This window comes from Stenotrophomonas rhizophila (assembly GCF_020857975.1).
Lineage (GTDB): Bacteria > Pseudomonadota > Gammaproteobacteria > Xanthomonadales > Xanthomonadaceae > Stenotrophomonas > Stenotrophomonas rhizophila_C.
In genome coordinates, this window is sequence record NZ_JACWUO010000004.1 from 228,144 (window position 1) to 283,146 (window position 55,003).

General features: G+C 66.4%; 39 protein-coding genes and 3 pseudogenes (1 of these 42 running past the window's edge). 29 read left to right on the forward strand and 13 right to left on the reverse strand.

Features of this window, described 5'->3' with window-relative positions; all coding sequences use genetic code 11:
* Nucleotides 1-70, reverse strand: the 5' portion of a protein-coding gene (locus tag IC535_RS06105; RefSeq protein ID WP_228884977.1) for a VOC family protein. Its footprint begins 317 nt before the window's first position; only the first 70 of its 387 coding nucleotides appear in the window; its start codon is at nucleotides 68-70; the stop codon falls past the left edge of the window.
* A 10-nt stretch (nucleotides 71-80) separates the two neighbouring features.
* A complete protein-coding gene (locus IC535_RS06110) occupies nucleotides 81-869 on the reverse strand; it encodes an enoyl-CoA hydratase-related protein (RefSeq protein WP_228884975.1) in 789 nt (262 codons plus the stop codon).
* A 146-nt stretch (nucleotides 870-1,015) separates the two neighbouring features.
* Here IC535_RS06110 and IC535_RS06115 point away from each other — a divergent pair, with 146 nt between their 5' ends.
* From IC535_RS06115 to IC535_RS06165, 11 genes are all read left to right on the forward strand, one after another.
* The gene (locus tag IC535_RS06115; RefSeq protein ID WP_228885245.1) at nucleotides 1,016-1,270 is read left to right on the forward strand and encodes a FeoA family protein; all 255 of its coding nucleotides are present in this window, start codon (nucleotides 1,016-1,018) and stop codon (nucleotides 1,268-1,270) included.
* A complete protein-coding gene (gene feoB / locus IC535_RS06120; RefSeq protein WP_228884974.1) occupies nucleotides 1,267-3,126 on the forward strand; it encodes a ferrous iron transporter B in 1,860 nt (619 codons plus the stop codon). Before IC535_RS06115 ends, feoB begins: the two co-directional genes overlap by 4 nt.
* Nucleotides 3,126-3,380, forward strand: a complete 255-nt coding sequence (locus IC535_RS06125) for a DUF6587 family protein (RefSeq protein ID WP_228884972.1) — start codon at nucleotides 3,126-3,128, stop codon at nucleotides 3,378-3,380. The genes feoB and IC535_RS06125 overlap by 1 nt, the downstream gene beginning before the upstream one ends.
* 215 nt (nucleotides 3,381-3,595) lie before the next feature.
* Nucleotides 3,596-4,336, forward strand: coding sequence for a 4-hydroxy-tetrahydrodipicolinate reductase (dapB, locus tag IC535_RS06130; protein WP_228884970.1), 741 nt, complete (start codon nucleotides 3,596-3,598; stop codon nucleotides 4,334-4,336).
* Nucleotides 4,337-4,622: 286 nt separating this feature from the next.
* Nucleotides 4,623-5,753: a glutamine-hydrolyzing carbamoyl-phosphate synthase small subunit gene (carA, locus tag IC535_RS06135; protein WP_228884969.1), complete on the forward strand. Its 1,131-nt coding sequence runs from the start codon at nucleotides 4,623-4,625 to the stop codon at nucleotides 5,751-5,753.
* Nucleotides 5,750-6,301, forward strand: coding sequence for a hypothetical protein (locus tag IC535_RS06140; RefSeq protein WP_228884967.1), 552 nt, complete (start codon nucleotides 5,750-5,752; stop codon nucleotides 6,299-6,301). Before carA ends, IC535_RS06140 begins: the two co-directional genes overlap by 4 nt.
* A gap of 51 nt (nucleotides 6,302-6,352) precedes the next feature.
* Nucleotides 6,353-9,595: a carbamoyl-phosphate synthase large subunit gene (gene carB / locus IC535_RS06145; protein ID WP_228884965.1), complete on the forward strand. Its 3,243-nt coding sequence runs from the start codon at nucleotides 6,353-6,355 to the stop codon at nucleotides 9,593-9,595.
* Nucleotides 9,596-9,603: 8 nt separating this feature from the next.
* Nucleotides 9,604-10,068: a transcription elongation factor GreA gene (gene greA / locus IC535_RS06150; protein ID WP_228885244.1), complete on the forward strand. Its 465-nt coding sequence runs from the start codon at nucleotides 9,604-9,606 to the stop codon at nucleotides 10,066-10,068.
* 7 nt (nucleotides 10,069-10,075) lie between these two features.
* Nucleotides 10,076-10,996: a phosphoglycerate mutase gene (locus IC535_RS06155; RefSeq protein WP_228884964.1), complete on the forward strand. Its 921-nt coding sequence runs from the start codon at nucleotides 10,076-10,078 to the stop codon at nucleotides 10,994-10,996.
* Between the two features lie 215 nt (nucleotides 10,997-11,211).
* Nucleotides 11,212-12,969: a single-stranded-DNA-specific exonuclease RecJ gene (recJ, locus tag IC535_RS06160; protein WP_429000331.1), complete on the forward strand. Its 1,758-nt coding sequence runs from the start codon at nucleotides 11,212-11,214 to the stop codon at nucleotides 12,967-12,969.
* Between the two features lie 893 nt (nucleotides 12,970-13,862).
* The gene (locus IC535_RS06165) at nucleotides 13,863-14,243 is read left to right on the forward strand and encodes an SMI1/KNR4 family protein (protein ID WP_228884963.1); all 381 of its coding nucleotides are present in this window, start codon (nucleotides 13,863-13,865) and stop codon (nucleotides 14,241-14,243) included.
* Nucleotides 14,244-14,360: 117 nt separating this feature from the next.
* Here the strand turns inward: IC535_RS06165 and IC535_RS06170 are convergent, their stop codons facing one another.
* Nucleotides 14,361-15,410 carry a DUF1176 domain-containing protein gene (locus IC535_RS06170; RefSeq protein ID WP_228884962.1) on the reverse strand — a complete coding sequence of 350 codons (1,050 nt, stop codon included), beginning with the start codon at nucleotides 15,408-15,410 and terminating at the stop codon, nucleotides 14,361-14,363.
* A gap of 128 nt (nucleotides 15,411-15,538) precedes the next feature.
* Nucleotides 15,539-16,591, reverse strand: coding sequence for a DUF1176 domain-containing protein (locus tag IC535_RS06175; RefSeq protein ID WP_228884960.1), 1,053 nt, complete (start codon nucleotides 16,589-16,591; stop codon nucleotides 15,539-15,541).
* Nucleotides 16,592-16,754: 163 nt separating this feature from the next.
* On the opposite strand from IC535_RS06175, the gene IC535_RS06180 reads away from it, so the two are divergent.
* From IC535_RS06180 to IC535_RS06220, 9 genes and pseudogenes are all read left to right on the forward strand, one after another.
* A complete protein-coding gene (locus IC535_RS06180) occupies nucleotides 16,755-19,637 on the forward strand; it encodes a VIT domain-containing protein (protein WP_429000330.1) in 2,883 nt (960 codons plus the stop codon).
* Between the two features lie 51 nt (nucleotides 19,638-19,688).
* On the forward strand, nucleotides 19,689-20,594 hold the full coding sequence (locus IC535_RS06185; protein WP_429000329.1) for a LytTR family DNA-binding domain-containing protein: 906 nt from the start codon (nucleotides 19,689-19,691) through the stop codon (nucleotides 20,592-20,594).
* Between the two features lie 55 nt (nucleotides 20,595-20,649).
* Nucleotides 20,650-21,775, forward strand: a protein-coding gene (gene prfB / locus IC535_RS06190) for a peptide chain release factor 2 (protein WP_228884954.1) whose coding sequence is annotated in 2 segments (ribosomal slippage) — nucleotides 20,650-20,724 and nucleotides 20,726-21,775 — 1,125 coding nt in all. Because the reading frame shifts where the segments join, the coding sequence is not laid out codon by codon here.
* Nucleotides 21,776-21,874: 99 nt separating this feature from the next.
* Entirely contained in the window at nucleotides 21,875-22,657 is a 783-nt protein-coding gene (locus IC535_RS06195) for a helix-turn-helix transcriptional regulator (RefSeq protein WP_228884952.1), read from the forward strand.
* 221 nt (nucleotides 22,658-22,878) lie between these two features.
* Nucleotides 22,879-24,264, forward strand: coding sequence for an NAD-dependent succinate-semialdehyde dehydrogenase (locus IC535_RS06200; RefSeq protein WP_228884951.1), 1,386 nt, complete (start codon nucleotides 22,879-22,881; stop codon nucleotides 24,262-24,264).
* Between the two features lie 62 nt (nucleotides 24,265-24,326).
* Nucleotides 24,327-25,970, forward strand: a complete 1,644-nt coding sequence (locus tag IC535_RS06205) for an acetolactate synthase large subunit (RefSeq protein WP_228884949.1) — start codon at nucleotides 24,327-24,329, stop codon at nucleotides 25,968-25,970.
* A gap of 120 nt (nucleotides 25,971-26,090) precedes the next feature.
* Nucleotides 26,091-27,602 carry a lysine--tRNA ligase gene (gene lysS / locus IC535_RS06210; RefSeq protein ID WP_228884947.1) on the forward strand — a complete coding sequence of 504 codons (1,512 nt, stop codon included), beginning with the start codon at nucleotides 26,091-26,093 and terminating at the stop codon, nucleotides 27,600-27,602.
* A gap of 196 nt (nucleotides 27,603-27,798) precedes the next feature.
* Complete coding sequence (locus tag IC535_RS06215; RefSeq protein WP_267472910.1) at nucleotides 27,799-28,938, forward strand: response regulator; 1,140 nt, start codon at nucleotides 27,799-27,801, stop codon at nucleotides 28,936-28,938.
* A gap of 544 nt (nucleotides 28,939-29,482) precedes the next feature.
* Nucleotides 29,483-31,644 (forward strand): annotated as a pseudogene (locus IC535_RS06220) (response regulator).
* 55 nt (nucleotides 31,645-31,699) lie between these two features.
* Here the strand turns inward: IC535_RS06220 and IC535_RS06225 are convergent.
* From IC535_RS06225 to bamE, 4 genes are all read right to left on the reverse strand, one after another.
* Nucleotides 31,700-32,569, reverse strand: coding sequence for a crotonase/enoyl-CoA hydratase family protein (locus IC535_RS06225; protein WP_228884944.1), 870 nt, complete (start codon nucleotides 32,567-32,569; stop codon nucleotides 31,700-31,702).
* A gap of 208 nt (nucleotides 32,570-32,777) precedes the next feature.
* Nucleotides 32,778-34,454, reverse strand: coding sequence for a long-chain fatty acid--CoA ligase (locus tag IC535_RS06230; RefSeq protein ID WP_228884943.1), 1,677 nt, complete (start codon nucleotides 34,452-34,454; stop codon nucleotides 32,778-32,780).
* 327 nt (nucleotides 34,455-34,781) lie between these two features.
* Nucleotides 34,782-37,535, reverse strand: a complete 2,754-nt coding sequence (acnA, locus tag IC535_RS06235; protein WP_228884941.1) for an aconitate hydratase AcnA — start codon at nucleotides 37,533-37,535, stop codon at nucleotides 34,782-34,784.
* A 238-nt stretch (nucleotides 37,536-37,773) separates the two neighbouring features.
* Entirely contained in the window at nucleotides 37,774-38,154 is a 381-nt protein-coding gene (gene bamE, locus IC535_RS06240; protein ID WP_228884940.1) for an outer membrane protein assembly factor BamE domain-containing protein, read from the reverse strand.
* 196 nt (nucleotides 38,155-38,350) lie between these two features.
* On the opposite strand from bamE, the gene IC535_RS06245 reads away from it, so the two are divergent.
* The 9 genes and pseudogenes from IC535_RS06245 (at nucleotide 38,351) to IC535_RS06285 (ending at nucleotide 49,880) form a co-directional block, all read left to right on the forward strand.
* Nucleotides 38,351-38,575, forward strand: coding sequence for an AbrB/MazE/SpoVT family DNA-binding domain-containing protein (locus tag IC535_RS06245; RefSeq protein WP_228884937.1), 225 nt, complete (start codon nucleotides 38,351-38,353; stop codon nucleotides 38,573-38,575).
* 7 nt (nucleotides 38,576-38,582) lie between these two features.
* Complete coding sequence (locus tag IC535_RS06250; RefSeq protein ID WP_228884936.1) at nucleotides 38,583-38,981, forward strand: type II toxin-antitoxin system VapC family toxin; 399 nt, start codon at nucleotides 38,583-38,585, stop codon at nucleotides 38,979-38,981.
* Nucleotides 38,982-39,042: 61 nt separating this feature from the next.
* Complete coding sequence (gene acnB, locus IC535_RS06255; protein WP_228884934.1) at nucleotides 39,043-41,628, forward strand: bifunctional aconitate hydratase 2/2-methylisocitrate dehydratase; 2,586 nt, start codon at nucleotides 39,043-39,045, stop codon at nucleotides 41,626-41,628.
* A 211-nt stretch (nucleotides 41,629-41,839) separates the two neighbouring features.
* Nucleotides 41,840-47,095, forward strand: coding sequence for an RHS repeat protein (locus tag IC535_RS18775; protein ID WP_228884930.1), 5,256 nt, complete (start codon nucleotides 41,840-41,842; stop codon nucleotides 47,093-47,095).
* 11 nt (nucleotides 47,096-47,106) lie between these two features.
* Nucleotides 47,107-48,048 (forward strand): RHS repeat domain-containing protein, encoded by a 942-nt coding sequence (locus IC535_RS06265; protein WP_228884928.1) that lies wholly within the window; start codon nucleotides 47,107-47,109, stop codon nucleotides 48,046-48,048.
* Nucleotides 48,048-48,395, forward strand: a complete 348-nt coding sequence (locus IC535_RS06270) for a DUF6984 family protein (protein ID WP_228884926.1) — start codon at nucleotides 48,048-48,050, stop codon at nucleotides 48,393-48,395. Before IC535_RS06265 ends, IC535_RS06270 begins: the two co-directional genes overlap by 1 nt.
* Before the next feature lie 179 nt (nucleotides 48,396-48,574).
* Nucleotides 48,575-48,685, forward strand: a pseudogene (locus IC535_RS06275) (transposase); the annotation flags it as partial.
* Nucleotides 48,686-48,741: 56 nt separating this feature from the next.
* Nucleotides 48,742-49,056: a DUF1153 domain-containing protein gene (locus IC535_RS06280; RefSeq protein ID WP_324250473.1), complete on the forward strand. Its 315-nt coding sequence runs from the start codon at nucleotides 48,742-48,744 to the stop codon at nucleotides 49,054-49,056.
* Nucleotides 49,056-49,880 carry an IS3 family transposase gene (locus IC535_RS06285; RefSeq protein ID WP_228884922.1) on the forward strand — a complete coding sequence of 275 codons (825 nt, stop codon included), beginning with the start codon at nucleotides 49,056-49,058 and terminating at the stop codon, nucleotides 49,878-49,880. The genes IC535_RS06280 and IC535_RS06285 overlap by 1 nt, the downstream gene beginning before the upstream one ends.
* A gap of 334 nt (nucleotides 49,881-50,214) precedes the next feature.
* Here IC535_RS06285 and IC535_RS06290 read toward each other — a convergent pair whose 3' ends face one another.
* From IC535_RS06290 to IC535_RS06310, 5 genes and pseudogenes are all read right to left on the reverse strand, one after another.
* Nucleotides 50,215-51,960 (reverse strand): hypothetical protein, encoded by a 1,746-nt coding sequence (locus IC535_RS06290; protein WP_228884920.1) that lies wholly within the window; start codon nucleotides 51,958-51,960, stop codon nucleotides 50,215-50,217.
* 97 nt (nucleotides 51,961-52,057) lie between these two features.
* Entirely contained in the window at nucleotides 52,058-53,128 is a 1,071-nt protein-coding gene (locus IC535_RS06295) for a protein-glutamate methylesterase/protein-glutamine glutaminase (RefSeq protein WP_228884918.1), read from the reverse strand.
* Complete coding sequence (gene cheD, locus IC535_RS06300) at nucleotides 53,125-53,721, reverse strand: chemoreceptor glutamine deamidase CheD (protein WP_228884916.1); 597 nt, start codon at nucleotides 53,719-53,721, stop codon at nucleotides 53,125-53,127. Before cheD ends, IC535_RS06295 begins: the two co-directional genes overlap by 4 nt.
* Complete coding sequence (locus tag IC535_RS06305) at nucleotides 53,718-54,584, reverse strand: CheR family methyltransferase (RefSeq protein WP_228884915.1); 867 nt, start codon at nucleotides 54,582-54,584, stop codon at nucleotides 53,718-53,720. The genes cheD and IC535_RS06305 overlap by 4 nt, the downstream gene beginning before the upstream one ends.
* A 59-nt stretch (nucleotides 54,585-54,643) precedes the next feature.
* A pseudogene (locus IC535_RS06310) lies at nucleotides 54,644-55,003 on the reverse strand (methyl-accepting chemotaxis protein); the annotation flags it as partial.

The window sequence follows — 55,003 nt, forward strand, 5'->3', positions numbered from 1 at the left end:
CCAGGGCCTGCTGGAAAAACCCCAGGCTGCGCGCGAAATCCGCGCAGCGGATTCCAATATGGTCAAGCATGCCGTTCTCCTCAGTCCTGGGTGACCCAATGCGGGGCGCGCTTGTCCAGGAAGGCGCCCAGGCCCTCCTGGCCCTCGGCCGAGACCCGCAGCCGCGCGATCAGGGCTGCGTTGTCGCGGTCCAGCGCGTCGCGGTCGCGGCCGCTGCCGACCTGGCGGACCAGCTCCTTGGCCGAGGCCGAGGCGATCGGGCCGGCCTTGTCGAGCAGGCCGAGCTGGCGCTGCACCGCTTCGTCGATGCGTTCAGGTTCGACCAGTTGATGGACCAGGCCGATCCGCAATGCGGTCTCGGCATCGAAATGCTCGCCGGTGGCGAACCAGCGGCGCGCCTGGCGCGGCCCGATCGCGTCGATCACATACGGCGAGATCACCGCCGGCAGCAGGCCCAGCCGGCTTTCGGTCAGGCCGAAGCGGGCCGCGCTGCTGGCGATGGCGATATCGCAGCAGGCCACCAAGCCGACCCCGCCACCGAAGGCGGCGCCCTGGATGCGGGCGATGGTCGGCTTGGGCAGCTCGTCCAGGGTGCGCATCAGCCGGGCCAGGGCCAGCGCGTCCAGACGGTTGTCCTCCTCGCTGGCCGTGGCCATGCCGCGCATCCACTGCATGTCCGCGCCGGCCGAGAACGAGGCGCCGTGGCCGGCCAGCACCACCGCGCGCACATGGTGGTCGCGGCCGGCCGCTTCCAGTGCCGCGGTCAGCTGCGCGATCAGGGCCGCGTCGAAGGCGTTGTGCAGGGTCGGGCGGTTCAGCCACAGGGTCAGCACCGAGGCGCTGCGTTCTATCTGTAGTGCATCACTCATGGGGGTCTACACGTGTCCATACATGTACCGATCATAGCTGGCCCGGGCAGCCAGGCCATGACGCGACGCGGCGATGCTAGAATTGATAACCATTCCTATCAACCAGAAGGCGCCCTGTGTCGCTGTCTGATCTGCCCATGCACAGCGTGACGCTGTCTGATCTGCCCATGCATAGCTCGGCCCTGGTCGAATCGGTACAGGACCTGCATGCAAACGATGCCATCGCCCGCCGGCTGCGCGAACTGGGGTTCGTCAAGGGCGAGGACGTGCGCCTGGTCGCCCGCGGCCCGGTCGGCGGTGAACCGTTGCTGGTGCAGGTCGGGTTCACCCGGTTTGCCCTGCGCCGCAGCGAAGCGGCACGCATCCTGATCGCCCCCGGCCCCGCGCGGGGCACGGCATGAGCGCGGCCGCGCAGATGCTGCGGGTGGCGCTGGTGGGCAACCCCAACAGCGGCAAGACCGCGCTGTTCAACCAGCTCACCGGCAGTCGCCAGAAGGTGGCCAATTACACCGGGGTCACCGTCGAGCGCAAGGAAGGCCGCCTGCGCGCGCCATCGGGCCGCGAATTCGCCGTGCTCGACCTGCCCGGCGCCTACAGCCTGCAGCCGGCCAGCCTGGACGAGGCGATCACCCGCGACCTGTGCCGGGGCTTCTACCCCGGCGAGGCGGCGCCGGACGTGCTGCTGTGCGTGATCGATGCCACCAACCTGCGCCTGCACCTGCGCTTTGCACTGGAGCTGCGCGAGCTGGGCAAGCCGATGATCGTGGCCTTGAACATGGTCGATGCGGCGCAGCGCCGCGGCATCAAGATCGACGTGCCGGCGCTGGAACAGGCCCTGGGCGTGCCGGTGGTGGAAACCGTGGCGGTGCGCCGGCATGGCGCCCAGCAGCTGGTGGAACGGCTGGATGCGATGGTGCCGCACCTGCAGGCGCCGGTGGAGGTGCCTGCGCCGGACAGCGACTACCACGCCCGCGTGCGCGACATCCTGGCCGCCTCGGTGAGCATGCCGACCCGTACGGCGAAGGTGGATGACGCGCTGGACCGCTGGTTGCTGCACCCGGTGTTCGGGCTGCTGACCCTGGCGGTGGTGATGTTCCTGATCTTCCAGGCGGTGTTCGCCTGGGCCACGCCGCTGATGGACGGCATCGAGGCCGGTTTCGGCTGGCTGGGCCAGAACGTCGGCGCGGTACTGCCCGAAGGGCCACTGTCCAGCCTGCTTACCGACGGCATCATCGCCGGCGTCGGCGGGGTGGTGGTATTCCTGCCGCAGATCCTGATCCTGTTCGCCTTCATCCTGGCGCTGGAAGAATCCGGCTACCTGCCGCGTGCGGCGTTCCTGCTCGATCGCATGATGGCCTCGGCCGGCCTGTCCGGGCGTTCGTTCATCCCGCTGCTGTCCAGCTTCGCCTGCGCGGTGCCGGGCATCATGGCCACGCGCAGCATCCAGGACCCGCGCGATCGCCTGGCCACGATCCTGGTGGCGCCGTTGATGACCTGCTCGGCGCGGCTGCCGGTGTATGCGCTGCTGATCGGCGCGTTCATTCCGGCCCGGACGCTGTGGGGCTTTGTCAGCCAGCAGGGGCTGGTGCTGTTCGGCCTGTACCTGGCCGGCATCCTCAGTGCGTTGGCGATGTCGTGGGTGATGAAGAAGTGGCGCCGCGACAAGAGCGAGCACCCGCTGATGCTCGAACTGCCGTCCTACCGCATCCCACACCCGCGCGACCTGGCCGTGGGCCTGTACGAGCGCGGCATGATCTTCCTGCGGCGGGTGGGCGGCATCATCCTGTCGCTGACCATCCTGCTCTGGGTGCTGCTGAAATTCCCCGCCGCCCCGGCCAATGCGACCATGCCGGCGATCGACTACAGCTTTGCCGGCCAGATCGGCCATGCGATGTCGGTGATCTTCGCCCCGCTGGGCTTCAACTGGCAGATCTGCATCGCGCTGATCCCGGGCATGGGCGCGCGCGAGGTGGCGGTGTCCTCGCTGGCCACGATCTATGCGCTGTCGGCGGCCGACGATGACGCCGCGATCCAGGCGCTGACCCCGGTGGTGGCGCACGGCTGGTCGCTGGCCACCGGCCTGTCGCTGCTGGTGTGGTTCATCTACGCGCCGATGTGCATTTCCACGCTGGCCACCATCAAGCGCGAGACCAACTCGTGGAAGCAGGTGGGGTTTGCCACCGTGTACCTGTTCGCGGCGGCCTATATCGCCGCGCTGGTCACCTACCAGGTGACCGTGGCGCTGGGCGGCGGCTGATGAGCGCCGGGCTGCTGCTGCAATACGTGGTGGTGGCGCTGATCGTGCTGGCAAGCGCGTGGGTGGTGCTGAACAAGCAGTTCCCGGGCCTGGTGCGCCGCGTGCGCGGGGCGATCGCGCTGGGGCTGGTGAAGCCGCAGCGGGCCGCATGGCTGCAGGCCCTGGGGCGGAAGATCGCGCCGCCGGCCAGTGGCGGCGGTGGCGCCTGCGGTGGCTGCGACAGCTGCGGGCCGACGCCGCCGAAGCAACACTGACCTTGATGATCGGCGATAGCGGCGGGCTCTGCCCGCTGCCATCGCATCGGCGTCCGTCTTGCCGGAAGCGTTGACGGTTGGCTGGTTGCGGTTGCTTGCGCCCAAGCCGCAGGCGCAAGCGGATGGCCATCGGCAGCGTGCGCGGCGTCACGCCTGGCGCAGGCAGGCGATATCCGCTCTTGTGCCGCCTTGCCGGCACCGGCTAGCCTGCGCGCATGAATACAGTCCCGCTTCGTTTGCTCATCCACGGCGCTTCCGGGCGCATGGGCCAGGCCCTGCTGCGCCTGGCCGCCGCTCGCTCCGATCTGCAGGTGGTTGCCGCGGTGACCGGCCGTGCCCCGGCCCAGCGCGTGGTCGACGGCGTACCGCACTTCGCCAGCGCCGAGCTGGGCGGTGCGCCGCCGTTCGACGTGGCCATCGACTTCAGCCTGCCCGAGGGCTTCGACCCGGTCCTGGCGCTGTGCGTGGAGCGCGGCGCCGGACTGGTCTCGGGCACCACCGGGATCAGCCAGGGCCAACGCCAGGCGCTGATCCAGGCCGCCGACAGCATCGCGCTGGTGTGGGCGTCCAACTTCAGCCTGGGCGTGGCGGTGCTGGATGAACTGGTCGAGCGGGCGGCCGCGGCACTGGCCGGCTGGGACTGCGACATCGTCGAATCCCACCATGTGCACAAGCAGGACGCACCCTCGGGCACCGCGCTGACCCTGGGCGCGGCTGCCCAGCAGGGCGGGGCGCAACCGCGCTATGCCAGCCTGCGCGCCGGCGATATCGTCGGTGAGCACCTGGTCCAGTTCACCGGGCTGGGCGAGCGCCTGGAACTGACCCACCGGGCCACCAACCGCGACATCTTCGCGCGCGGGGCGTTGTTTGCCGCCGTCCAGCTGAACGGGCGCGCGCCCGGCAGCTACCGGGTCCGCGACCTGCTGGCCGCGCCGGCGCCGCCGGACGTCGGCTGAGTCCGGCCGGTCCGCGCCGGGGGCGGCCACCGGCCCCCTGTCGCGGCGGGCCGGGAGCGCCGAACCGGGCGCGCCAGCCTGAACCCGGGGCCGGCCCGGCGCCGCCGTACGTCAGCGCATGCATGTAAATGCTGGCATCGCAGGCCCGGTGCCTTTACAATTCCCGCTCGCCGAATCACGACAGCCGGACCGGTCCCGAACCGCCGTCCGCGCTTTTTTGCAGCCGCTTTTTCGTGGAGCGCAGGCGTGACTTCGGTGACCCCTCGGTAGCCAAAGTGAGAATTCCGTGACCCAAGCCGCAATCCTCGTCCTCGAAGACGGCACCGTATTCGAGGGCGAATCCGTAGGCGCGCCCGGCCTGTCCGTCGGCGAGGTGGTGTTCAACACCGCCATGACCGGTTACCAGGAAGTGCTGACTGACCCTTCCTACGCCCGGCAGATGGTCACGCTGACCTACCCGCATATCGGCAATACCGGCATGACCGACCAGGACGACGAGGCCCACAAAGTGTGGTCGGCCGGCCTGATCGTGCGCGATGTGCCGCGCCGCCCGAGCAACTGGCGCAGCCAGGTATCGCTGCAGGACTGGCTGCTGCAGCGTGGCGTGGTGGCCATCTCCGGCATCGATACCCGCAAGCTGACCCGCATCCTGCGCGAGCGCGGCGCGCAGAACGGGGCGCTGATGGCCGGCGAGGGGCTGGACGTGGAGCAGGCACTGGAAGCGGCACGCAAGTTCCCCGGCCTGAAGGGCATGGACCTGGCCAAGGTGGTCAGCACCGACAAGGCCTACCCGTGGACCGAAGGCCAGCTGGACTTGAACAGCAACGAATTCGTCAGCGCCGCCCCGCGTTTCAAGGTGGTGGCCTATGACTTCGGCGCCAAGCTGAACATCCTGCGCATGCTGGCCGAGCGCGGCTGCGAGCTCACCGTGGTGCCGGCGCAGACCCCGGCCGCCGAGGTGCTGGCGATGAACCCCGACGGCGTGTTCCTGTCCAACGGCCCGGGCGATCCGGAACCGTGCGTCTACGCGATCGAGGCGATCAAGGTGTTCCTGGACAAGAAGCTGCCGGTGTTCGGCATCTGCCTGGGCCACCAGCTGCTGGCGCTGGCCTCCGGTGCCAAGACGGTCAAGATGGGCCACGGCCACCACGGCGCCAACCACCCGGTGCAGGACCTGGACGACGGCCGGGTGATGATCACCTCGCAGAACCACGGGTTCGCGGTGGATGAAGCGACCCTGCCGGCCACCCTGCGGGTAACCCACCGCTCGCTGTTCGATGGCACCAACCAGGGCATCGCCCGCACCGACGTGCCGGCGTTCTCGTTCCAGGGCCATCCGGAAGCCTCGCCGGGCCCGCATGACGTGGGCCCGCTGTTCGACCGTTTCGTGACCCTGATGGCCGAGGCCAAGGCGTGATCCAGCGCGCTGCACTACTGGTGTTGCTGTGCGGCGCCGTCGGCGCGGTGCAGGCCGCACCGGCCGCCACCGCAGAGGTGGACGCGCTTCTGCAGACGTTGAACAAGGGCTCGCTCGGTGCTTCGCAGGCGGAAATGATGGTCGAGGAGGTGCCAGCGCTCAAGGCACTGCCCGAAGCTGATCGCCAATGCGCGCGCACCTCCATCCAGTCGTTTTTCTACGGTCATGTGCGCCAGTCGTTGATCAGCAGCCTGGGCGAGGACGGTGATGCAGTCGTCGCCGACTGGTCGCGCTTCCTGGCCACACCGTCCGGAAAGGGGTACCTGATCGTCACCGGTGCGCTCCCGGAGTCGGCGGCGGACGCGTCCATCAACACCCAGGACGAGGCGTACAGCGCCGGATTCGAGGCCTTTCTCGGTAGTGCGTCCTTCAAGCGCCTGAACGATGGTTTCGATGCAATGAGCGCGCCCGACGAATTGGCGGTGCGGCTGACTCGAGGACTGCAGGACCAGTGCCGGATCGCGCTGAAACCCGACGATATTTCCTGATCGACAGCGTGCGATCACCCCCAGACACGCTGTACTGACTTAGAGAAGACAATGCCCAAGCGCACTGACCTAAAAACCATCCTCATCATCGGTGCCGGCCCGATCGTCATCGGCCAGGCCTGCGAGTTCGACTACTCCGGGGCCCAGGCCTGCAAGGCCCTGCGCGACGAGGGGTACCGCGTGGTGCTGGTCAACAGCAATCCGGCCACGATCATGACCGACCCGGAGATGGCCGACGCGGTCTACATCGAGCCGATCAACTGGCAGACGGTCGAAAAGATCATCGCCAAGGAAAAGCCCGATGCGCTGCTGCCGACCATGGGCGGCCAGACCGCGCTGAACTGCGCGCTGGACCTGGCCGAGCACGGGGTGCTGGAGAAGTACAACGTCGAGCTGATCGGCGCCAAGCGCGATGCGATCCGCATGGCCGAAGACCGCGAGCTGTTCCGCGTGGCCATGGGCGAGATCGGCCTGGACTGCCCGAAGGCGGCCGTGGCCCATACGCTGGAAGAAGCTCTGGATATCCAGACCCGGGTCGGTTACCCCACCATCATCCGCCCCAGCTTCACCCTGGGCGGCAGCGGCGGCGGCATCGCCTACAACCGCGAAGAGCTGGTGGACATCGTCACCCGCGGCCTGGAACTGTCGCCGACCACCGAAGTGCTGGTGGAAGAATCGGTGCTGGGCTGGAAGGAATTCGAGATGGAGGTGGTGCGCGATACCGCCGACAACTGCATCATCGTCTGCTCGATCGAGAACCTGGACCCGATGGGCGTGCACACCGGTGACTCGATCACCGTGGCCCCGGCCCAGACCCTGACCGACAAGGAATACCAGCGCCTGCGCGATGCCTCCATCGCGGTGCTGCGCAAGATCGGCGTGGACACCGGCGGCTCCAACGTGCAGTTCGGTATCAGCCCGACCACCGGCCGGGTGGTGGTGATCGAAATGAACCCGCGCGTGTCGCGTTCCTCGGCGCTGGCCTCCAAGGCCACCGGCTTCCCGATCGCCAAGGTCGCCGCCAAGCTGGCGGTGGGCTACACCCTTGACGAACTGAAGAACGAAATCACCGGCGGCCTGACCCCGGCCTCGTTCGAGCCGTCGATCGACTACGTGGTCACCAAGATCCCGCGCTTTGCCTTCGAGAAGTTCCCGGCTGCCGATGCGCGCCTGACCACCCAGATGAAGTCGGTGGGTGAGGTGATGGCGATGGGCCGCACCTTCCAGGAATCGCTGCAGAAGGCCTTGCGTGGGCTGGAAACCGGCAAGATCGGGCTGGACCCGACCGGCCTGGACCTGGCCAACGAAGACGACATCACCACCATCAAGCGCGAGCTCAAGGCCCCCGGCCCGGAGCGCCTGTTCTACGTGGGCGATGCCTTCCGCGCCGGTTTCAGCGTGGAAGAGGTGTTCGCGCTGTCGCACATCGACCCGTGGTTCCTGGACCAGATCGAAGAGATCATCCAGGCCGAAACCCAGCTGGCCGCCGACGGCATCGACGCGCTGGACGCCGCGCGCCTGCGCAAGCTCAAGCGCGCCGGTTTCTCCGATGCCCGCCTGGCCGAGCTGACCGGCACCAACGAAGCGGCCGTGCGCGCGCTGCGCCGCGCGCACAAGGTGCGCCCGGTGTACAAGCGCGTGGATTCGTGCGCGGCCGAGTTCGCCACCAGCACCGCCTACCTGTATTCGACCTACGAGGACGAGTGCGAGGCGGCGCCGAGCAACCGCGACAAGATCATGATCCTGGGCGGCGGCCCGAACCGCATCGGGCAGGGCATCGAGTTCGACTACTGCTGCGTGCATGCCGCGCTGGCGCTGCGCGAGGATGGCTATGAAACCATCATGGTCAACTGCAACCCGGAAACCGTCTCCACCGATTACGACACCTCCGACCGCCTGTACTTCGAGCCGCTGACGCTGGAAGACGTGCTGGAGATCGTCGAGCTGGAACAGCCCAAGGGCGTGATCGTGCAGTACGGCGGCCAGACCCCGCTGAAGCTGGCGCGCGCGCTGGAAGCCAATGGCGTGCCGGTGATCGGCACCTCGCCGGACTCCATCGACCTGGCCGAAGACCGCGAGCGCTTCCAGCAGCTGGTCGACAAGCTGGGCCTGAAGCAGCCGCCGAACCGCATCGCCCGCAACGACCAGGAAGCGCTGCTGCTGGCCCGCGAGATCGGCTACCCGCTGGTGGTGCGCCCCAGCTACGTGCTGGGCGGCCGCGCGATGGAAATCGTCTACGGCGAATCCGACCTGGCCCGCTATGTGCGCGATGCGGTCAAGGTGTCCAACGATTCGCCGGTGCTGCTGGACCGCTTCCTGGACAACGCGGTGGAAGTGGACGTGGACATCATTGCCGACAAGGACGGCAACGTGCTGATCGGTGGCGTGATGGAACACATCGAGGAAGCCGGCGTGCATTCGGGCGATTCGTCCTGCTCGCTGCCGCCGTACTCGCTGTCGGCCGAAACCCAGGCCGAGCTGCGCCGCCAGGTGGTGGAGCTGGCCAAGGCCCTGAACGTGGTCGGCCTGATGAACACCCAGTTCGCGATCCAGGCCGGCGAGAACGGCGAAGACATCGTCTACCTGCTGGAAGTGAACCCGCGTGCGTCGCGCACCGTGCCGTTCGTGTCCAAGGCCACCGGCATGGCGCTGGCCAAGATCGCCGCGCGCTGCATGGCCGGGATGACCCTGGCTGAGCAGGGCGCGCTCAAGGAAATCGTGCCGGACTACTACTCGGTCAAGGAAGCGATCTTCCCGTTCGCCAAGTTCCAGGGCGTGGACCCGATCCTCGGGCCGGAGATGCGCTCCACCGGCGAGGTGATGGGCGTGGGCCGCAGCTTCAGCGCCGCCTTCGCGCGCGCGCAGGAGGCCGGCGGCATCAAGGCCCCGCCGCTGGGCAAGGCCTTCGTGTCGGTGCGTGACCCGGACAAGCAGCGCGTGCTGCCGGTGGCCAAGCTGCTGCTGGAGCGTGGCTACACCCTGGTGGCCACCCGTGGCACCGGTGCGTGGCTGCAGCAGCACGGCATGGACTGCGAGATCGTCAACAAGGTGGTCGAAGGCCGGCCGCACATCGTCGATTCGATCAAGAACGGCGAGATCGTGTATATCGTCAACACCACCGAAGGGCGTGCGGCGATCAACGACTCGTTCTCGATCCGTCGCGAGGCGCTGCAGCACCGCGTCACCTATTCGACCACCATTGCCGGCGCCAAGGCGCTGGTGCAATCACTGGAATTCCGCGGGACCGGCCCGGTCTGGTCGCTGCAGGAACTGCACAAGGAGTTGAACGCATGAGAGCACCGATCACCCTGAAGGGCGCGCAGCGTCTGCGCGAAGAGCTCGACCACCTCAAGTCGGTCAAGCGGCCCAAGGTCATCGCCGCCATTGCCGAGGCGCGCGAGCACGGCGATCTGAAGGAGAACGCCGAGTACCACGCCGCGCGCGAGGAGCAGGGCTTCATCGAAGGCCGCATCAAGCAGCTCGAGGGCGAGCTGTCGCATGCCGAGATCATCGACATCACCAAGCTCAACGCCGGCAGCAAGGTGGTGTTCGGCGCCACGGTCGAGTTGTCGGACGTGGAGAGCGACGAAGGCAAGCGCTACCAGATCGTCGGCGACCTGGAAGCGGACATCAAGCTGGGCCTGATCGCGATCTCCTCGCCGCTGGCGCGGGCGTTGATCGGCAAGCTGGAAGGCGATGCGGTCACCATCGACGCACCGGCCGGCCAGCGCGAGTACGAAATCGTCAGCGTCCAGTACCTGGACTGAGCCGACCATGGCCACGGCAACGCTGCTGCTGCCGGCACGCAGCCGTTTCCCGGCCGCGCCGTTGCCTGATGACGTCGCCAGGGCGCTGGGGCGGGCGGAACGCCGCAGCGCCGAGGCGGGCGAGCGCGCCCAGTTGCGTCGGCATTTCCAGACGCAGCCGGACGCGTGGTCCGCCGCAGCCCTGACCCGCCAGCTGGATGTCGGCGATGCCGACGGGGCGGTGTGGCTGCGGGCCGATCCGGCAAATGTGGTGCCGGACATGCATGGCGCACGCCTGATGGGGCACGGGGATATCCTGCGCCCCGATCTGGCCGATGTGATGCATCTGCTGCCGGCACTGCAGCCGTTGTTCGCCGGCTACGGCTTCGTGCTGGATGCGCCGGTGCCGTCGCGCTGGTACCTGCGCCTGCCGCCAGGCACCACGCTGCCTGTCTTTGCCGAGCCCGATGAAGTGCTGGGCGATGATCTGTTTGCCCACCTGCCCGAGGGCGATGCCGGCCGCCGCTGGCGCGCCCTGCTGACCGAAGCGCAGGTGGTGTTGCACCAGCACGGGTGGAACCAGCAGCGCGTGGCCGACGGCAAACGGGCGATCAACTCGTTGTGGTTCTGGGGCGGCGGCGAGCTGCCCGAACGCGTGACCACCGCGCATGCCCAGGTCCGCAGCCGTGATGCGCTGCTGCAGGCGCTGGCCAAGGCAGCGGGTTTGCAGGCCGATGGCGAGCACGCCGTGGATGCCCTGGTGGACCTGCGTCAGCTGCGCTCGCTGGAACAGTTGGGCCAGGATGCGATCCGGCCGTTGCTGGCGGCGATCGCGGGCGGGGAGTTGAAGCGGCTGGTGCTGGATTTCGAAGACGGGATGCGCTTTGAGATCGACAACGGCCAGCGCTGGCGGTTCTGGAAGAAGCCGGTGCAGCTGCACGACGCCTGAGGCGTCGATCCACATCGGGCAGGGGGCGGTTTGATGCAGGCACCGCGCCATCCACGCATGAATCATGCTACGTGCCCGGCGGCGGCCGCTCTGCGCATGGCGATGCGTTCATGGGATTGGCGCCCCTTGGTGATGGGGCGCGACGTGGATCTACGCCGGGCCGTCGCTGCTTCCAGCGGCGTATCATGGCCGCACCTTTGCAACCGGCGCTGCCGATGTCTCCCACCGCCGATACCGCGCCACTTTCCCCTGATGCCGTGACGATCCAGCGCCGTGCGCCGGTGCCGGTGGCGGAGTGGCCGGCCGACATGCTGCCGCTGCTGCAGCGCCTGTATGCCGCGCGCGGGGTGACCGACGCTGCGCAGGCGCAGCCGAAACTGGCCCAGCTGCACGCGCCGGAGCTGATGGGCAGCATGCAGGCCGCGGTGGACCTGCTGGCTGCGGCCATCGCCAGCAACGCCCGTATCCTGGTGGTCGGCGATTTCGATTGCGATGGCGCCACTGCCTGTGCGGTGGGCGTGCGCGGGCTGCGCATGCTCGGTGCGCGCGACGTGGTGCACGCGGTGCCGAACCGGGTCCTGCACGGGTATGGGTTGTCGCCAGCGCTGGTGGCCGACCTGGCGCACCTGCAGCCGGGCCTGCTGGTCACCGTCGACCACGGCATTGCCTGCCATGCCGGCGTGGCGGCGGCCAAGGCGCTGGGTTGGAAGGTGCTGGTCACCGACCATCACCTGCCCGGCGAACGGCTGCCGCCGGCCGATGCCATCGTCGACCCCAACATCAACGGCGACGCGTTCCCGAGCAAGGCGCTGGCCGGGGTCGGGGTGATCTTCTATGTCCTGATGGCGCTGCGCCGCCACCTGCGCACGCAGGGCGCCTTTGCCGATGGCGCCGAGCCGGACCTGCTGACCCTGCTGGACCTGGTCGCGGTCGGCACCGTCGCCGACCTGGTCGCGCTGGATGCCAACAACCGTGCGCTGGTCGCTGCCGGGCTGCGCCGCCTGCGCGCAGGGCAGGGCTGCGTGGGCCTGCAGGCACTGATCGAGGCCAGTGGCCGCGACCCGGCACGGCTGAGCGCCACCGACATCGGATTTGCGCTGGGCCCGCGTTTGAATGCCGCCGGGCGCCTGGAAGACATGGCGCTGGGCATCGAACTGCTGCTCACCGAAGACCGCGCCCAGGCCCGCGAGATCGCCCAGACCCTGGAGCAGATCAACGCCGAGCGCCGTGCGGTGCAGCAGCTGATGACCGACGACGCCGAACTGGCGGTGTCGCGCGCGGTGCTGACTGCCGAAGGCGAGCGCCCGATCGCGGCCTGCCTGTTCGATGCCGACTGGCATCCCGGCGTGGTCGGCCTGGTCGCCTCGAAGATGAAGGACCGCCTGCACCGCCCGGTGATCGCGTTTGCCCCGTCCGAACCGGGCAGCGATTCACTGCGCGGCTCGGCACGCTCGATTCCCGGCTTCCATATCCGTGACGCGCTGGCCATGGTCAACGCGGCGCACCCTGGGCTGATCGACAAGTTCGGTGGCCACGCCATGGCTGCAGGGCTGAGTCTGCCGCATGCGCAGCTGGCCGCGTTCGAGCAGGCCTTCGCCGACGTGGTGGAGCGCACGCTGGATCCGCTCTCGCTGCAGCAGCTGTTGCTTACCGACGGCGAGTTGCTGCCGCAGGAACTGGACTTTGCGCATGCCGAGGCGCTGCGTCTGGCCGGACCGTGGGGCCAGGGCTTCCCCGAGCCGCTGTTCGACGGCCACTTCCAGGTGGCGCGCTGGCAGGTGCTGAAGGAAAAGCATCTCAAACTCAGCCTGCGCGTACCCGGCCGGGCCGAACCGCTCAACGCGATCCACTTCAGCGGCTGGAAGGGCACCGCCCCGGCCAACACCGTACATATCGCCTACCGGCTGGTCAGCGATGACTACCGCGGCGGTGGGGCGATCCAGTTGATCATCGAGCATTGTGCGGATGCGTGAGGTGCACGCCCGTTCTTTAAATTTGGTTCTTCGCCCATGTCCGGGGCTACCGCCCAAAGGCCATGGCATTGCAGAAAAGCAGGTAGTGCCGGCCGCTGGCCGGATGCCGTTGCTGTGTTGCCGCTTCGCAGCTAGCTTCAAAAGCGTTTCGTGCCCCTTCGGGGCGCGAGTCACTTTCTTGCTCGTGCAAGAAAGTAACCAAAGAACACGCCCCCGTCCGCGATCCGGCAGGCTACGCCTGCCGGTGCCCTGCGCTTCTCGCGTCATCGGGGGACGGCGCGGAACTCGCTGCGCTCAGACACCCGCGCCTCTTCGCCCCCGATGCCGCTGCGATGCTCGGCTCGCTTCAAGGGGGGAGGTAGATCAAGATCACGGGCAACAGCAACAGCAACAGCAACAGCAACAGCAACAGCAACAGCAATCTACCAATGGTCGGATTCATGCTGCCAATTCGCCTGCCATCCGCAGGTAGTTCCGACCCGTGGTCGGATGCCGTTCCTTGGGCGTGGCGCTACCAGAACGTGGCTCGGACCTATGCTTTCCCATGCGCACCGGCCATGTGTGGAGGGTTGGCGTGGGTGGGTTGGCGGGACTGTCGAAAACATGGATGTTTTCGCCAAGCCCCCACGGATGGGTTCACGGCGTGTCCCGCCAACCCACCCGCGCCAGCCCAATCAGCGCATACGTCGGTCATTGCCTTTGACCTGAGGCTTTGGTGCGCAGCTGACGTCCCGTAAATCGGCGAAGAACCTTAAATTTTGGGGGAGCCGCCGAACGTCCGTGCCGATTGCGTTAACTTCTGGCGTAGCGGGGCAGTACTTGCTGTGCCGGACCAATTAGGATCTGAACCAACAAAAGCGGAATCGAGTGCGTTCAAAGTGAATCACCAACTAATGGATATGATCGCCTTGGATATCATGACGGGGGACGGGGACCTTTATGGCTTGCCTGCCAACGATTCTGAGATCGAGTCTGCGGAACAGACACTTGGTGTCAAGCTCAATGCTGACTACATCCAGTTCATCAAGGCGTTTGGGGGTGCATTTGGCGGTATCGAGACCCACGCTTTCAACAATGGCTCTCTTATCGGCAACGCAACAGCCACTGAGCTGACCGAGCGGTTTCGAGATGCTTATCTGGATAGTGCCGGAGAACAGCGGCGCGGCGCTTACGTCATATCGGATGACGGGGCCGGCAATCCGGTTTTGATGACGGCCGAAAGGGGCCCTTCATCTGTGTCTCCACAAGACTGGAAAAACCGAGTTGTTGTATGACTCGTTGGAGCAGCTGCTAAGCCAGGCCTTCCCTTTCAGGGCGCCGCGTCCGGCAAGGTGATTCTCTGGCGACGGCTGAGCAACGTCCGATGACAGGGTAGTTGGTAGCCGAGGGGCTTACTCCTGCACCCGGGTCACCACCATCGGCATCTGCCATGGCCCGCCAAGGGTGACAAGGCGGCATAGGCCGGTAGTAAATGCCGATATGGGGACAAAATCCTTGCCATCCCACCCCCAGCTCTTCGCCGATAAACAGTCGCCAAACACGCTCCTCTGTGATGCGAAAATGTGACTTGCCCCAGTACTTTCGTCGGCCGATATGGTGACCAGGTCAGCCTGATAGGATTCGCGGTGGTTGACCATCCAATAGCCGAACCCTGCGTTTTGCCCCCCTATCCAGCATTGGGTGGAAACCAGTAGTTTGCTGCCGCTTAATCTGCGTACGGTCAGGGGGTAGTCGCGTTCGTCGGAGAACAGGTCGGGGCATCGTTCCTGCAGTTCCGCACGCGTGCTGGCACGCAGAGCCGAGCGCAGGGAAGGGGATCGTTCCAATGCTCTATCCGCCGCGCGGGTCGGCGGTGGGGTCACCAGCTTGACGATTGGCACGGCAAGTGCGACCGGAACGCTGTTCTCGCTGCGGTTGCCTTTGCGCAGCAGCGCACCGGGGGTGCCAAGCCGACCTTGGAATTCATCCGTCTTCAACAGCACGGCGGCGGCGCCCTGGTCGGAGAGGCGCCACACACGATTACTGTCATCGCCATCAACGACAAGAATTTCGCTGTCAACGGTCAGTGCACGTAACAGGGCGGTAACCTGCCGGGAAGTCAGGCCTGGCCCGCGATCCACTACTGGCCCCAGGTCACTGCCATTGATGCGCAGGCGTAGCGATGATGGCGGCGGGGGCTGGTCAATATCGCCGATGGCCAGTTGCGCGGTAACCGGCTGGCGAGGCCCGCCCTTGCGGGTCAGCAGCACGGAAACCGGGGCATGTTCACCGGAATCCGGCTGGTAGCCCGCTGCGCGACAGGTGCGGGTGTTGTCGCAGGCCACCATCCAATCGCCATGATGGAACTCGATGCCCTTGGGTGAGGTCGCGGCGAGGCAGGGCAGAATGCCCAGCAACGACAGCACTGAAGCCAGATTCAGGCGTTTGTAGACGGGGCGCATCGGGTGCAGCTCATGGTGGGGTGCATAGAATCGCCGCCACCACCACCAGGTAGCCATGCAACTAGTACGAATTTCTTCGACGATGATGTGCACAGGCAACGCATCACCGCGCGTTCGGCCGAGCCGCGTTATTCCACCACCTTGCTCACCAGCGTCGGCATCTCCCACGCCCCACCGGCGGCGACCAGGCGGCACAGGCCGGAGCTGGATTCGGCGGTCTTGACGAACTGGCTGCCGGTCCAGCCCCAACTGGTGGAGTGCCAGCAATCGCCCAGGCCGCGGCCCTTGTGGCCTTGCTCGATGGTGCGCAGTTCGTCGCCCACCGCCGAGGCGGTGACCAGCTGCGGCTGGTAGGGCGCGCGGTCGTTGACCACCCAGTAGCCATCGCCGGTGTTGTAGGCCGCGCGCCAGCACGGTTGGGAGACCAGCAGCTTGTCGGCGCTGAGGCGTTGTACGGTGATTTCCTGCGGGCCTTCATTGGCGATCATGCTGTCGCCCGGATGCAGGGCTTCGCAGGTGTCGGCCGGAGTGGCCGCGGCCAGCGCCTTGCGCAGCGCGGCGGAGTTGGCCAGGGCTTGATCGGCCGGCCGTGCGGCGACCACCTTGCCCAATACGATCACCGGCGTCGGCAGGGCCGGCAGTACGGTGGTTTCGGCCTTGCTGCCCTTGCGGATCAACGCGCCGGGGGTGCCCAGGCGGCCCTGGAATTCGTCCATCTTCAACAGGGCCGCCGAGGCGCCGCGGTCGGACACGGTCCACTGCTTGCCATCGTTGCCGCGCAGCACGATGCGGCTGTTGCCGGCCAGCGATGCCAGCAGGGCGGCGACCTGCGCCGGCGACAGTTCGGCGGTGCCGTCGGCGGCGTTGTACTTCAAAGCGCCGGGCTTGGCGTCGTTGATCTGCAGGGACAGCTGCCCGGGCAGGGTGATCGGGTCGTACTGGCCCAGCATCACCTCGGCGCTGACCGGCTGGTTCGGGCCGGCCTTGCGGGTGAGCAGGATCGAGACCGGTTCGCCGCCGTTCTCGCCGGCCTGGTAACCGGCCGCGCGGCAGGTGCGGGTGTTGTCGCAGGCCACGGTCCAGTCGTGGTGGCTGAAGCTCACCCCGGCTATGGGCGCGGCAGCGTGGGCCGGAGCCAAAGGGGCCAACAGCAGCAGGGGCAGCAGGACAGGCAGGCGCATGGAACGTCCTTGTAGGCAGGCAATCGGGGGAGCCGCATCTTGGCTTACCCGGCGCCGCGCGCCAAGCGTTGCGGCGGCCAACCCCGTTTGCCCGCATGATCCGTTCAACCTGCTGTCATCGGATCGGGAGCGTCACATGCAACGCGCACTGGGTGGGATCGGCATGCTCGGCATGCTGTGGTTGGGAACGCAGGTGGGCATGGCGCAGACGCGTCCGGCGGTGGCCCCGCTGCTGCAGGTGTCCGGCGCGGAAGTGCCGGTGCAGCTGCGCCGGGTACGCCTGGACAGCCACGTGGTGGCGGGCATGGGCGAGACCCGCATCGAAATGGAGTTCCACAACCCCAATGCGCGGGTGCTGGAGGGCCAGTTGGAGTTCCCGCTGGCCGATGGCCAGCAGGTAACCGGCTTCGCGCTGGATATCGATGGCGCGCTGCGTGAGGCGGTGCCGGCACCCAAGGCGCAGGGGCGCCAGGTGTTCGAGGCGATCGAGCGGCGCCAGGTCGACCCGGGCCTGCTCGAACAGACCGCCGGCAACCAGTTCCGGCTGCGGGTGTATCCGATCCCCGCGCGCGGCAGCCGCCGCGTTGCGCTGACCCTTCGGCAGACGCTGCCGGCCGATGCGCAGGGCCTGCGCTGGAACCTGCCGTTGCAGTTCGCGCGCGGCGCCGCGGAGGTCAGCGTGCGCATGGATGCCAGCGGCACCGGGGCACCGGTGCCCAGCACGCCGCTGCCATGGCAGTTCCGGCTGCAGGACGGCGCATACCGCGCGCAGTGGCAGGGCCGCGGCGACGCGTTGCCGGCGCAGGCGCAGTGGCGGCTGCCGCAGGTGCGGCAACTGGATGCGGTGACCGGTGGGCATGACGGCGAACGCTACCTGCTGGCGCAGATTCCGCTGCCGGTGCAGGCCGTGGCGCGGCCGCTGCCGACCCGGGTTGGGCTGCTGTGGGATGCCTCCGGCTCGGCACGGCAGCGCGACCGCGCCGTCGAGCTGGCAGTGCTGGACCGCTACTTCGCCGCGATCGGCGAGGGCCAGGTGCAGCTGACCGTGCTGCGCGACCGGGCCGAACCGGTGCGCAGTTTCGATATCCACCGTGGCGACTGGAGTGCGCTGCGTGCGTATCTGGCCACGCTGCCGCTGGACGGTGCCAGCGCGCTGGGCGCGTGGACACCTCGCGCGCAGGTGCAGGAATACCTGCTGGTCAGCGATGGGCTGTCCAACTACGGCAGCGGGGCCTTGCCGGCGCTGCAGCGCGGCCAGCGGCTGTTTGCACTGAGCACTGCCGGCGCGCGCACCGATGCGGCGCGCCTGCGCGCCTGGACCGGGGCCCACCAGGGCCGGGCGCTGGTGCTGTCCAGCCTGGCCGAGGTGGAGGCGGCGCTGCCGCTGCTGTTGCAGCAGCGCGCCGAGGTGGTCGGGCTGGAAGGGCGTGGGGTGGACCGGCTGGTGGCCGACGCCAGCCGTGCCGGCCAGGGCTGGCTGCGGGTGATGGGGCGGGTGCAGCAGCCTGGCGGCGAGCTGAGCGTGCGCGTGCGGCTGGCCGATGGCCGGGTGCATGCGCAGCGCGTGGCGATATCTGCCGCGCGCGCACTGGACGGTGGCCTGGTGGCGCAGGCCTGGGCCAGCGCGACGCTGGCCGGGTATGCCGCCGACCCGGTGACCAATGCCGAGGCGATGCGTACGTTGTCGCGGCAGTTCGGGCTGGTCGGTGCGGACACCTCCTTGCTGGTGCTGGAAACCCTGGACGACTACCTGCGCTACGGCATCCGTCCGCCGGCGCCGCTGCAGGCCGACTACGACCGCCTGCATGCGCTGCGCATCGACGATGCGCAGCAGGCGCGCAGGCAGCGATTGGACCAGCTGGCGCTGCAGTTCGCCCAGCGCCAGCAGTGGTGGAACACGCCCTGGCCGAAGGGCGCGCCGATCGGGGTGGCCGGGCTGATCAAGCCGATGGCGGTGGCCGATGTGGCGGCCAGTGTCGAGGAAAGCATGGCGTACCAGCCGGCGCCGGCCAACGACGCGATGGCCCGGCCGGCCCCGCCCGCACCGGCTGCGCCGATGGCACGAGCACAGCGTGCGCGTGCCACCGGGCTGGATTCGGTCGAGGTCACCGGCAGCAAGGCCAGCGACACCGCCAACCGCGGTGCCATCGGCATCGCCCTGGCGCCGTGGGCGCCGGACTCGGCCTATGCGCGCCGCCTGCGCGATGCGCCGCCGGCGCAGCTGTATGCCACCTACCTGTCCGAACGCGACCAGCATGCCGGCAGCAGCGCCTTCTACCTGGACGTGGCCGACCTGCTGCTGGCCAAGGGCCAGCGCGAGCTGGCGCTGCGGGTGCTGTCCAACCTGGCCGAGATGCAGCTGGAGAACCGCCACGTGCTGCGCGTGCTCGGTTACCGGCTGTTGCAGGCCGGCGCGCCCGAGCTGGCGGTGCCGGTGTTCCAGGCGGTACTGGCGATGGGCGAGGAAGAGCCGCAGAGCTTCCGCGACCTGGGCCTGGCGCTGGAGGCCAGCGGCCAGTACCAGGCCGCGCTGGCCAGCCTGTACGAGGTGGTGGTGCGGCCCTGGGACAGCCGCTTCGATGGTATTTCGCTGATCGCGCTGGATGAGCTGAACACCCTGATCGCGCGCGAGCGGGTGGACGCCACGGCGGTCGACCCGCGCCTGCGCCGGGCCATGCCGCTGGACCTGCGCGTGGTGCTGAGCTGGGACAGCGACAACAGCGACATGGACCTGTGGGTGACCGACCCCAATGGCGAGCGCGCCTACTACGGCAACCGCCTGACCCACCAGGGCGGGCAGATGTCGCAGGACTTCACCGGCGGCTACGGCCCCGAGCAGTTCTCGCTGCGCCAGGCCAAGCCCGGCAAGTACAAGGTGGAGGCCAACTTCTTCGGCAGCCGCGAGCAGCTGGTCACCGGCGCCACCACGCTGAGCCTGCGCCTGAGTACGCACTGGGGCACCGCCAGGCAGCGCGACCAGCAGGTCACCATGCGCCTGAAGGACCGTGCCGAGACCGTGCTGGTGGGGGAATTCGAGGTGAAATGAGCCGCGGCGCCGTTACCATCTGCGGTTGATGCCTGCTTGCCGCCCCTGCGCATGGACCGCCCGATGACCTCCCGCACCTCCCCCCGTTGGCGCCCCTCGACCCGTTGGCTGGTCTGGGCGGCGATCCTGCTGGCCACCGCGCTGGCCAATGCCCTGGTCGAAGTGATGGATACCCAGCGTCGCGGCGGCAGCCTGGCGCTGTGGGAGCCGCTGGTCTGGGAACTGAGCAGCGTCGGCATCATCGTGCTGACCCTGCCGCTGCTGTGGTGGGGCTGCCAGCGCTGGCCGCTGCATGCCGATACCTGGAAGCGGCGGCTGCCGCTGTACCTGCTGGCCAGCGTGGCCTGGTCGCTGGTGCACGTGGCGGGCATGATGCTGCTGCGCCAACTGGCCTATGCCAGCGTGGGCGAGCACTACCAGGACGGTTCGGCGTGGCCCACCCGGCTGCTCTACGAATACCTCAAGGACGTGCGCGCGTTCTTCACCTTCGTGGCGATCGAACACTTCTTCAGCTGGTTCGGTCGCCGGCGCCAGGGCGAGGCGCACCTGTTGGCCGCGCCCGAGGATGCACCGCCGGTGGAAGCGGTGGACCGGCCCGAGCGGTTCCTGGTGCGCAAGCTGGGGCGCGACTTCCTGGTGGCCACCGCCGATGTCGAGTACGCCCAGGCCGCCGGCAACTACATGAACCTGCACGTGCGCGGCCACGACTACCCGCTGCGCAGCACCCTGGCCGCGCTGGAGGCCCGGCTGGACCCGGCCCGGTTCGTCAGGATCCACCGCAGCTACGTGCTCAACCTGGGTTTCCTGGTCTCCATCGAGCCGCTGGACAGCGGCGAGGCGCGGGTGCACCTGGCCGACGGCAGCGCATTGCCCTGCAGCCGCCGCCAGCTGCCGGTGCTGCGCGCGGCGCTGGGGCAGGGCGGCACGCTGCCGGGGCCTGCCGCCGCGCCAGCATGAACGGGCGGCCTGGGCTACAATTCCGGTCTTGTCCCAAGCCTTCAACACTGCCGCCATGCTAGAGCTCAATCCCGTGCGCCAGCGAATCACCGATCTGACCGATCGCGTGGTCTCGCTCAGGGGGTATCTTTGACTACGACGCCAAGCAAGAGCGTCTGGAAGAAGTAACCCGGGAACTGGAAAACCCGGATATCTGGAACAACGCCGAGTACGCCCAGAACCTTGGCCGCGAACGCGCCAACCTGGAAAAGACCGTGGGCGGCATCGCCACCATCCTTGACGGCTTGTCCGAATCGGGCGAACTGCTGGAACTGGCCGAGAGCGAACAGGACGAAGAGACCGCCTTGGCCGTGGTCGCCGACCTGGACAAGTACCAGAAGCACGTCGAACAGCTGGAGTTCCAGCGCATGTTCTCCGGGCAGATGGATACCGCCGCGGCGTTCGTCGACATCCAGGCCGGCGCCGGCGGCACCGAAGCCCAGGACTGGGCCGAAATCCTGCTGCGCATGTACCTGCGCTGGTGCGAATCGCGCGGCTGGAAGACCGAACTGATGGAAGTCTCCGGTGGCGATGTGGCTGGGATCAAGTCGGCCACCCTGCGCGTGGAAGGCGATTACGCCTATGGCTGGCTGAAGACCGAGACCGGCGTGCACCGCCTGGTGCGCAAGTCGCCGTTCGACTCGGACAACCGCCGCCATACCAGCTTCACCTCGGTGTTCGTGTCGCCGGAAGTGGACGACAACATCGAGATTGACATCAACCCGGCCGACCTGCGTACCGACGTGTACCGCTCCTCCGGCGCCGGCGGCCAGCACGTCAACAAGACCGAGTCGGCGGTGCGTATCACCCACATCCCGACCAACACGGTGGTGGCCTGCCAGACCGGCCGCAGCCAGCACCAGAACCGCGACAACGCGATGAAGATGCTGGCCGCCAAGCTGTACGAGCTGGAAATCCAGAAGCGCAACGCCGAGCGCGACGCGGTGGAAGCCACCAAGTCCGATATCGGCTGGGGCAGCCAGATCCGCAACTACGTGCTCGACCAGAGCCGGATCAAGGACCTGCGCACCGGCATCGAACGTTCGGACACGCAGAAGGTGCTCGATGGCGACCTGGACGAATTCGTCGAAGCCAGCCTGAAGTCGGGTCTGGCGGTCGGTTCCAAGCGCGTCGATGCCTGAGGCCGGCCCGACGGCAGCCGTGTTGCGCGCTGCCCGGGCGACCCGGCGCGGGATGTCGATGACGTCCCGCGCCGCCTCTGGTTCTTGCCAGGCAGGGCGATGATGCGCAGCGAGGGCGAGCGCAAGGAACTGGGCGGCTTCCTCAAGGCCTGCCGCGACCGGGTCGACCCGGCCACGCTAGGCCTGCCGGCCGGGCGCCGGCGCACCCCGGGGCTGAAGCGCGAGGAGGTCGCGCTGGCGATCGGGGTCAGCGTCAGCTGGTACACCTGGATCGAGCAGGGGCGTGAAGTGCGTGCCTCGCCGGAGGTGCTTGATCGGCTGGCGCGGGTATTGCGGATGAGCGATGACGAGCGCGTCTATGCCTTTGCGCTGTCCGGCTACGGGGTGCCGCTGGACTCCCCGGACGAATCGGTCACCGCAGGCCTGCGCCAGCTGGTGGAGGCCATGCAGCCGATCCCGGCCTATGTGCGCAATACCCGGTTCGACATCCTGGCGTGGAATCCGGCCATCGCCGACCTGTTCGTCGACTACAGCCAACTGGCGCGGCATGAGCGCAATACGTTGCGCTTGATGTTCCTGTACCCGCCTTACCGCAGCTTGATCCTGAACTGGGAAGAGATGGCCCGCGGACTGCTTGCCGGCTTCCGCGCGGCGATGGCGCAGGCGCAGGACAAGGCGCCGTTCCTGGCGCTGGTCGAGGACATGGCCGCGCACAGCGAGGATTTCCGCCGGTGGTGGCCTGAGCACGATGTGCGTCGTTTCGACGAAGGCGCCAAGCGCCTGAACCATCCCACCCGCGGCCTGCTGGACCTGCAGTACGTGGCGCTGGTACCGGAAAGCCGGCACGACCTGTCCCTGGTCACCTACCTGCCGCGGCGCTGACGGCGGACACCGGTGGCGCTTCATCCACGCATGGCGTGGATCCACAGATGGACGGCGCGGTCGTAGATCAACTCCACGCGTGGATGCCTCTCCGGCCCGCATTCAGGCAGGTAACTCCCAGTCACAGGATACGCAGACGCCTTGTTGTCCCGGTTCAACGGGTCCACATTTCGTTGAGGAAACGGGTCACCGGCCCGTTGTCGAGACGACAGGAGAACCGCATGTCCGCTTCCACCACTGCCGCCATTTCGCGCGATCCGGCCACCGGCCAGGAGATCGCCCGCCACCCGTTCATCACCGACGCTGCGCTGGGCGCGCTGCTGGACCAGGGCCGCGCCGGCTTCACGGCCTGGAGCGCGCAGTCGCTGGAGCAGCGCGCCGGCGTGCTGCGGTCGATGGCGGCGGTGCTGCGCCGCGACCGTGAGCCGCTGGCCGCGCTGGCCACCGCCGAGATGGGCAAGGTCCGCGCCGAAGCGCTGGCCGAAATCGAGAAATGCGCCGTGCTATGCGAGTGGTACGCCGACAACGGCGCGCAGTGGCTGCGCGACGAGGCCACCGCGGTGGCCGACAACAAGGCCTATGTGTCCTACCTGCCGTTGGGGGTGGTGCTGGGCATCATGCCGTGGAACTTCCCGTACTGGCAGGTGATGCGCGCGGCCGTGCCGATCCTGATGGGCGGCAACGGCTTCCTGCTCAAGCCGGCGGAGAACATCGTCGGCACCGCCCAGCTGCTGGATGCCGCCTGGCGCGATGCGGGTCTGCCGGCCGGTACGTTCATCGCCGCCAACATCAGCCGCGAGGGCACCAGCGCGGCGATTGCCGATGACCGCATCGCCGCGGTGACCCTCACCGGCAGCGTGGCCGCCGGCCGCAGCATCGCCGCCCAGGCCGGGCAGGCGTTGAAGAAGGTGGTGCTGGAACTGGGCGGCTCGGACCCGTTCATCGTGCTGGCCGATGCCGACCTGGAAGCCGCGGCCGATGCCGCGGTTGCATCGCGCTTCCAGAATGCCGGGCAGGTCTGCATCGCCGGCAAGCGCATCATCGTCGAAGAGGCGGTATACCCGCGTTTCGTGGCGTTGTTCTGCGACCGGGTCAAGGCGCTTACCGTCGGCGATGGCCGCGAGGCCGGCAGCCGCATCGGCCCGATCGCCCGCCAGGACCTGTTGGAACAGCTGGATGCGCAGGTACGTGCGTCGGTCGATGCCGGCGCGCAACTGCTGGCCGGCGGTTACCAACTGGACCGTCCCGGCAGCTTCTATGCGCCCACCGTGCTGGGCGATGTCGAACCGGGCATGCAGGCCTTCGATACCGAGACCTTTGGTCCGGTGGCCTCGATCAGCCGTGCGCGCGATGCCGACCATGCGGTGGCACTGGCCAACCAGAGCGAATTCGGCCTCAGTGGCAACCTGTGGAGCGCCGATCTCGAGCGTGCCAGGCAGCTGGCGCGCCGGCTGCAGACCGGTGGCGTGTTCGTCAACGGTTTCTCCGCCTCCGACCCGCGCGTGCCGATCGGTGGGGTGAAGAAGAGCGGTTTCGGTCGTGAACTGTCGCATTTCGGTATCCGCGAGTTCGTCAACGCGCAGACGGTGTGGTTCGACCGCCGTTGACGCCGGCCGCTGCCCCTGTCTGCAACGATCCACAACACTTCCAGCAAGAAGGACGTCATTCCATGTCCAAGGGTTCCGATCTGCTCGTCGCCGCACTCGAAAACGAGGGTGTCGAGCGTATTTTTGGCATTCCCGGCGAGGAGAACCTCGACGTCGTCGAGTCGCTCCGCCATTCGCGCATCGAACTGGTCATCACCCGCCATGAGCAGGCGGCGGTGTTCATGGCGGCAACCTACGGCCGTCTGACCGGCAAGCCGGGGGTGTGCCTGGCCACGCTCGGCCCGGGGGCGCTCAACTTCACCACCGGTGCGGCCTACGCGCTGCTGGGGGCGTGGCCGGTGATCATGATCACCGGGCAGAAGGGCATCGTGGCCAGCAAGCAGGCGCGCTTCCAGATCGTGGACATCGTCGCCACGATGAAGCCGCTGACCAAGTCCGCCCGCCAGATAGTCTCGGCGCGCACCATTCCCACCATCGTGCGCGAGGCGTTCCGTACCGCCCAGGAAGAGCGTCCCGGCCCGGTGCTGCTGGAGCTGCCCGAGGACATCGCGGCGATGCAGGTCGAGGACGTGGCGCTGATCCCGACCCACCCGGTCGACCGGCCGGTGGCCAGCCCCGAAGCGCTGGATCGCGCCGCGCAGATCATTGGCGATGCCCAGCGACCGCTGCTGGTGATCGCTTCGGCGGCGTCGCGGCCGCAGTCGAGCGAGGCCTTGTCGGCGTTCGTGCTGCGCGCCGGCATTCCGTTCGTCACCACCCAGATGGGCAAGGGCGCGGTGGCCGGTGGCTCTGGCCTGTACATGGGCACCGCGGCATTGAGTGAGCGCGACTACGTGCACATGGCCATCGACCAGGCCGACGTGATCATCACCATCGGCCACGAGGTCACCGAGAAGCCGCCGTTCGTGATGCGCCCGGGCGGCCCCACGGTCATCCACATCGGGTATTCGCAGGCCGCGGTGGAGCAGGTGTATTTCCCGCAGGTGGAGGTGATCGGCGATATCGGCCGTTCGTTGACCCTGCTGGCGGACCGTATCGAGGGCAAGGTTGCCAACGCCGCTGCGCTGCTGCCGCTGCGCGCCACGATCCTGGAGCACATCGCCGACCGCGCCGACGCACCGGGTTTCACCCCGCAGCGGCTGGTGCACGACGTACGCCAGGTGATGCCGGCGGACGGCATCGTGGCGCTGGACAACGGCATGTACAAGATCTGGTTCGCACGCAACTACCGCACCCAGGTAGCCAACACGCTGCTGCTGGACAACGCGCTGGCGACCATGGGCGCCGGCCTGCCCTCGGCGATCATGGCCGCGATCCTGTACCCGCAGCGACGGGTGCTGGCGGTATGCGGCGACGGCGGCTTCATGATGAACAGCCAGGAGCTGGAAACCGCGCGCCGGCTCGGCCTGAACCTGGTGGTGCTGATCCTCGACGACGGCGCCTACGGCATGATCCGCTGGAAGCAGGCGGTGGATGGCTTCGCCGACTACGGCATGACCTTCGGCAATCCGGATTTCGTCAAGTACGCACAGGCCTATGGATGCACCGGCCACGCGGTGAGCGCCATCGAGCAGTTCATCCCGACCCTGGAAGCGGCCTTCAACGCCGGCGGCGTGCACCTGGTGTCGGTGCCCATCGACTATTCGGAGAACCAGCGGGTGCTGGTCGACGAACTGCGCCAGGCCTTCCCGCCGACGGCGGGCTGAGCGGGCCGGAGGCGGCCGGGCCGGGGCGGGCCCGGCGGCGGGCAGGGCGGTTTTGCTATGCTGTACAACCGGCCTGTGCCGGCTGCAAGCCCCCCTCAACTACCCGATTCCCGCAGATCCATGAGCGAAGCTACCGATACCCTCCCCGTCGACGAAAACAAGTTGATCGCCGAGCGCCGCGAGAAACTCAACGCGCTGCGCGGGCAGGGGATCGCGTATCCGAACGATTTCCGTCGTGCGCAGTTCGCCGGCAGCCTGCAGGAAGAGTTTGCCGACGCCGAGCAGTGGACCGCCGAGGCGCTGGAAGCCACCGACCGCCAGGTGAAGATGGCCGGCCGGCTGATGGCCAAGCGGGTGATGGGCAAGGCCAGCTTCGCCCAGATCCAGGACGAGTCCGGCCGCATCCAGCTGTTCCTGCAGGGCAGCACCCTGGGCGATGCCTACACCGCCTTCAAGGGCTGGGACGTGGGCGACATCATCGCCGTCGAGGGCAGGCTGACCCGGACCAAGACCGGCGAGCTGTCGGTCAAGGCCACCAGCCTGCGCCTGCTGACCAAGTCGCTGCGCCCGCTGCCGGACAAGTGGCACGGCCTGGCCGACGTGGAGCAGCGCTATCGCCAGCGGTATGTCGACCTGATCGTGACCCCGGAGTCGCGCGAGGTGTTCATCAAGCGCTCGCGGATCATCCGCGCCATGCGCGCCTGGCTGGACAACCGCGACTTCCTGGAAGTCGAAACGCCGATGATGCATTACATCCCCGGCGGCGCCACGGCCAAGCCGTTCACCACCCACCACAACGCGCTGGACCTGGACCTGTACCTGCGCGTGGCCCCGGAGCTGTACCTCAAGCGCCTGGTCGTGGGTGGCCTGGAGCGCGTATACGAGATCAACCGCAACTTCCGCAATGAAGGCGTGAGCACCCGGCACAACCCGGAATTCACCATGATGGAGCTGTACGAGGCCTATGCCACGTACACCGAAGTGATGGACCTGACCGAAGGGGTGATCCGCGACGTGGCCAGCCAGGTGCTGGGCACCACCACGGTGGTGTGGGACGGCGCCACGATCGACCTGGCCCCGGCCTTCCGCCGCTGGCGCATGGACGAGGCGGTACGCCACCACAACCCGGAGATCAGCGCCGCCGACTGCACCGACCGCGATGCGCTGGCCGCCCATTGCGAGCGCCTGAAGATCCGCATCAAGCCGTCCTACGGCTGGGGCAAGCTGCTGCTGGAGATCTTCGAAGCCACCGTCGAGCACACCCTGGTCCAGCCGACCTTCATCACCGACCACCCGGTCGAGGTCTCCCCGCTGGCCCGCGCCAATGACGACCAGCCCGGCTACACCGACCGCTTCGAGCTGTTCATCAACGGCAAGGAGCTGGCCAACGGCTTCTCCGAGTTGAACGACCCGGAGGACCAGGCGGCGCGGTTCCAGGCCCAGGTGACGGCCAAGGAAGGCGGCGATGACGAGGCCATGCATTACGACGCCGACTACATCCGTGCGCTGGAGTACGGCATGGCCCCGACCGGCGGCCTGGGGATCGGCATCGACCGGCTGGTGATGCTGCTGACCGGCAGCAGCTCGATCCGTGACGTGCTGTTGTTCCCCTATATGCGCCCGGAAAACTGAGAACTGCGTCCCGGGTGGCCCGATGGGCGCCCGGGCGGGGTTCCGCTGCCGGGGCGGCCCGGGTATGGTGCCCACGTAGCCATCCACGACAGCAGTCGGGATGGTGCAGGCACATGGGCGGGTTCGGCGATGCGTGACATCGGCATCACACTGTGACCACGATCATGAACCGGGAGATCATGTCGGAGGCGGAGCCATGCAAGGTGCCAGTGTGCAGAGTGGCGGAGTATCCTCTCCGCAGCATGTCCCAGTGTGGTCCAGGAAGACGACGGAAGCAGCCTTGAATATTGTCATCGTTGACGACCAGACGTCCGCGCGAACCATGCTGCGCCATGTGATCGAGGACATCGCGCCGGAGCTGAGCGTGCATGACTTCGGCGACCCGCTGACCGCGCTGGCCTGGTGCGAGTCGCAGGCGGTGGACCTGTTGCTGCTCGATTACCGCATGCCGGAGATGGACGGGCTGGAGTTCGCCCGCCGCTTCCGCCGGCTGCCCAAGCACCGCGACATCCCGGTGATCCTGATCACCGTGGTCGGCGACGAGCCGGTCCGCCAGGCCGCGCTGGAGGCGGGCGTGATCGATTTCCTGGTCAAGCCGATCCGCCCGCGCGAACTGCGTGCCCGCTGCTACAACCTGCTGCAGTTGCGCCAGCAATCGGAAAACGTCAAGCAACGCGCGCTGTCGCTGGAGCAGCGGCTGCTGGCCAGCATGCACGAGGTGGAAGAGCGCGAACGCGAGACGCTGTCGCGGCTGGCGCGGGCGATCGAGTTCCGTGATGCCGGCACCAGCGCCTACCTGGAGCGGATGGCGCACGTGGCCGGACTGATCGCCGAGCAGCTGGGCCTGCCCGAAGAAGAATGCAAACTGATCGAAATGGCCGCCCCGCTGCACGACATGGGCAAGATCGCCATTCCCGACGCGGTGCTGCTCAAGCAGGGCAAGCTCAACGAGGAAGAGCTGGCGATCATGCGCCGCCATCCGCGGATCGGCTATGAACTGCTCAGCGGCAGCCAGAACCGCTTCATCCAGGTGGGCGCGTTGATCGCGCTGCGCCATCACGAACGCTACGACGGCAGCGGCTACCCCGACGGCCTGATCGGCGATGCGATCCCGCTGGAAGCGCGGATCGTGGCGGTGGCCGATGTGTTCGACGCGCTGATCTCGCCGCGTCCCTACAAGGAAGCATGGACGATGGAGGCGACCCTGGCCTACCTGTACGCCCAGCGCGGGCGCCTGTTCGACCCGCGCTGTGTGGATGCCCTGCTGCGCGGCCGCGAGCAGCTCGACGATATCTGCGCCCAGCACTCGACCGCGTCATTACGCCCGGGGATGTGAGATGCCGTCCCTGTACCCGCGGCTGAAGCGCCGGCTGGCGCATCGTCCGGATACCGAGCACGGGCAGGTGATCGTGCGGATGGCCCTGATCACGCTGATCCTGGTGTATGTGCTGCTGTCCGGCGCCCGCCAGCACCTGCTGGAGCAATACCAGGGAGTGCTGGCCACCACCCTGACCGGGCTGGCGATGTCGCTGCTGCTGTTTGCCTGGTTGCTGTGGCGGCCGCAGCGCTCGCATCCGCGCCGGGTGGTGGGCATGCTGTCCGACTACGGCCTGATTGCGTTGGGCATGATCCAGATGGGCGAGCCGCTGGCCTGGGTGTATGCGGTGGTGATGTGGGTGACGGTGGGCAACGGGCTGCGCTATGGCAACCGGTACCTGGCCGGCGCCATCGCCTTGGCCCTGCTCGGGTTTGGTACCACCGTACTGCTGACGCCTTACTGGATGGACAATGCCAGGCTGGCCTTCTTCCTGTGGCTGGGGCTGGCGGCGGTGCCGCTGTGCTGTTCGACCCTGCTGCGCCGACGCACCCAGGTGCCGACCATGCATGACACCGCAAAGGTGAAACCGGCCCATCTACTGGCCCGCTTCAGGCAGCGCCTGGCCGGCCGGCCCGACAGCGAGCACGCGCAGAACCTGATCCGCATCGCGATCACTTCGCTGTTCATCATTTACCTGGGCTGGCGCTACCTGGAAACCGACGGCGACACGCTGCTGGCGACCTGGCTGATCCTGGCCTTCGAGCTGATCATTTCGGCCGGGCTGCTGGTCGGCATCCTGGTCCGGCCGGGGGTGTCGCATGTGCGCCGGGTGATCGGCATGCTGACCGACTACTCCTGCATGGGCGTGATCATGACCATCCAGGGCGAGCCGGCCGCGCGGTCTGCCTGTGGGTCACCATCGGCAACGGCATGCGCTATGGCAGCACCTACCTGCGCGTGGCCACCGCGATGGGCTGCCTGGCCTTCCTGTGCACGGTGACCCTGTCGCCGTACTGGCAGCAGCACAGCTACCTGGGCTGGGGCCTGTTGCTGGGGCTGGGCGCCATCCCGCTGTACTTCGATTCGCTGCTGCACGCGCTGACCCGGGCGGTGGCCGAAGCGCGCCAGGCCAACGAGGCCAAGAGCCGTTTCCTGGCCAACATGAGCCATGAGTTCCGCACCCCCCTCAATGGCCTGGCCGGCATGACCGAGGTGCTGGCCACCACGCGCCTGGACGAGGAACAGCGCGAGTGCCTGAACACCATCCAGGCCTCGGCGCGCAGCCTGCTGGCGCTGGTGGAGGAAGTGTTGGACATCTCGGCGATCGAGGCCGGCAAGGTGCGGGTGGAGCGCCATGAATTCGCGCTGGCCGATGTGCTGCAGGCGATCAACCTGATCCTCACCCCGCAGGCGCGGAGCAAGGCGCTGGAATACCGGGTGATGGTCGATGAGCAGGTGCCGCCGCGGTTGAGCGGCGATGCCGGCCATCTGCAGCAGATCCTGTTGAACCTGATGGGCAATGCGGTCAAGTTCACCGATGCCGGCTTCGTGCACCTGCAGGTATCGGTGCTGGACGGGCCGGTCGGCGAGGGCGGACGGGCGACCCTGCGTTTCGAGGTGCGCGACAGCGGCATCGGCGTGCCGGCGGCGTTGCGCGAGCGGCTGTTCGAGGCCTTCGAGCAGGCCGATGTGGGCCTGGCCCGTCGCCACGAGGGCACCGGCCTTGGCACCTCGATCGCCAAGGGGCTGGTCGAGGCGATGGGCGGGCGCATCGGCTACCTGGCCAACGCGCCGCGCGGCAGTGTGTTCTGGGTGGAAATCGCGCTGGATGTGGCCTCGGCCCCGGCCCTGGGCGCCGAGTCGGCCGAAGGCGGCAACGTGATCGCCTTCTCCAACCCGTTCCTGCGCCACCGCGCGCGGGTGCGCAGCCTGCGGGTGCTGGTGGCCGACGACCATGAAGCCAACCGCATGGTGCTGCAGCGCCTGCTGGAGAAAGCCGGGCACAAGGTGTTCTGCGTCAACGGCGGCGAGCAGGTGCTGGACCTGATGGAGCAGGCCGACTTCGATACGGCCATCGTGGACCTGCACATGCCCGGCATGAGCGGCCTGGACCTGCTCAAGCAGCTGCGGGTGATGCAGGCCAGCGGCATGCCGTACATGCCGGTGATGGTGCTCAGTGCCGATGTCACCCCCGACTCGATCCTGCGCTGCGAGCAGGCCGGTGCGCGGGCCTTCCTGGCCAAGCCGGTGGTGGCCACGCGGTTGCTCGACGTGCTGGCCGATATCGCGGCCAACATCCGCCCGGAGGCCGGCATCCAGGCCGTATCCGCGGCACCGATGGCAGCCGGCGCGCTGGATCCTGCGGTGCTCGACGAGCTGGCCGCGCTGGGCATGGGCGAGGGCTTCGAACAGCAGTTCATTGCCCAGTGCCTGAGCGATGTGGACGGTTGCATGAGCCGCATCCAGCACAGTGGCGATCAGCAATCCTGGGACCAGTTGCGCGAGCATGCCCACGCGTTGCGCGGGGTGGCCAGCAACCTGGGGCTGGTACAGGTGGCCACGGCCGGCGGCGAGTTGATGCGCATGGCGGACTGGCAGCTGAAGGCCGAATGGAGCCTGCGGCTGTCCAACCTGGCCAATGCGCTGCGCCAGGCCAGAAAGGCACTCGACGCCCGTGCTGCCGCGCTGCGGCAACACGGCGGCGACGAGTGCACTCCGTCCTGACCCCTGCCGCCTGAACGCGCCTGTTGGAACCGGTCGTGCCGCACATGGCCACAGCTCAGCGGGCGTCGCCGCTGCGCCGGCCCTGCGCGCGCACCAGCCGGTCCATGGTCCGCAACGACTTTTCGCCCAGCTGCATGGCGGTATCGACCCAGATCTCGGTGATCCGCATCATCTCGTGCAGCGGCACCATGCTGGACACCTCGGACACCTCGCGCATCGCCGCCCAGGCATGCGGAATGCGCCTGCTGTCCTTGATTACCCGCTCGACCGCGGCCACGCCTTCGCCGGCCGGCACCACCACATCGACCAGGCCCATTTCCTTGAGCTGGTGGGCGGTGTACAGGTTGCCGTCGAGCATGATCTTCTCGGCCAGGCGCGGACTGACCCGCTGGCACATGAAGGAGTAGGCGCCCATGCCGGGGAACAGGTCGAACAGCACCTCCGGCAGACCCATCAGCACGCCTTCCTCGGCCACGATGGTGTGGCAGCTCAACGCCGCCTCGAAGCCACCGCCCAGTGCATTGCCCTGGACCAGGGCGATGCTGTGGGCGCGCACGCCCAGCCCGGCGTGGAAGGCATGCACGCCGCGCACGCAGCGCTGCGCATAGTCGAGCAGGCGCGCGCGGTCGCCCTCGCGGATCAGCCGGCAGAACAGCTCCAGGTCGCCGCCCAGGTTGAACACGTCGCTGTCCGAGGCCAGCACCACGTGCGGGGACAGCGCGTGGGAAATGCGCAGCCGTTCGCCCAGTTCGCGCTGGTAGCCCACGATGTCGTCCACCAGCTGCGAGGCGAAGCAGGGCCGGCCGGGCTGGCCGGCCAGGTTGGCGTGCATGTGAATCCAGTACACCTCGCGCTGCGGCTCTTCGGTGATGCGCAGGGTGGGGTGGGGTTGTGGGCGGGGGGCAAAGGGATGGACAGCAGACATGGGTGTTCTCCGTAAGACCGTCCGGCCGACCGCAATGCGGACGGAGAATGAAGGGGGCGAGCAGAACCTGCGGCGGCGAGTGATTCTATGCGCGTGCCGTGAACCCCCCGCAAGCGCCCCCCGGGCCGCCGGGGCCGGGGCGGCCCCAACGCAAAGGCCCCCGCCGTCGCCGGCAGGGGCCCAATGCCCATCCAGTACCCGCAAACCCTTACGGGGCGGGGCTGTCGCGCAGTTCGCGGCGCAGGATCTTGCCGACGTTGGTCTTCGGCAGCTCCTTCCGGAATTCCACGATCCTGGGGTGCTTGTAGCCGGTCAGGTTGGCCCGGGCATGCTCCTTGACCATCTCCACGGTCAGGTTGGGGTCCTTCTTGACGATGACCACCTTGACCACCTCGCCGGACTTTTCATCGGGCACCCCGACCGCGGCCACTTCCAGCACGCCGGGCATCATCGCGATCACGTCCTCGATCTCGTTGGGGTACACGTTGAAGCCGGACACCAGGATCATGTCCTTCTTGCGGTCGACGATGTAGAAGAAGCCGTGCTCGTCCATCCGCGCCATGTCGCCGGTGTGCAGCCAGCCCTCGGCGTCGATCGCCTGGGCGGTATCCTCCGGGCGTTGCCAGTAGCCCTTCATCACCTGCGGGCCCTTGATGCACAGTTCGCCGACCTCGCCACTGGCCAGGGTCACGCCGTTGTCGTCCTTCACGCAGGCATCGGTGGAGGGAATCGGCAGGCCGATCGCGCCGTTGTACTCGGCCAGGTCGAGTGGGTTGATGCAGGCCGCCGGCGAGGTTTCGGTCAGACCGTAGGCTTCCACCAGGGTCACCCCGGTCACCTTCTTCCAGCGTTCGGCCACAGCGCGCTGCACCGCCATGCCGCCGCCCAGGGTGACCTTCAGCGAGGAGAAGTCCACCTCGTCGAAGCCCGGCGTGTTGAGCAGGCCGTTGAACAGCGTGTTGACCCCGGTGATGGCGGTGAAGCGGGTCGCCTTGAGTTCCTTGACGAAGCCCTTCATGTCGCGCGGGTTGGTGATCAGGTGGTTGCAGCCACCGAACTTCATGAAGACCAGCCCGTTGGCCGTCAATGCGAAGATGTGGTACAGCGGCAGGGCGGTGATGATCCACTCCTTGCCCGGCTCGACCCCCGAGGCGGAGATCCACGCCGAGGCCTGCTGCATGTTGGCGATCAGGTTGCGGTTGGTCAGCATCGCGCCCTTGGCCACGCCGGTGGTGCCGCCGGTGTACTGCAGGAAGGCGACGTCGTCGTGGTCGATTTCGACCGTGGGCAGGGTATGGGCGCTGCCCAGCTTCAGGGCCTGCCTGAAGCGGACCGCGCCGCGCAGGCTGTAGTTGGGCACCATCTTCTTGATGTACTTCAGCACGAAGTTCACCACCACGCCCTTGGCGCCGAGCATGTCGCCCAGGCCGGTGGTGATCACCTGCTTGATCTGCGTGTCGGCGATGACCTGCTGCACGGTGTCGCCGAAGTTGTCGACCACCACCAGCACCGCCGCGCCCGAATCGACCAGCTGGTGGCGCAGTTCGCGTGCGGTGTACAGCGGGTTGACGTTGACCACGGTCAGCCCGGCGCGCAGCACGCCGAAGGTAGCCACCGGGTACTGCAGGCAGTTGGGCATCATCAGCGCGACGCGGTCGCCCTTCTTGAGCTGCAGCTCGCCCAGCAGGTAGGCGGCGAACTGTTCGACCAGGGCGTCGGTTTCCCCGTAGGTGAGCACCTTGCCGAAACTGGAGTAGGCGGGGCGGTCGCGGTATTTGGCCACCGAGGTATCGAACACGGCCGAGACCGAGTGGAACTCGTTGACGTCGATCTCGGCAGGCACGCCGGTGGGATAGCTCTGCAGCCAGGGACGTTCCAGACTCATATTCCCCCTCCAGGAATCATGGGTGGTGTGGTGCGATGACCGCCAGTATCGGCGGTTTCATTCCTCCGCAGCATACCGTTCCGAATGGGAAACGCGAAGGTCTGGTGAAAAAGGGCTGTACGTCGCGTCGACGCGGCCAGGGGAACCCGCCACCGGTTGACGTGTCTGGCCCTGCAGGCCGCGGATCGGGTGCATTGCGGGGGTGTGATAGGGGCCACGGCTTGCCCACCTCGGTCCCCCTCCCGGCAACACCCAGCCCCGGCCGCTGCGCGGTCACCCCCTTAGGGGTGACCGGCCAATGCAGCGGCGGCCGGGGACGGCGGGTGCCTACTTTGCCGCCAACTGGCGCAATACGTATTGCAGCAGGCCGCCGTGCTTGAAGTACTCCACTTCCTTGGGCGTGAGCAGCATGACGTGGGCCTGGAAGGAGGTGGCGGTGCCGTCGGCCCGGGTGGCGGTGAGGGTGGCGGTCTTGCTGGCGCCGTCGTCCAGGCCGGTGACATCGATCGTTTCCGAACCGTCCAGGCCCAGGCTCTGGGCATTCTCGCCGGCCTTGAACTGCAGCGGCAGCACGCCCATGCCGACCAGGTTGGAGCGGTGGATGCGCTCGAAGCTTTCGGCGATCACCGCCTTGACGCCCAGCAGGTTGGTGCCCTTGGCCGCCCAGTCGCGCGAGGAGCCGGTACCGTATTCCTTGCCGGCGAACACCACCAGCGGCACGCCCTCGGCCTTGTAGCGCATGGCCGCGTCGTAGATCGCCAGCTTCTCCGGCTGCCCGCCGGCCTTGGGGAAGTACAGCGTGTTGCCGCCTTCCTCGCCGCCGAACATCAGGTTCTTGATGCGGATGTTGGCGAAGGTGCCGCGGACCATGACGTCATCATTGCCGCGGCGGCTGCCGTAGCTGTTGAAGTCGGCCGGTTGCACGCCGCGTTCCTGCAGGAAGCGGCCGGCCGGGGAATCCTTCTTGATGTTGCCGGCCGGGGAGATGTGGTCGGTGGTGATCGAATCGCCGAACAGGCCCATCACCCGCGCGCCGTGCACGTCTTCGATATGGCCGACCTGCATGGTCATGCCGTCGAAGTAGGGCGGGTTCTTGATATAGGTCGAGTTGCCGTCCCAGTCGTACAGGTCGCCGTCGGGCGACTGGATGGTGTTCCAGCGGGTATCGCCCTTGAACACATCGGCGTAGTTCTGCTTGAACATCTCCGGGCCGATGGTGGCGGCGATCACATCGCCGATTTCCTTGTTGCTGGGCCAGATGTCGCGCAGGTACACCGGCTGGCCATCGCTGCCGGTGCCCAGCGGTTCGGTGGTCAGGTCGATGTCGGCGGTGCCGGCGATCGCATAGGCCACCACCAGCGGCGGGCTGGCCAGGTAGTTCATCTTCACTTCCGGGTGCACGCGGCCTTCGAAGTTGCGGTTGCCCGACAGCACCGAGGTCACCACCAGGTCGCCGCTGGCGATGCCGGCGCTGACTTCGGTGGGCAGCGGGCCGGAGTTGCCGATGCAGGTGGTGCAGCCGTAGCCGACCACGTAGAAGCCGATCTTCTCCAGTTCGGTGAGTACACCGGCCTTCTCGAGATAGTCGGTGACCACTCGCGAGCCCGGCCCGAGCGAGGTCTTGACCCACGGCTTGCGGTCCAGGCCGCGGGCGGCGGCGTTGCGCGCCAGCAGGCCGGCACCGATCATCACCGCCGGGTTGGAGGTGTTGGTGCACGAGGTGATCGCGGCGATCACCACCGCACCGTCCTTGAGCCGGAACTTCTTTCCATCCATCTCGACGTCGGCATAGCCCTTGGCCAGCTGTTCGTTGCCCACCGCCGCGCCACCGCCTTCGTTGACGAAGGTGGACACCGCTTCATTGCGCTTGTCGCGCTGGGTGGTCAGCCCGCCGAGGTTGTCGCGGTAGTTCTGCTTGACGTCTTCGAGCAGCACGCGGTCCTGCGGGCGCTTGGGGCCGGCCAGCGACGGCTTGACCGTGCCCATGTCCAGTTCCAGCGTGGCGCTGTAGCTGGCGTGCGCGGTCTGCGCGTCGTGCCACAGGCCCTGGGCCTTGGCATAGGCTTCCACCAGCGCGATCTGCGCTTCGCTGCGCCCGGACAGGCGCAGGTAGGTCAGCGATTCGTGATCGATCGGGAAGATGCCGCAGGTGGCGCCGTACTCGGGGGCCATGTTGCCAATCGTGGCGCGGTCGGCCAGCGGCAGGTGCTGCAGGCCTTCGCCGAAGAACTCGACGAACTTGCCGACCACGCCGTGGCTGCGCAGCATCTGGGTGACGGTCAGCACCAGGTCGGTGGCGGTGGCGCCTTCGGGCATGCGGCCGGTCAGCTTGAAGCCGACCACCTGCGGGATCAGCATCGAGGACGGCTGGCCGAGCATGGCCGCCTCCGCTTCGATGCCGCCCACGCCCCAGCCGAGCACGCCGATGCCGTTGATCATGGTGGTGTGGCTGTCGGTACCGAACACGGTGTCAGGGTAGGCCACCGGTGTGCCGTCCTTCTCGGCCGTCATCACCACCCGGGCCAGGTTCTCAAGGTTGACCTGGTGGACGATGCCGGTATTGGGCGGCACCACCTTGAAGTTGTCGAACGCTTTCTGGCCCCAGCGCAGGAAGCCATAGCGTTCCTGGTTGCGCTGGAACTCGATCTTGCCGTTGAGGTCCAGCGCGTCGGGCGTGCCGAACACATCCACCTGCACCGAGTGGTCGATCACCAGTTCGGAGGGGATCTGCGGGTTGATCTGCTCGGGACGGCCGCCCAGCTTGACCACCGCATCGCGCATGGCGGCCAGGTCGACCACGCAGGGCACGCCGGTGAAGTCCTGCAGCACCACCCGGGCGGGCATGAAGGCGATCTCGGTGTCCGGCTCGGCCTTCGGGTTCCAGCGGGCGACCGCTTCGATGTGATCGCGGCCGACGGTGACCCCGCCGTCCTCGTGCCGGAGCAGGTTCTCCAGCAGGATCTTCATCGAATAGGGCAGGTGGGAAATATCGAACTGCTGGCCCAGCTTGGGCAGACTGAAGTAGTCGTAGGTGGTACCGGCAACGTCCAGCTGGCTGCGGGTGGAGAATGAATCGCTCATGCGGGGTGACTCCTGTTGCGGATGGCTTGCGTTGGCCCGCCCGTGGCAGGCCTGCTTGCGTGTGTCGGCGGCCGTGCAGGCCCCGGTCCGCAACGAGTATGCGCGATCCGTGGCCCGGCCGTGGCCGGCCTGGGACAGAACGCAAGGTTACACAGATGCATGTAGCGCCGATGTCAGCACCGGCCGTAAACGCCGACGGGGCGCCCTGGGCGCCCCGTCGGGGAAGTGCGGACGGCGCTTACTTGCCGTTGGCAGCGTCGAGCAGCGGGTTACCGGTCTTGGCGCCGCCGGTACCGTTGCTCTTGGACTTGGCGGTCAGCACGCCGCTCTTGTTGAACTCGAATACGGTCGATTCGTTGATGTTCTTGCCGAAGCTCTTGATCTTGGTGAAGTCGTAATACCAGACCTGGGTGTCGCCGAGCTGCTCGCGACGGTTCGGCGCGCCGAAGGCTTCGCTCACCTGCTTCTGGGTGGTTTTGCCGATTTCAGCGGCGTCCATCTGGGCCGGAGTGATTTCGGTGCCGGTGACATAGGCGCCGAATGGATTGAAGGCATGGACGGCCGGCGCTGCCAGGGCAAGCGGGGCGGTGAGCAGCAGGGCGAGGGCAAGACGGCGCATCGGGAGAGTTCCTTTTCTGGACGATGGATGAAGACAGGCAGCACAGCGGTGCTTCCTGCTCCGGGCGACAAAGGTTGTCACCTGTTCAGTCTAGCCCGGCCACCTCCCCGCCAGGCGCGGCGACGGTCACAGAAGCGTGGATTGCCCTCCAGCGGCCAGGTATGTACAATTCATGCATACTTTTTGAGGCGTACCCATGGAAGCCACCGTTGCAGAACGCGGACAGATCACCCTGCCCAAGGCGGTCCGGGATGCGCTGGGCCTGACCAAGGGCACCTTGTTGAAAGTCGAGCTGGACGGCAGCCGGATCATCCTGCGCAAGAGCGTGGACGATGCCATCTCGCGCGCCCGCGGCAAGTTCGCGCTGGACGGCTTCGATTCGGCCCAGGCCGCGGTCGATGCGGTGCGCGACGCCGAATGAGCGCGCGATGATCGCCGTCGATTCCCCGGTCCTGATCGAACTGCTCAGCAACGGCCCGCAGGCCGACGCGGTGGAAGCCTGCCTGCGCCAGAGCCTGGTCGGCGGGCGCGTGGTGGTGTGCGCGGTGACCCTGGCCGAAATCTGCGCGTCGCTGCACGGCGGCGCCGAGGTGCTCGAAGCGCTGGAAGAAATGGGCATCCACTTCAGCCCGCTGGAAGCCAAGTCCGCCCTGCGCGCCGGCGAGATGCATCGTCGCCACCGCCAGCGCGGCGGCGGCCGGCGCGGCATCGACGAATTCATGGTCGGCTCGCACGCACTGCTGCAGTGCGATGGCCTGATCACCTGGAACGACACCTTTTACCGCGACTACTTCAAGGGCCTGAAGCTGATCGTGCCGCAAGCCTGAGCCCATTGTTCAACCGTAGTATTCAACCGAAGTTTCTTCAAAGAATTTCCCGGGAGTTGTCATGTTGGAAGCCTACCGCCACCACGTAGCCGAGCGCGCCGCGCTGGGCATCCCGCCGCTGCCGCTGAGCGCCCAGCAGACGGCCGAGGTCATCGAACTGCTGAAGAACCCGCCGGTCGGCGAGGCCGAGTTCCTGCTCGACCTGCTGACCCAGCGCGTTCCGGCCGGCGTCGATGACGCCGCCAAGGTCAAGGCCTCCTACCTGGCCGCGATCGCCTTCGGCAGCGAAACCAACCCGCTGATCAGCCGTGAGCGCGCCACCGAACTGCTGGGCACCATGCTCGGCGGTTACAACGTCGCCCCGCTGGTCCAGCTGCTGGACGACGCCACCGTCGGCGCGATCGCCGCCGAGGCGCTGAAGAAGACCCTGCTGGTGTTCGATGCCTTCCATGACGTGCAGGAAAAGGCCAAGGCCGGCAATGCCAACGCCCAGGGCGTGCTGCGCAGCTGGGCCGATGCGGAGTGGTTCACCAGCCGCCCGCAGGTGCCCGAGAGCCTGACCATCACCGTGCTCAAGGTGACCGGCGAAACCAACACCGACGACCTGTCGCCGGCCCCGGACGCCACCACCCGCCCGGACATCCCGCTGCACGCGCTGGCGATGCTGAAGAACAAGCGCGATGGCATCGAGCCGGAAGAAGACGGCAAGCGCGGCCCGGTCAAGTTCATCGAATCGCTGAAGGACAAGGGCCACCTGGTGGCCTATGTGGGCGACGTGGTCGGCACCGGTTCCAGCCGCAAGTCGGCCACCAACTCGGTGCTGTGGTTCACCGGCGAGGACATTCCGTTCATCCCGAACAAGCGCTTCGGCGGCGTGTGCCTGGGTTCGAAGATCGCCCCGATCTTCTACAACACGATGGAAGATGCCGGCGCGCTGCCGATCGAACTGGACGTCACCCAGATGAACATGGGCGATGTGATCGAGCTGCGCCCGTACGACGGCAAGGCCCTGAAGGACGGCGCGGTCATCGCCGAATTCAAGGTCAAGTCCGACGTGCTGTTCGACGAAGTGCGCGCCGGTGGCCGCATTCCGCTGATCATCGGCCGCGGCCTGACCGCCAAGGCGCGTGAAGCGCTGGGCCTGGCCCCGACCGACCTGTTCCGCCTGCCGATGGACCCGCCCGATACCGGCAAGGGCTTCTCGCTGGCGCAGAAGATGGTCGGCCGCGCCTGTGGCCTGCCCGAAGGCCAGGGCATGCGCCCGGGCACCTACTGCGAACCGAAGATGACCTCGGTGGGCTCGCAGGACACCACCGGCCCGATGACCCGCGACGAACTGAAGGACCTGGCCTGCCTGGGCTTCTCGGCCGACCTGGTGATGCAGTCGTTCTGCCACACCGCGGCGTACCCGAAGCCGGTGGACGTCAAGACCCACCACACCCTGCCGGAGTTCATCTCCACCCGTGGCGGCATCTCGCTGCGCCCGGGCGACGGCGTGATCCACAGCTGGCTCAACCGCATGCTGCTGCCCGACACCGTCGGCACCGGCGGCGACTCGCATACCCGTTTCCCGGTGGGCATTTCGTTCCCGGCCGGCTCGGGCCTGGTCGCCTTCGCCGCGGCCACCGGCGTGATGCCGCTGGACATGCCCGAATCGGTGCTGGTCCGCTTCAAGGGCAAGATGCAGCCCGGCGTGACCCTGCGTGACCTGGTCAACGCGATCCCGCTGTATGCGATCAAGTCCGGCTTGCTGACCGTGGCCAAGGCCGGCAAGAAGAACATCTTCTCCGGCCGCATCCTGGAAATCGAAGGTCTGCCGGAGCTGAAGGTCGAGCAGGCCTTCGAACTGTCCGATGCCTCGGCCGAACGTTCGGCTGCCGGTTGCTCGGTGCACCTGAACAAGGAGCCGATCATCGAGTACCTGACCAGCAACATCACGCTGCTGAAGTGGATGATTGCCGAGGGTTACCAGGACGCCCGTTCGCTGGCGCGCCGCATCGAGAAGATGGAAGCCTGGCTGGCCAACCCGGAACTGCTGGCACCGGATGCCGATGCCGAATACGCCGCCGTCATCGAGATCGACCTGGCCGACATCCATGAGCCGATCGTGGCCTGCCCGAACGACCCGGACGACGTCAAGACGCTGTCCGAGGTTGCCGGGGCGGCGATCGATGAAGTGTTCATCGGTTCGTGCATGACCAACATCGGTCACTTCCGCGCGGCGGCCAAGCTGCTGGAAGGCAAGCGCGACATCCCGACCAAGCTGTGGGTTGCCCCGCCGACCAAGATGGATGCCTCCGAGCTGACCAAGGAAGGCCACTACGGCACCTTCGGCACGGCCGGGGCGCGCATGGAAATGCCGGGCTGCTCGCTGTGCATGGGCAACCAGGCGCAGGTGCGCGAGGGCGCCACGGTGTTCTCCACCTCCACCCGCAACTTCCCCAACCGCCTGGGGCGCAACTCGAACGTGTACCTGGGTTCGGCCGAGCTGGCCGCGATCTGCTCGCGTCTGGGCCGCATCCCGACCAAGGAAGAGTACATGGCCGACATCGGGGTGCTCGATGCCAGCAGCAAGGACATCTACCGCTACATGAACTTCGACCAGATCGAGGACTACCAGGACGTGGCCGATACGGTTGCTGCCTGAGACCTGATCGGTTGATGGGTTGAACGAAAAACCCCCGGCGCAGGCCGGGGGTTTTTTGTTTCATCTATGGTGGGCGGTCTGATGTCGCTGAGCGCGCTACTTCTTTCTAGGGGGCGCGTTCATTGATAGACTGAGGCAATTCAAGAACGCATGGACGCGTCGTTTGCTGATGGCAGCACGAGCGCATGCGGTCAAAAGGAGAGGTCCGCGCGTGCAAGCACGAATTTGGCGACTGCGTATCGCGGTTGTGGCGGTGGTGGGTGCGGCCGTTCTGCCCGCAACAGCGGTTGAACCGTACCAGGAATACCGGAAACTCGTTGAGTCGGCTCAGAATCTCACGGCACTGCAGGACGATCTGTTTGGCGAGAAGGTCAATCTCTATACCGGGAAGACCCAGTTCTTAGCCACCGATATCGATTTGCCTGGCAACAACAGCCTACCTGTCAGGCTGACTCGTCGCTTCAGCGTTGAGGTTGACCTGGTAGGAACCCCGGCAAGCTTCAATGCCAACATTGATGGGGTGGGCGGCTGGGAAGTAGACGTGCCCCATATATCGGGTACGTTCGGAGGCGCCGGCTCATGGCCTGACACCCGATGCTCCGTGTCAATGGCTCCAACTTACAACATAGCATTCAAGCTCACCGACATATGGCAAGGCAATACTATCCACATACCGGATGGTGGTGACCGGGTCATGCTGCTTGCGGAGGCAAACACCCCTCGTCCTAACGACGGGGTGGCGCGAAAGTGGTCAACCTCCCAACGGGATGCCATTGACTGCATTCCGATGCGATCGGGCTTGACCGGCGAAGGATATCGTGTTGGTACGACGGAGGGCCTTTCTTACTACTTTGATACCTCGACAACCCGTTATGCAGGCACGTTGGAGAAGTCTCTAGGAGGAGCATCGCGAGCAAGATCCTCACGCGAGCGCATTTATCTGTTGGCGACCCGAGTGGAGGATCGGTTTGGGAACTGGGTTCAGTATGCTTACAACGGAGACGGACGACCCGTACGCGTTTGGTCAAGCGACGGTCGCGAGATCAACTTGGTGTACAACGGCAATCTCCTCGCAACTGCATCCGCTGCAGGGCGGACGTGGTCGTATTCTCACGGGCAAGTGGATGGGGCTGATCGGCTCGCCGCGGTTGTACGGCCCGATGGGAGCCGTTGGACATACAGCTATTCGAGTGCTCTGCGTGTCTCCTCGCCCTTCTGGGATGGCAACACACGCCCAGGATGTGGGGAGCAACCGCCAGAGTTGAATGCCACGCTGAAAATGATCATTGGGCACCCATCTGGCGCAGTGGGCGAATTCAATCTTCGCAACGCACGTCACTATCGGAGTGGAATACACGCATCCGAGTGCTCGCGAAAGACTGCGAACAATGGCTCGTATTACTACGAACTGGCTACACCCAACTTCTTTGATGTGGTCTCGTTGTTCTCCAAGACGATCACTGGCCCGGGAATCAATGCGCCATTGAGATGGTCCTACGGCTACGATAGTGGCTATCAAGCGCTCTGGGGGAATCCTGACACGGGTGGCGTGTATCCGTGCACGACGTGCAAGAGCGAGAAGACTGTCAGTGTCACCAATCCGGATGGCTCGTCCGTTCGCTATCGATACGGATCGCAGTACGCGCTGAATGAAGGCCGCCTTCTGGGATCCAGCAATTTGGATGCAGCTGGCAGCGTCCTTAGGTCGAACTCCAGTTTGTACATGACCAGTAACGAAGTGGCGAACCAGCCTTTCGCACCGCGCTTTGGCATTATCTGGAACGGTGAGGACCCAAGCACAGCAGAGGTGCGCCCCGTTGTGGTGGAGGCCATTGAGCAGGATGGAGTGAGCTATCAAACCAGCATGCTTGCCTTCGATGACATGGCCCGTCCTACTCGTGTGAACCAGTCGAGCCCCACCGGCTTCCGTACAGATGTGACGGAGTTTCAGGATGAGCGTGGCCGCTGGATTCTGGGCAGCGTGGCAAAAGTGATCAATGCGGAGACTGGCGTTACAGTCGAGCAAACGCAGTACGACGAATTAATGCGTCCTATGCAGGTGCTGAAGTATGGGAAGGTGGCGCAGAGGCTCACGTGGAACGGCGACGGTACTGTAGCTGCGGTGATCGACGGCAACGGAAACGTGACAAACGTTTCCGGGTGGAAGCGGGGCATTCCACAATCGATTGGTTTTGCCGACGGCACCAGTCGCTCTGCGCTGGTGGACGACAATGGCTGGCTGACCAGTGTCACTGATGAAGTCGGTACTCAGATAGGTTATGAGTACGATCCGATGGGGCGAGTTTCGGGTATCAACTGGCCGACTGGCGACACGACCGCGTGGGCAAAGACAACGCAGTCGTTCGAGCAGGTTGCGGGAACCGAACATGGAATCGGGGCAGGGCATTGGCGGCAGACCACGGCAACGGGGAACGCGCGGAAGTACGTGTATTTCGATGCGTTCTGGCGGCCATTGGTCACCGAGGAGTATGACGCCGCACAACAGGGTGCTACCCAGCGGTTCCAGCGGTTCGCCTACGATGAGGCGGGGCGTCAGGCCTTCGCATCGCAGCCGTCGACCTCGCCGGCAGTCAGTGTTGGCGTGTGGACGACGTACGACGCGTTGGGGCGTGCGCGATCCGCTTCGGTGGACAGCGAACAGGGCCTGCTGACCACACTGACCGACTATCTGGCTGGCGGCCAGGTGCGTATCACCAACCCGCGCGGCCAAAGCACGACGACGCGCTTCCAGGCCTTCGGTGGACCTTCGACCGATGCGCCGCTGAGCATCGCTCACCCTGAGGGAGTGGTGACCGAGATTGAGCGGGACGTGTTCGGCAAACCACGCAGCATCACCCGCCGCAGCCAGGATGGAAGCACGCGCCTGACGCGGAGTTATGTGTACGACGGCAATCAGTTGCTGTGCAAGAGCGTCGAACCTGAGACTGGTTCCACGTTGATGGCCTACGACGGGGCTGGGAACCTTGCGTGGAGTGCGGCAGGCTTGGACCTGCCTGCGACGGACAGCTGCGACGCCGGCGCTGCCGCGGCGACTGCCCGACAGGTGATCCGCAGGTATGACGCGCGGAATCGGGTAACAAACCTGCACTTTCCAGACATCAATGGCGACCAGAACTGGGAGTACACGCCGGATGGCAAGCCGCTCAAGGTCTACACGCTGAGTGAAGGCGGAACATCGCATGCCGCCAACTCCTATATCTACAACAAGCGTGGATTGATCAGTGCAGAGTACGTCGGCGAGATGACGATCGGCTCGGAGGTCATCCAGTATGCGTACGACCCAGGTGGGGCACTGGCATCGATCACCTATCCCAGCGGCCGCCAGGTTGATTACGCGCCCAATGCCCTTGGACAGGCAACCAAGGCAGGGTCGTATGCTTCAAACGTCCAGTACTACCCCAACGGTGGCATGAAGCAGTTCACCTATGGCAATGGTCTGGTCCACTCGATGGCACAGAACGCCCGGCAGCTTCCGGCGCGCGTGACCGACGGCGGCGGGGCACTGGATACCACGTATGAGTACGACGCCAATGGCAACGTGGGCAGAATCGTGGACCATCTTGATGCCGACCGCACGCGGACGATGGCCTATGACGGGCTCGACCGTCTGGTGAGCGCTGATTCTCCCTCGTTCGGTGGAGATGGCGCGTTCCGCTACACCTACGATGCATTGGACAACATCCGGTCGGCTCGGCTGGGTGGCGTGAAGGACCATGGCTACTGGTACGACGCGCGCAATCGCATGACGAACGTGCAGAACAGCGGTGGCGCAACGACCATCGCCCTGGACTATGACGTGCAGGGGAACATGGTCAAGCGCAACGGCGCTGCCTTCGTGTTCGACTTCGGCAACCGGCTGCTTCAGGCGACCGGCGCCGAGAGTTATCGTTATGACATGCATGGGCGCCGCCTGCTGCAGTTGGCGACGGATGGATCCGCGTCGATCTGGTCGTTCTACGGCAGTGATGGCCTGCTTAAGCGACAGCGCAACTACCGTGCGGGGACAAGTGTCGAGTATGTTCACTTGAATGGCAGCCTGGTGGCGGAGGCCACGCAATACATTGCCCCCGCCGTGCCGACCATTACCGTGCCGGCCTTCAGCGGAACGGGCGCGTTTGAGGTGTCCTGGACGGCAGCGGCTACGGCAGATAGTTACGAGCTTCGCGAGCAGATCGACTCAGCTCCTGCGACCGATGTCTTTTCAGGCGCCGGGCGAAGTTGGTCCACCTCAGCCAGGCCGGGCGGTACCTATGCTTATACCGTTCGGGCTTGCCTCCAGATGGTCTGCGGCGCTTGGAGTGCGCCGGCCAGGGTCGCGGTTCAACTTCCTCCGGCCACGGCACCTCAGGTCTTTGTGCCTGGTGTTTCCGGAGGCGGAACGATCGCACTCAGCTGGACTGCCGTGGCGGGAGCTTCCAATTACTGCGTGACCGAGCAGATCGGTACCGGTGCGTCGGCTTCGCTCCAGTGCGTGCCCGGCCAGACGCTGACCCTCACTGCGAGGCCTGCCGGTTCCTACAACTATGGTGTGCATGGCTGCAATGCAGCAGGGTGCGGGCCTAGCAGCATGGCGTCCACTACTGTGGTCTATGCACCAGGCTCCGCGCCAGTACTATCCGTTCCGACCACGAGCCTTGGCGGTACTTACACGGTGAGCTGGGCGCCGGTATCCGGGGCGGAGGTGTACGGGTTGGAAGAGAGCGTCAATGGAGGTGGTTGGGCGCTGGTCGTGTCCCACGGGTCAACATCCCAGGCGTTCGGAAACAAGCCGACGGGCAACTATGCCTATCGCGTCCGCGCAGGAAATGCCGCAGGGTGGGGGGCATACTCGGCTGAAGGCGCGGTGATGGTCATTCAACCGCCCACAGCGCCCTCCCTCAGCGCACCGGGAAGCAGTTCCAACGGCAGCATTACCGTGAGCTGGACCCCTGTTCCTATGGCGGTCAGCTATTTGCTTGAGCAGAGCGTCGATGGTGGCGCGTGGACCGGTGTCCAGCACGACGGATCAACCCAAGCCACGCGCACTGGACTAGGATTTGCCACGTATCTGTACCAAGTCAAGGCATGCAATGAGGCGGGCTGTAGTGGCTATTCCAATACGGCCAGCGTGGTGTCGACGCCGCCACCGGCGACGCCCCAGATCACGTACTCGTTGCAGACCCGTTGGCGGATCGCACGCCTTTACAAACAGCGCTGCGATATGAAGTGGTCTACCAGCGTCGGTGCAACCTCGTACCAGTTGCAGGTTCCGGGTGGAAATCTTCAGTACGACGGCCCTGCAACCTCTGTCTCCTCACCTCGGGACTCATCCAACTATTGCGCGCCAATCCATGTGATCCGGGCATGCAATGCAAGCGGCTGTTCGGCGTGGTCCGATCCGCCAACGCCTCAGCCAATCAACGATCTTGGCGACCTGGATGAGGACGGCGGCGGGGTGCCGCGATGATTGGCCTGCGCATGAAGATGAGGATCGACATGGTGATGCGTTGTGCTTCAAGTGTTTTCCTTGCGCTGGCATCCTTCGCCGCAAGTGGCCAGGAGGTAGTGCGCTACGTCCATACCGATGCACTGGGCTCTCCAGTAGCGGAGAGTGACGAGGCCGGAACGATCGTAGCTCGCTTCGCGTATGAACCCTATGGCGGCTCAATTGGACAGGGACTAGAGGATGCGCCCGGGTACACGGGGCACGTTTCGGATGCATCTACCGGGTTGACGTACATGCAGCAGCGATACTATGACCCTGATGTGGCGGTATTCCTCTCAGTAGATCCGGTCACAGCAACCTCTGATCCGATAGATATGTTCAATCGCTATCGATACGCTGATGGAAATCCGTATCGATTCATCGATCCTGATGGTAGGCAGGCATGCGGGAAAGATACTACTTGCCAGTTGGCGCAAGGTGCTGCCGGTACAACTGTGGGGAATGTTCCCCAAGCGCCGAGTGATGGTGCGAGAAAAGTATCATCAGCACCATCCTCCTCCAATCGATGGAGTGATATAAAAGGACGGCTTGGGCTGAACGGAGACCTGACCAAGAACGGAAACATCTTCGACGTCGAGTCGTTATTTCATGATGTCTTCTATCCCGCGATGAACTCCCCAGGTGGCCCGGCGCTTAAAGTCGCGGGATTGGGTGTTATGGCGGTTGTCATTCGGTCCGAAGCCCAAGTCGTCTTCAGGACGGGGCACTATGCGAGCCGCCTGGAATCGGTTGGGTTGAACGTCGCCCGGACAGAGGCCATCATTGGACGAGAGGTGGCTAGAGTACGACCCAACATGGCGGTCGGTGCGGATGTGACAGGAAGAATTCGCGTTAATGGAGTTGTTGTTGAATACAGGATGCGAGCACTCCCCAATGGGGGGGTTAATGTTGGAACTATATTTCCGGTAAAGTGATGATGCGAAAAATATCTGAACTCGAGCGAATTTTGATTGAGGGCGTTTCGGAGAAAATGTCTCCCGGTGATGCTTCGAAATTGCTTGCGGATATGGTGGTCGCCTCAGCAACAGATGTGAGCCTGGATGGCTCAAGGGTAATTTTCTCCCTTGAGGGGTATGAGTCGCCGGTGTACGACGGGCAGCATCAGTTTCCTGTTGAGATCAGGCTGCTTGATTCGGATGCTGGTGAATTAACTGCTGTTTTGTATGCGGATAGCAATGGTCGGCTATATGAGTTAGAGCTGATTCGGTGGGATGGTAAACCGCTGGTGTCTCCGGATTTGGCTACATTGAAGTTCTATTAGGAATAACTCTGATCAATTCCTTTCGGTCAGTGACGGAAAGAGGTTTTCGATCCTGTACGCGACATTGAATTCTTCAGTATCAAAACTTGGGAGCTCATACCCAGCGATTGGGTAATCCCCCCGCAGGTTAGCCGCAGCCAGAAGTGGAATTTTCTCGTAACCTAACCCGAGGAGATCCCATGAAGAAGTCACGATTCACCGACAGTCAGATCATCGCCGTACTCAAGCAGGCCGAGGCCGGGACGCCTGTCCCTGACCTTTGTCGGCAGAATGGCATCAGCTCAGCGACGTTGTAATGACCCACTGATTTCCTGCTCAGGTGTTATTTTCCCCGAAGGAGACACCGATTAGCGAAGTGATGGAAGAAGAGATCAAGCGTTGGACGGCCCGGCGCAAGTCCGCCCTGGTCCTTGAGATCATCCAAGGCAAGACGACCGTGGCCGCTGCGAGCCGCCAATTCGACCTGACGCCGGCAGAGATCGAGGGCTGGGTGGACGATGGCAAGCGCGGCATGGAGAACGCCCTGCGGGCCAAGCCTGAGGACGTACGCGAGCAGTACGAGCGCCAGCTGAAGGATCTGCAGGAGGCCTATGGCGAGGCGATGCTGGAGATCCGCGCACGAAAAAAGCTGGCCTCCCTGCTGGGCAAGGACGAGAGCTGATGCTCTCGATCCAGCAGGGACTCAAAGGCGAAGGTTGCGCCGTGTCGATGGCCAAGCTGTGCCAGTGGTTTGGCGTGGCTCGTCGTAGCATGTATTACAAGCCGACGAAGGCGCCGGCGCGAGTGAAACCCGAGTTGGCCGAGCCGATCAAAAACATGATCGAAGCTGAGCCGTCGTTCGGCTACAGGACCGTGGCCGCCCTGCTGGGCATGAACAAGAACACGGTACAGCGGATATTCCAGCTCAAGGGCTGGCAGGTGCGCAAGCGACCGCTTGGGCAGCGCCCGCGGATCGAGGCCAAAGTATCGCGGGCAGAGTTGCCTGATCAACGCTGGGCGACGGATCTGTGCCGCGTATGGGGCGACAAGGATGGCTGGCTGAGCCTGGCGCTGGTGATCGACTGCAGCACACGCCAACTGCTGGGCTGGCACCTGTCGCGCACTGGCAGGGCGAGTACGGCATCCGCTGCGCTGGAGCAGGCGTTGATCACCCGTTTCGGCACGCTGGGACGGGTGCAGAAGTCGTTTCTTCTGCGCTCGGACAACGGCTTGGTCTTCACCAGCCGTGACTACACACGCCTGGTGCGCAGCTATGGGCTGCAGCAGGAGTTCATTACCCCGCACTGCCCGCAACAGAACGGCATGGTGGAGCGCGTGATCCGCACATTGAAGGAACAGTGCGTGCATCGCCATCGCTTCGAAAGCCAGACGCACGCCCTGAGGGTCATTGCGGACTGGATCACGTTCTACAACGGCCAGCGACCACACCAGGCGCTGAAAATGATGACCCCCGACGCCGCCTATGCCGCTACATTAACCGCATGACCTGAGCAGAAAGCGGTAGGTCATTACACAGGCGCCCGCCCAGGAAGCCCACATCCCGCCGGCTGCCGACGACATCCAGCTCGAACCACGGTAGGCCGTCGCGCTTGCGCGGGCGGACGTACAGGTGCTGTCTGGCGCGGTCGAACTCGACGTAGCACTGCCGGTAGGGAAGGTTGTGGTCCGCCGCTGGCGCGCCCGTCCAGACCACGTGGGTCGATCGCGGTGACCGCCGGGTTGCGGCACAAGCTCTGGTGGATACCCCGATGGTTGTATTCGGACGGCGTGGGCGGCTGCTCCTGCCAATGGGGTCGGCAGGAGCAGCGCTGGCGGGCGGTCAACGTGGATCGAACGCCGCCCGGGGCAGGCCCTGGCAGTGCCACGTGGCGGCGGCCAGGTCGATGGTAGTGCCGGCGGCAACGCCGCGCCTCTGGTTGACCGTGGCGGCGGTCTCCCACAGGCCAGGCAGGGCCGGGCCCTTGTCCAGCACCATCGCCTCCAGCGGACCATGCAGTGCGCTGGTGTAGTCCAGGTCCGGCACCACTACGCAGACGCGGGTGCCCGGCAGCGTGGCGGTCTGCTGCAGTACCTCGTCGAAGCGGGCCGCGTTGTCCGCAGAGTCGGCGAGCACGTGCAACGTGTCGTCGTCGCCCTGGCCCAGGCTGCGGTAGTGCACGTTGCCCGGTTCGAACAGGAACACGGTCATCTCCACGCGGGCGCGCAGGCTGGCCTGCGAGGGTGCCCTGCAGCTGTTGCGCGGCTGCAGGGTGGGGTTGTGCCGCAGGCTGCCGTCGCTCACGACCTGGGTGCTGAACAGCAGGCACATGCCGCCGCCGATCTTCATGAAGACTTCGTAGTCCGCACCGGGTTCGGGAATGAACTGCAGCGACAGGTCGCTGGCGCAGCGGTAGTCGTTGGTATTCTCTATGCGCGCATCGAAGATCAACGGCCGCCCGCCGGCCACCTCGACCTCCTGGTAGTTGGGCTTGGAGAACGCGAAGCTCTTCATGTTGCGCACGGTGTCGGTCTCGGGCATACCGAGCGAGACGTTGTCCGGGGCGCCGCCAAACACGCTGCCGATGGCCCGGCCCGCCGAACGCACCACCTGGACCTTGCCACTGTACTGCTCGCGGCAGGGCGCATCGGTGAGCATGGTGATGCCCTGGCCATTAGCGCCGAAGATGCGGATGCGCGATTTGGCAACAGCACCGTCGCCTTCCTTCGGGGTGCGGTTGGCGGCGGCCAGCTTGAGCGCAACGGCCTCCTCGTTAGCCACGTCCTGCAGCAGGTTGGGCAACTGCGTGGCGAACAGCTCTGCGCATTGTTCGGCAAGCTGCGTCGATGCGGCCTTGACCTTGGCGTAATCGTCGGCCTGCCATTCTTCAAGCGTGGCCACCTGCGGCGGCGCGGCGCACTTCACGCTGCGACCCGCAGGCCCGCGCAGCACGCCGGCGATGGGGAAGCCGATCGTCAGGTCGTGGCGCAGTTCGTAGGCCGTGGCCCCGGGTGACAGCTTCTGGTAGACCAGCGCCCATTGCGCGGTGCTGGCTTCCAGCACATGGCTTTCGCCCGGAATGGCGCCGGGATGAGCGGCGAAGTAGCCATCCAGCCGGTCGCGCAGCAACCCGGGCAGGATGTCGTGGGCCGGGCTGGGGACGCCGGGGATGCGCTCGCCCTTGAGGTCGTCCTTGGAGAAGGTGTGGGTGGTGCCGGCTCCCCCGAGCGCGCGCAGAGCGAATTCACCCACCTTGAGCGCGGTGACTTTGGCGGTGTCGCTGCGCACGACCAAGCGCAGGCTGCCGTCGTCGTCGGGTTCGCCGCGCATGCCGGTGCCGGCGCGGGCGCGGATGCTGATCTGCCTGCGCCAGTCGATCGCGGTGGCCGGGGCGGCGATCGCGGTGCTGACGCTGGCGTCGGTGCTGCCGGTATCGGCTGCCGCGGCAGCGGCGACGACGGCGTCCGTCGAGTTGCTGTTCGCTGCGGCTGCAACGGCGGGGGCTGCCGGTTCGGCGGCGGTCGCCGGGCCGGCCAGCAACAGGCTGCACAGCAGGGTGGCGGGAAGGGTGTGATGTAGGGCTCTCACGGTGGTGCTCCTTGGAGGTATCCGGGTGGTGCGGTGTTTCGTGCGCAGCTGCAGCCACGTAGGGCGTGGCTCTGCCGGGAGAAGAACGAGGTGCGGGTCAGCTGCGGGCGAGGGCCATCAGGCGCTCGGCGATGCGCTCCAGCGGCACCATTTCCTCGGCGGCGCCGAGCTTGAACGCCGCGCCCGGCATGCCCCAGACCACACTGGTGGCTTCATCCTGCACCAGGGTCGGCGCGCCGGCGTTGCGCAGGTCGAGCAGGCCGCGCGCACCGTCGTCGCCCATGCCGGTGAGGATCGCGCCAATCGCATTGGCTCCTGCGCTTTCGGCCACCGAACGGAACAGCACGTCCACCGCCGGCTTGTGCCGGTTGACCGCCGGGCCGTCGTCGACCCGGCAGCGCCAGCGGGCGCCGTCGCGGATGATCCGCAGGTGCTTGCCGCCCGGCGGCAGGTAGGCGTGGCCCGGCAATACCGCTTCACCATCGCTGGCCTCGCGCACCGACATCGCCGAATGGCGGTCCAGGCGCTCGGCGAACGGGGTGCTGAAGGTGGCGGGCAGGTGCTGGGTCAGAACCACGGCCGGGGCGTCGGCCGGCATGCCTTCGAGCACCACGCGCAGCGCTTCGGTGCCGCCGGCCGAGGCGCCGATGGCGATCAGGCGGTCGGTGGTGCGGAACTGGATGCTGCGCGCCCGCGCTGCCGGCATCGCCGCTTCCAGGGTTATGCGCGGAGCGGGGGGGCGGGCGAGGGTGCGTACCCGCGAGCGGGCGGCCATCTTGACCTTGCCGATGATTTCCTCGGCGTAGGCCTGCAGGCCGCGGGCCACGTCGAATTTCGGCTTGGAGACGAAATCCACCGCGCCCAGTGCCAGCGCCTGCAGGGTGGTGTCGGCGCCGCGCTCGGTCAGCGAGGAGATCATCACCACCGGCAGCGGGTGCAGGCGCATCAGGTTTTCCAGGAACGCCAGCCCGTCCATGCGCGGCATTTCCACGTCCAGGGTGATCACATCCGGCGCCAGGCGCTTGATCTTCTCGCGGGCCAGCAACGGGTCGGCGGCGGTACCGACCACTTCGATGCCGGGATCGCTGTCGAGGATTTCGCTGAGCATCTGCCGGACGACGGCGGAGTCGTCGACGATCAGCACGCGGCAAGGGCCGTTTTGGGTCATTCGAACAACTCCACGCCACCGGTGACCGGGGCCTTGGACAGGCGCGCACGCACCGCCGATTCGGTCGCGGCCACTTCGGCCTCGTGGGCATGCGGCAGGCGCTGGACGACTACCCGGCCGGTGGTGGCGAAGAACCACACCTTGCGCGGATGGATGCCGCACAGGTCTTCGGCCAGCACCGGGATATGCTCGGCCTGCAGGTACTGGCGCACGAACTCGGCGTTGCGGGTACCGACCGGGTTGCTGGTGAAACCCTTGAGTACGTTGGCGCCGCCGAACACCTTGGCTTCCAGGCGCTTGCGGTGGGCGCCGCGCTTGAGCAGGTCGTTGATCAGCAGTTCCATCGCGTAGCTGCCATAGCGCGCCGGTGCGCCGTCGCCGACATTGCCCTCGGGCAGCAGGAAGTGGTTCATGCCGCCAATCTTCAGCACCGGGTCGCGCAGGCAGGCGGCCACGCACGAGCCCAGCGTGGTGGTCAGCGCGGTGTCATCGTCCACCACCAGGTACTGGGTAGGCAGCAGCTTGGCCGCGGTGACCTTGAAGCGGCTGTCGTAGTAGCGCATCACCTCGTCGTTGCGTGCGGCCAGGTTCATGCCGGGGCCCCCGGGGCACGCTTGTACAGGGTGCGCCCGCACGGCTGGATCAGGTCGGCGGCGTGCAGGTAGTTCTCCGAGTGGCCGGTGTAGAGCAGGCCGTCGTTGCCCATGTGCTGGATCAGCCGCGAGAGGATGCCGCGCTGGGTGGGCTTGTCGAAATAGATCATCACGTTGCGGCAGAACAGCGCGTCGAACGGGCCGCCGACGTCGTAGCGGCTGGCCAGCAGGTTGAGCGGGCGGAAATCGATCAGCTCGCGCAGCGCCGGATGGACCCGGCACTGGCCCTCGTTGGGGCCGCTGCCGCGCTGGAAGTAGCGCTTCTTGATCGCCGGGTCGAGCCCGGAGACGCGGTCGATCGCATACATGCCTCGGCTGGCGGTGGCCAGCACCTGGGTGTCCACGTCGGTGGCCAGGATGCGCACCGGCGGCTTGAGCGTGCCGAAGGCCTCGCAGGCGGTGATCGCCATGGAATAGGGTTCTTCGCCGGTGGAGGCCGCGCACGACCACAGCTGCAGGGTGCCGTGGCCGCCGCGCGCGCGCAGTTCGGTATCGAGCTTTTCGAAATGATGCGGTTCGCGGAAGAATGCGGTGAGGTTGGTGGTCAGCGCATTGGTGAAGGCCTGCCATTCCTCGCCGCCGTGCGCTTCGAGCTGGTCCAGGTAGTCGGAGAAATTGCGCAGGCCGAGCGCGCGCAGGCGCCGCGACAGGCGGCCATAGACCATGTCGCGCTTGGCCGGCGCCAGCGAGATGCCGACGCGCTGGTAGATCAGGTCGCAGATGCGGCGGAAATCGCGGTCGGCGAACTCGAATTCGCGGCCATTCTGGGAGGCGGCGGCAGCCGAAACGGGGGGCGTGGACACGGGCGGGCTCGCTGTAGAGGGGCGTTGCGGTGGCCGAGCGGCCACCGCGAAGGATCGGTTCAGAATGCCTGCCACTGGCCGTCGTCGGGCGTGCGGCCCTGCACCGGCGCGGTCGGCGCGTGCCGCGCCGGGCTGGCAGCGCTGCGGGTCGTGCGCGGTGCAGGCACGGCGATGCGTGCGGTGACTGCGCTAACCGCGGCGGCCACCTGGTTGTCCAGGCGGAAGATGGACACCGCATCGGCCAGCTGGGTGGCCTGTTCTTCCATCGAGCGCGCTGCGGCGGTGGCTTCTTCGACCAGGGCGGCGTTCTGCTGGGTGGTCTCGTCCATCTGCATCACGGTTTGGTTGACCTGTTCGATGCCGGCCGACTGTTCCTGCGAGGCCGCCGAGATCTCGGCCATGATGTCGGTCACCCGCTG

Bases quoted from the DNA above. Each gene is read 5' to 3' on its own strand.
- IC535_RS06110 (WP_228884975.1), bottom strand. From the start codon at position 869: ATGAGTGATGCACTACAGATAGAACGCAGCGCCTCGGTGCTGACCCTG.
- IC535_RS06155 (WP_228884964.1), top strand. From the start codon at position 10,076: ATGGCCACGGCAACGCTGCTGCTGCCGGCACGCAGCCGTTTCCCGGCC.
- IC535_RS06250 (WP_228884936.1), top strand. From the start codon at position 38,583: ATGATCGCCGTCGATTCCCCGGTCCTGATCGAACTGCTCAGCAACGGC.
- acnB (WP_228884934.1), top strand. From the start codon at position 39,043: ATGTTGGAAGCCTACCGCCACCACGTAGCCGAGCGCGCCGCGCTGGGC.
- IC535_RS06175 (WP_228884960.1), bottom strand. From the start codon at position 16,591: ATGCGCCTGCCTGTCCTGCTGCCCCTGCTGCTGTTGGCCCCTTTGGCT.
- acnA (WP_228884941.1), bottom strand. From the start codon at position 37,535: ATGAGCGATTCATTCTCCACCCGCAGCCAGCTGGACGTTGCCGGTACC.
- IC535_RS06205 (WP_228884949.1), top strand. From the start codon at position 24,327: ATGTCCAAGGGTTCCGATCTGCTCGTCGCCGCACTCGAAAACGAGGGT.
- dapB (WP_228884970.1), top strand. From the start codon at position 3,596: ATGAATACAGTCCCGCTTCGTTTGCTCATCCACGGCGCTTCCGGGCGC.
- IC535_RS06295 (WP_228884918.1), bottom strand. From the start codon at position 53,128: ATGACCCAAAACGGCCCTTGCCGCGTGCTGATCGTCGACGACTCCGCC.
- IC535_RS06230 (WP_228884943.1), bottom strand. From the start codon at position 34,454: ATGAGTCTGGAACGTCCCTGGCTGCAGAGCTATCCCACCGGCGTGCCT.
- IC535_RS06125 (WP_228884972.1), top strand. From the start codon at position 3,126: ATGAGCGCCGGGCTGCTGCTGCAATACGTGGTGGTGGCGCTGATCGTG.
- cheD (WP_228884916.1), bottom strand. From the start codon at position 53,721: ATGAACCTGGCCGCACGCAACGACGAGGTGATGCGCTACTACGACAGC.
- IC535_RS06225 (WP_228884944.1), bottom strand. From the start codon at position 32,569: ATGTCTGCTGTCCATCCCTTTGCCCCCCGCCCACAACCCCACCCCACC.
- IC535_RS06245 (WP_228884937.1), top strand. From the start codon at position 38,351: ATGGAAGCCACCGTTGCAGAACGCGGACAGATCACCCTGCCCAAGGCG.
- IC535_RS06185 (WP_429000329.1), top strand. From the start codon at position 19,689: ATGGACCGCCCGATGACCTCCCGCACCTCCCCCCGTTGGCGCCCCTCG.
- IC535_RS06270 (WP_228884926.1), top strand. From the start codon at position 48,048: ATGATGCGAAAAATATCTGAACTCGAGCGAATTTTGATTGAGGGCGTT.
- IC535_RS06195 (WP_228884952.1), top strand. From the start codon at position 21,875: ATGATGCGCAGCGAGGGCGAGCGCAAGGAACTGGGCGGCTTCCTCAAG.
- feoB (WP_228884974.1), top strand. From the start codon at position 1,267: ATGAGCGCGGCCGCGCAGATGCTGCGGGTGGCGCTGGTGGGCAACCCC.
- IC535_RS06265 (WP_228884928.1), top strand. From the start codon at position 47,107: ATGAAGATGAGGATCGACATGGTGATGCGTTGTGCTTCAAGTGTTTTC.
- carB (WP_228884965.1), top strand. From the start codon at position 6,353: ATGCCCAAGCGCACTGACCTAAAAACCATCCTCATCATCGGTGCCGGC.
- lysS (WP_228884947.1), top strand. From the start codon at position 26,091: ATGAGCGAAGCTACCGATACCCTCCCCGTCGACGAAAACAAGTTGATC.
- recJ (WP_429000331.1), top strand. From the start codon at position 11,212: ATGTCTCCCACCGCCGATACCGCGCCACTTTCCCCTGATGCCGTGACG.
- IC535_RS06215 (WP_267472910.1), top strand. From the start codon at position 27,799: ATGCAAGGTGCCAGTGTGCAGAGTGGCGGAGTATCCTCTCCGCAGCAT.
- IC535_RS06200 (WP_228884951.1), top strand. From the start codon at position 22,879: ATGTCCGCTTCCACCACTGCCGCCATTTCGCGCGATCCGGCCACCGGC.
- IC535_RS06170 (WP_228884962.1), bottom strand. From the start codon at position 15,410: ATGCGCCCCGTCTACAAACGCCTGAATCTGGCTTCAGTGCTGTCGTTG.
- IC535_RS06165 (WP_228884963.1), top strand. From the start codon at position 13,863: ATGGATATGATCGCCTTGGATATCATGACGGGGGACGGGGACCTTTAT.
- IC535_RS06285 (WP_228884922.1), top strand. From the start codon at position 49,056: ATGCTCTCGATCCAGCAGGGACTCAAAGGCGAAGGTTGCGCCGTGTCG.
- IC535_RS06180 (WP_429000330.1), top strand. From the start codon at position 16,755: ATGCTCGGCATGCTGTGGTTGGGAACGCAGGTGGGCATGGCGCAGACG.
- bamE (WP_228884940.1), bottom strand. From the start codon at position 38,154: ATGCGCCGTCTTGCCCTCGCCCTGCTGCTCACCGCCCCGCTTGCCCTG.